This window comes from Yersinia aldovae ATCC 35236, assembly GCF_000173735.1.
Taxonomy (GTDB): domain Bacteria; phylum Pseudomonadota; class Gammaproteobacteria; order Enterobacterales; family Enterobacteriaceae; genus Yersinia; species Yersinia aldovae.
In genome coordinates this window covers 1-54,918 of record NZ_ACCB01000030.1, presented here as the reverse complement: position 1 = coordinate 54,918, position 54,918 = coordinate 1, and the positions used below count along the sequence as shown (strand labels likewise).

Below are 54,918 nucleotides of genomic sequence, written 5' to 3'. Positions count from 1 at the left end.
ATGCCAAAAGCGTGGGGTTTTTGCTGTGTGCGAAATATAAAAAACATTACAAGTGTTGGTTTTTGCTTATAGAATTATGTACTGAGAGATAAATTAAAGGTAACTCTTGGGGGCGGGTTTTATCGTTCTTGTTATTCCTTTCTATCCACTCAGTGAGGTTTAAATACGCTACTAACGATATGACGTCTTAGTTTGATTTAGTGCTGAAGTCACGTTAGTTAACTGCTTGGTAAAGGCTATAGCCAGTCACCGCACCTGCAACATCCCAGGCAAAATCTTTCCAACTCCAACCAGTACCACCTTGGCGGCTATCATATAGCTCCTTACCTGCGCCGATACCTATCGAAAATAGCAGACCGAAATTGCGGCTTCTTGCATCTGACCAATTCTGGTGTTCGCCATAGGCGGTGCCCGCAGCGGCAAAAGCTGCGGAGGCAAAGAAATGTTGGGCTTTATCTTTCCCCGTCCAACTGTCATTGGCCATATGGGTACATGCTGAACTGGTGAAAAGTAGCGGGGCAATAATTAAAAGGCGAAGATAAGGTGAGCACCACATGCAGCCTCTCCTTTGGCTTGATACAAAAACCCGCTCTATAGAGCGGGTTTTTATGTTTTAGATATTAAAGAATACGGCTAATAAGCCGATCGATACGAATTCTGCGCAAACGACGGATCAATTTGCGAACCTTGACTGGATATTGCTGAATATTTTCCAGCTCAAGGTAATGTGAAACAACTTTAGTATGAGTACGGATACACTCCAGCTCTTTAGCGCGCTGCTCATGCATCTCATGCTTAGGATCGTGGATCAAAATGGCATTTTCCAGATCTAAACGCCATGCTCGTGGGTTCAGGTTATTACCGGTAATCAATTGCCAATTGTTATCTACCCACATTCCTTTCAGATGGTAGGTATTATCACCATCTTTCCACAGACGCACCACTAATTGCCCGCTATCGACAAAACGCTGTAAGCGACTAAGGAAACGACGTAGATTGATTTCATAGAGGTAAGGCAGTGCGCCAATAATTTTAAACGGTTGATCTTCTGGAATATAAAAGTCGTTCGCAGTTTTGTCGCCGACAATAATCTCAACCTGTTTACCTTCGCGCAGCAGATAAATGATATTACGAACCAGCAGTGCTGGCAGGTTAAAATATGGCGTACAAATAATCAGCCGTTCATCCGCAGAGGCCATCAAGTGATGGATTGTTTTGTTCAACTGACTCTTTTTGCCTAAGCCGACCAATGGCGTCACCGTCAATTCATCGTTGCCAGCTTGCGCCGAAAATTGATAGCCAATATCACGCAGTGATGAGCGGAACTGCCGCGTCTCATTTTTGATCTCAGGATTGGTTGGTCGATCTACACGATCAAGGCGTTGAACCGCTCCAGCACTGAGTACTCGCTGTTTCACGTAATCGACCATAACGGCTGTCAGCGCAGGGTTGGTGATTAGCTGATAGCGATCATAACGATATTTATCATTTTGATAGAGATAGACGTCATTGATACTGGCTCCGCTATAAATCACGGTATCATCAATGATAAAACCTTTCAGATGCAAAACGCCAAGCGCTTCGCGGGTATTGACCGGAACGCCATAAATAGGGACGCAAACATTTGGATGTTTGGCCGCCATCTCGCAATACCAATCTGCATTGGTATTGACCGCCGCTGCGCCAATACGGCCACGTTGAGCGCGGTGCCAGTCTACCAACACGCAAATCTCTAGATCAGGGCGCAGGAGCTTGGCCTGATAGAGGGCGTTCATCACATCACGACCTGCATCATCCTGCTCAAGATAAAGCGCCACCAGATAAATACGTTGCGTTGCCAAACCGATTAAATCCAGCAGAGTAGAGCGGAAAACCTTAGGACAATAAAGTGTTTGGACATCTTCAACTGACTGGGGGAGTTTGGGCAGTTGGGCAAGGTGTTGTTGATGTTTACTACGTTTGAATTTTGACAACATCACAGTGCGCTTCTTCTCTTGTTATTTGATGGCAGAACCGCCATATCCTAAAAACACTAATCCATTGAGTCGGGCGATAATACCACTACTTTTCCGGATTGTGCGCAAGTTTTGCCTGGCTATAACCGAATCACTTCGCTACGTGGGCGATATCACGGTGATTCATGTAACGTAAATTACAGTGTTAGCTCCAGATTAACGATTCCATCCTCCATTTGTATATCAATACTAAAACCGAGTTTTCTCGCCAAACCAATCATGCCTTGGTTGTTTGGCATAGTGACCGCGGTTAGTCGGGCTAACCCGTGGCTGCGAGTGTATTGGATCATTTTCTCAAGTAATTCCCGCCCCAGGCCAAGTCCTTTTAGATCTGAACGCACCAACACAGCAAATTCAGCATCGATATTATCTGGATCAGAGAGTGCCCGTGTGACACCAATGATTTCCGGCCCTGCTGAAGTTTGGCGCACAGCAACGAAGGCCATCTCCCGATCATAGTCAATCTGCGTCATATTCGCCAAATCATCATGGCTGAATTCGCTGATTTCACTGAAATAGCGATAGTAGAGATCTTCTTTAGTGACTTGATCAATAAACAGTTTTAGTAGTGGTTCATCTTCCGGCAAGATGGGGCGGAATAAACAATGAGAGCCATCTTTAAGTACCACAGCCTGTTCCAGCTCATGCGGATAGGGGCGAATTGCCAGCCGTGCCTGCGGGTCGCCAATCACCGGGGCTAGCTGCATTGACACATCCAGTAGCGTGAACTCACTGCCAGACGCAAGCACTGGATGAATATCTAAACGGGTAATTTCAGGGCAATCAAGAATCAGGTTGGAAACTTGTACCAATAAGTGGCTAAGGCCTGGGATATCGAGAGGTTGCAGCGCCCCGCGACTGCGAATTTTACCACCTTTGACTGCTTGTAAGATCAGATAGCGGGCTAACGCCATGTTCAGCGGCGGTAGCGCGACCGCCGCTTGTGTCTCATGATGCCACTCGACGCCACCTTCACCCAGCATAATCAGTGGGCCGAAAATCGCATCTTGTTCTACTGCAATCCGCAGTTCCTGTGCTCCCGCCCGGTTGGCCATACTTTGCACCAGCAGCCCCTGAACTCGGGCTTGGGGGAAAGTACGTTTCACGCGGTCGAGAATGTCATCCGCTGCCCGTTGCACTTCCATTGCGGTACGCAGGTATAACATTACCCCCTGAACTTCTGATTTATGCACAATATCGGGTGAGCGCAGTTTGATTGCTACCGGGTAACCTAGCTGCTCGGCGATATGCACGGCTTCCGCGCTATCACTGGCAATCCAGGTTGGTAGCGTGCTGAGGCCATAAGCTTCGAGGATCGGTTGTACTTCATGGGTGTCGAGTTGAGTAATGCCTTCAGCCAGTGCCTGACGGATCAACTGATGTACATGGGCGGTATTCGCGGTAAGGCCCACAGGCAGCGATGGCGTTTCCTTCAACTGTTTTTGGTTGCGGCGGTATTCCACCATATGCATAAATGCAGTGATAGCCCCTTCCGGGGTGCGATAGGTTGGGATACCGGCCTCAGTGAACAAACGGCGGGCATCTTGTGATGAATATTCACCGCACCAGTTAGTGAGCAGGGTGATACGTTTGCCACGCGGATGCTGGCGAATAGCCGATATCAATAACTCAGCAGTTTTACTGCCTGGAGCTGCTGCACTGGGTGAATGTATTAGCAGCAAGGCATCATAGTCGGTACTGTCCAGTAGGGGTTTTAGCGCCGCCAGATAGCGCTCAGAGTTGGCATCATCCCGCAGGTCTATTGGGTTACGTAAGGAGACAAAAGACGGTAACGCTGCGCTCAGGGCGGATTGAGTGGTATCCGCGAGTATTGCCAGCTTACCGTTACGGCTAATCAGTTCATCGAGTGCCATCGCTGCGGGTGCCGCACCATTGCTGACAATCAATAACCGTTCTCCGCGCAATGGGTGCATATGGCTCAGTGTTTCGACCGCCGAAAAGAGTTCGTGAGTATCCTGCACCCGCAACAGGCCAGCTCGTTGAATTGCCGCATCATAGGCGGCATCCAGCCCTTGCTGTCCCCCCAGTAACTGCTGGGCGCGCTGGCTGCGGCCACTTTTAACAACTAAAACAGGTTTATTGCGCGAAGCACTGCGTGAAGCCGATAAGAAGCGACGCGCATCGCTAATATGCTCGATATACAACATGATAGCGCTGGTTTTACCGTCTCGGGCAAGGAAGTCGAGCAAGTCATCGACATCAATATCGAGGCTATCGCCCAGTGCAATAAAATATGAGAAACCCACCTCCCGCTGCTGTGCCCAATCGAGGACGGTGTTAGCTACAGCGGCGGATTGAGAGATAAACGCCAGACGCCCTTTCTTGATAGGTACTGGCGAGAAACTGGCATTTAGCCCTTGCCATGGAGCCAGCAAACCCAGGCTGTTTGGGCCAAGCAAACGCATGTGGTGGCGTTGCGCGCAGGCTTTTAGTTCCGGAAATTGCTCCGTTGCCGCAGACAGGATAATCACCGCCTTACAGCCACGGGTACCCAAATCTTCCAACAGTGATAGATTACGGCGGTCATGGGTGCACAAAATGGCTAAATCAGGCGTGATGGGCAGGCTGGCGATATTGGCGTAAGCCAGTACACCGCAAACTGCTTTATGAGAAGGGGTGACGGGGAGAATAGGGCCGTTAAAGCCACCATCCAGCAAATTGCGCATCATCAGGAAACCGGCGCGCTCAGGCTTTTCGGACGCGCCAATAACCGCAATAGACTTCGGGCGTAGTAGGGCTTCTAGTCCACGTTGACTCATAATTTATCCCCGTCATCTTTCAAATTGCAGGTGTGTTGGCTGCGTTCGGTTACTCGGCCCATCCATGAGCCTCGCCTCGTTGAGGCCGCAGCAAGCAGCGTTCAAATCTGCTCCCGACAGATTTGTTCCCAAATCACTGACTGATGCCAGCTCATGTCGCCTTTCTGTACCCGAAATCTATTGGGGAGAAGTCAACGGCTGCTTATCTGATTTTATGCGATTTCTTCGATACTTGCTGTGACTCGGCCCACTGGATGATGAGGTTTTCCGGCTAAATATTGCTGACGAAAATAATGAAAATGCGCAGTTAACCCATCGGCTGCCTGAATATCGCCAGCTTGTTGCAGCAGAGCGGCGGCAATCTCTACGGTGCAATGTTGTTCCGGCCGTGGTGCTTCGCGTAGCAGATAATCTGAAGTACCCGCCACATTGAGCGATAGCATCGGTAGACCGGCCAGATAGGGGCTTTTGCGGAACATTTTTTTAGCTTCGTTCCAGGTACCATCCAGTAGAATAAATAACGGAGGTTTATTGCTAATGGGTAATTGATTGAGTACTTGGCGTTCGGGTTCGGCGTATTTTTCCGGGAATACCACATAAGGCTGGCGAGAAGGATCGCGAATAGCGGTGAGTAGCGCAGGTTCAACTTCTGTGCGCGCCCAGAGAAAGGCTTGGGTATCCGGCAGAATATCAGCAATCAGGCGGCCAGTATTACTGGGTTTTAGAGGTTCGGTATCAAACATGATAAGGCAAAAGCGGCTGTTGGCTGGTTGTGGCTTAATGGTATCACACAGACAAAAACGCTCAGTCAGCAAGCAGCCTTGGCAGCGAATGGCGCGACAGCCACGGGCACGATAAGCGCGCGTGGATGCGGCTAAACGCTGTTGGCGTAAACGCAGTACGGCATTTTCCGTCGTTATGACCGTAGGCAAAACATGGTCGATATCAGATGATTCAGTCACGACGGACTCCTGAAGAAATAGCGCTATTCTAATTAACCCTTGTACTCAGTCATACCACAAAAGAAAAAACAACGCCCTAACAGAAAACTGTCAGGGCGTGGGCTTTATCGGGTACTTGAGCGCAGCTAAAACACATGCAACTTGAAGTATGGCGGGTATAAATGAGTTAAACTACCTTAGCGGGCAACCGGCTCTACTGATAATTGTTCATCTAACCAATGATCAAAAGGAGCTTTTGGCAATGCGCCGCTTAGCATATCGACCATTTTCCCGTTTCGGTACAGCATAATAGTCGGAATGCTGCGGATACGGAAGCGGGCGCTGAGCTCGGGTTCAGCCTCAGTATCTATCTTGACGAAGCGAACTTTTCCGGCGCGCTCTGTGGCTGCATCTTCAAAGATAGGCGCAAAGCTGCGGCAAGGGCCGCACCACGTTGCCCAGAAGTCGATGACCACCGGCAAGTCATCTTGCAGCAGTTTATCCAGTGTTTCGGCGGTGGCGTTAATCACTTCGCCATCAAATAAAGAGTGGCCACAGCGCCCACATTTAGCGCCGTCATCAATACGTTCTTCCGGTAGGCGGTTGGTCGCCATACAAGCTGTACATACCGTATTCATAAATTAGCCTTTATTTAGTATCTCAATAGATAGAAGAGAAACCAGACAGCCAAATATCACTGAATTGTTTCGTTGATGTTATCTATTATGGAGATAAACGAGATAAGTGCCAAAAAGGTTTATTCGATGAATACGATAGTTGTTAGCTTTTAGCGCTTGCTTATGGCTAACCGGGCGGACATCAGGTAATCTTCGCGCCCTGCGCGTTGGTGGAGAAGACAATGAACGATTCATTTAGTGGCAAAAACGGCAAAGTTAAAGTGATGTACGTCCGCAGTGACGAAAACAGCAGCGACGACCGTAACAGCAATAACCGGGTAAAAACCCGCGTCCGGCAGGCAAAGGTCGTCCGGGTGATAATGCGGGTCGGGGCAGTTCACCGCGTAATAATGACTCACGTCGTAACGATTCCGGCCGTAATGAACGCGTGAGTCCGAGTCGTCCGGCGCGTTCTGATAGCAGTGGCCCTTACGATTCACCGTGGAAAACCGTGTCTCGTGCGCCATCTGAAGAACCTGAGTTTGATCACGGCGGTATCAGCGGCAAAAGTCATGTGGATCCTGCGCAATTGCGTCGTCAACGGGCTGAAGAGACACGCGTTTATGGCGAAAATGCCTGTAAAGCGCTGTTTGAAAGCCGCCCTGATGCTATCGTGCGTGCCTGGTTTGTGCAGTCCGTGACGCCACGTTTTCGCGACGCGCTGAAATGGATGGCGGCTAACCGCAAGGCTTACCATGTGGTTGAAGAAGATGAACTGGCAAAAGCGTCTGGCACTGAACACCACGGTGGCGTGTGCTTCCTGATTAAAAAACGTCAGGGTTTGGATGCAGAAACTTATCTGCAACAGCAGACTCAGGCGAAAGATTGTGTACTGGCACTGGAAGACGTGGGTAACCCACATAATCTGGGTGGCATTATGCGTACTTGTGCGCACTTTGGTATTAACGGCGTGTTGCTGCAAGATCCGGCGATACTGGAATCCGGTGCGGCAGTTCGTACCGCAGAAGGCGGTGCGGAGCATATTAAAGCAATCAATGCTGATGATTTCCTCTCGGTGCTGGATACCTTCCGTAAAGCCGGTTACACCATCGTGACCACCTCAAGCCATAAAGGTGTCAGCCTGTCAAAAGCTGAACTGCCAGCCAAAATGGTGCTGGTTTTAGGGCAAGAGAGTGATGGCCTGACCGACAGCGCCTGGCAGCAGGGTGATGTGAGTGTGTCTATCGGTGGTACGGGCAAAGTCGAAAGTTTGAATGTGTCTGTCGCGACGGGGATTCTCCTGGCAGAGTGGTGGCGTCAAAATACCCTGCGTCCTTGAAGCCGCAGGGGTGTTAGCGGCGCTCACACACCCGAATCACTTACTTGAGTAAGCTCATCGGAATGTGTTTGCTGGCTGCCTACCTGCAACTCCAATGACTTTGGGTATATATAACTGAACCATAAAATAAAAAAGGGCGCTGATGATAAGTCAGCGCCCTTTTTGTTGCTCAGTGTTAGTCGCTAGTGCGCACCGCCGCCGCCTCCGCCGGAGGTAAATGGCGGTTTAGCAAACCACACCAGCGCAAGCAGTAGCAGGAATACCCCCGCTGAGAGCCAGAATATTTCATTGGCAGAGATAATCAGCCCCTGGTTGGTAATCTCCCGCGCCAAATAAGCCGACGCTTGCTGCTGGTTCATCCCAAGTTTCTCCAACTCATGATAAGTCTGCGTGGCATTTGGGTTGAACGGATTAACAAACTCCGTCAACTGCGCATGGTGCATCGACTCTCTTTGCGTCCACAAGGTGGTGGTGATTGAGGTACCAATCGACCCGGCCAGTGTTCGCAGGAAGTTAGACAAACTGGATGCTGCCGCCATTCGTTCCGGTGGCAAGCCAGATAATGTAATAGCGGTCAACGGCATAAAGAAGCAAGCTATCGCAAAACCTTGTACAAACTGCGGCCACGCCGAGGCCCCAAAATCCATTCCCGGTTCGAATGTGTAAGCCCGCCAGTAGAAACAAACCGCATACATAATGAAGCTGAATGTGACTAGTTGTCGCATATCAATTCGATGCGAGAAACGCCCAATGATGGGGGACAGCAACACCGGCAAGATCCCCACTGGTGCTGACGCCAGGCCGGCCCAGGTGGCGGTATAGCCATATACCTCCTGTAGTAACTGGGGCAGTAATACAATTGCGCCAAAGTACAACATATAGGCCAGGCTGATACATAAACAACCGATGGTAAAGTTTCTCGATTTGAATAATGACAAATCGATAACGGGGTGGTCGTCGGTCAGCTCCCACACGATCAGGAAGGTAATAGCAATCACGGCAATCACTGTCAGGACGATTATCTCGGTCGAGTTAAACCAATCCAGCTCCTTGCCTTGGTCGAGCATGATTTGCAACGCACCGATACCCACCACCAATAACACCAATCCCACGGTATCAATCGGTTTGATTTCGGTTTTAGTCTCTCGCCCTTTCAACGTACTGCCCGCCACTAAAATGACTAGCAGCCCGATTGGGATGTTGATAAAGAAGATCCAGCCCCAGTGATAGTTGTCACTGATATAACCGCCGAGGATCGGCCCAAAGATGGGGGCGACAACAATGGTCATCGACCACAATGCCAGGGCCATACTTCGCTTGGCGGGCGGGTAGTTATTCAGGAGCAAGCTTTGTGACAACGGGATCAATGGCCCGGCAACCAGCCCTTGAATGACGCGGAAGAAGATAAGCATCCCCAGACTGTTGGAAATACCACACAACCATGAGGCCAGGGCAAATAACCCGGTTGACCACAGGAACAATCTGACCTCACCGATGCGTTTTGCCAACCAACCGGTGATCGGGATGGAAATCGCATTTGCCACACCGAATGAGGTGATAACCCAGGTGCCTTGGGAGTTGGACGAGCCAAGATCTCCGGCAATCGTCGGAATAGCCACGTTAGCAATGGTGGAATCCAGCACCTGCATGAAGGTCGCTAATGATAGCGCAACCGTCATCCAGGCGAGTTGGGCACCTTCAAGCGGTTTTTGTGCCACACTGGCCTCCGGCGCGCTTAACTTGCATTTGCATCAGCATTAACCCGCATTCGCATGAACGATATCGCTAATTATTTGATTCACCGGCGCTAAATCCAGTGACAACGCATTAGTGACAAATGCCGGTTTTTTACGCACGTTTTGCGCTAACACTTGGCCATCTGTATTGGCGGTATCTACCCTCACCGTGGTAGAGAGGCCAATACGTAGCGGATGTTCAGCCAACTGTTTGGCGTCCAGTGCGATACGAACCGGCAAGCGCTGCACCACTTTGATCCAGTTACCGGTGGCATTCTGTGCCGGTAACAGCGAGAAGGCACTGCCCGTTCCCATATCCAGACCCACCACTTTCCCCTGATAAACCACATCATCACCATAGAAATCAGCGATAACGGTAGCGCTTTGACCGATACGCATATTGGCTAATTGTGTTTCTTTAAAGTTGGCGTCAACCCACATTTCGTTCGCCGGAATCACCGCCATCAATGGCGCACCATTGGCAATTTCAGCGCCCACTTGCACGCTGCGACGCGAAACAAAACCGGTGATCGGGCTGACAACTTTGGTACGTTGCAGGGCGAGCCAGGCATCACGCAGTTTGGCCGCAGCTTGTTCTACCGCCGGTTGTTTTTCCAGCGGTGTATTGAGAACCAGCGCCTGATTGGCGTTGTATTGTGCAATCGCCACATCCAATGAAGCTTGTGCTGCATCGACTGCATCACGAGCGTGTTGCAGTTCTTCACGACCAATTGCATCAACAGAACCCAGCACCACACGGCGTTTCAGGTCATTCTGTGCTTTGCTCAGCTCCGTTTTCTTCAGCGCGATATTGGCCTGGTATTGTTTGCTATTAATCATCAGCTGGTGGGTTTGGCGCACAGTGTTTGCCAATGCGGTTCTTGCCTGCTCATAGGCTTGTTCGGCATCCGTTGGATCAAGAGCTAACAGTACATCACCACTTTTAACCAGGTCAGTATTCTCGAAATTGACACTGACGACACTGCCAGGAACCTGCGACATGATCTGCACCTGATTGCCAGAAACATAAGCATTATCAGTCTCTTGGTGATGGCGCAGCACCAGGAACCAATAAATAAGGTAAGCCACCCCAATAATGATAAAAATAACCGTCAGTAGCAGCAGCACGCGTTTACGTTGCTTCTTTTTATTCTGCGGTTGTTGCGGGATTTGAGCTTCCGCGCTTGTACTCATGGTTTTCCCCACATTTATAGTGTTTTATTTTGTGAACTATCACTGACGGGGGCTTGATAGCCGCCACCCAATGAACGGATCAATCCAATCTTGGCCTGCAATAAATTGCTACTGGCGGTCAGTTCTGATTGCTGCTGCTGTAGATATTGTGATTCGCTTACCAACAGTTCATCGCGGCCAATAATCCCTGCTTTATAACGGGCGTCGGCGACGTTATAAACCTTCTGCATGGATTGCGACGCTGATGCCGCCTGCTGCAATTGAAGTTGGCTACTTTCCTGAATAGTGATGGCATCAGCCGTTTCTCGCACGGCATTGAGAATGGTCTGGTTGTAGGATTCAACCGCTTCATCATAGAGTGCGGATTCCTCGCCTAACTGACTGCGCAGCGCGCCTGCATGGAAAATAGGCAATGAAATAGCCGGAGCAAAGTTCCATGCCTGGCTGGCGGCTTCCAATAAATTAGGGTTGGTGCCCTGGAAGTTGGTGGTAGATAAACCGGCAAATCCGCTAATCGATAGGCTTGGGTAAAACTCTTTACGTGCCGCTTTCACTCGTTGATCATAAGATTCAACCAGTTGGCGCTGGGCGGTAATGTCCGGGCGCTTGCCGAGTAAGTCGGTAGTTAGCTCGCCTTTCGGGGCTAAACGGGTGATTTCAGGCAATGGTATTGGGCGCAGATTTTGCGTACCACTTGGGCCTTGGCCTGTCAGGGCTGCCAACTGATGTTTTAGTTGTTCACCTTGAGATTGCAGTTGAATAATTTGTTGTTTGGCCGTGTCAGCCTGAGCTTGCGTTTGCTGTGGAATTTCAATGCCATAGATACCGGCTTGATATTGCTTAGTGCGCAAATCAGCCAGCCGCTGGTTGTTATCCACTTCCTGTTGCAACACGTTTTGTAGTGCAAAGTTGCTCTGCAACTGGTAATAAACCGATGCCACTGAACTGGTAAGCGTCAGCGCGGCCTGTTGCTGTTCGGCACGAGCGGCATTCACTTGGGCATTAGCGGCATTGACCCGGTTGCGATATTTTCCCCACCAATCAAACTCATAACTGAGATTCAGGCCAAGCTGGTTGGAGGTTTCATACAACGGTTTATTAGGATAAGCCTGCAAAAACGGCTGCAAAGTATTTTGCGAGACTTTTTCCCGTGTGCTGCTGCCGTACAAATCCAGATTTGGGCCATTGGCCGCGTCAGCCTGGCCCATCACACTCTGCGCTTCCCGTACCCGTGCCGCCGCTTGTTTAAGCGAGGGTGAGGTTTGCAGGCTTTGTGTCATCAACGCATCGAGTTGGGCGTCTTCCAACACCCGCCACCACTGAGGACTTAATGCCAGCGAACTGACTTTGGGCTGTGCCAGTTGCAGTTGCTGGTTATCCAACATTTGAGACTGAGGAGCAATATTGTCGCTTGAGGCGCAACCTGCCAGTATTAGCACGGCGAATAGGGGCGCGAGTCTCCAGCTATGTGGGGATGACATAGTGATTTACCTGGATAAAGTTATGTATCTGGATAGAACCGATGGAATTACTGTTCCGGAACTTCCATTTGATCTAAGCGGACCAGTAACTTACGCGTGAGCGTTTCAAGCTGCTGCTGCTCGTCGGCATCGAGCGTAGACCAAAGAAAGTGCAGACATTTATGTTGTGGTGGAAGGAGTTGATTTAAAAACTCGACACCCGCCTCGGTTAAATGCAAATGCAAGCAACGGCGGTCATTGTGGCTTTCACGGCGTTCAATCCAACCTTTCTTTTCTAACTCGTCAGCAATGCGGGTGGCATTGGTGCGCGAAGAACCGAGTGCAGCACTCAATTCTGACGGTTGAATACTGTGGCTTTCCTGAGCATCCAGCGTAATTAATGCCATAAACAGGGTCTCGTTGATCCCTTGTGCTTTAAGCATTTTGTTACGGTTTTCGAGTAATTTACTGTGCATATGCATACACAAACGCGTCAACAGAATCTCTTGATAAGGGAAATCTTTCTGACGTTTTGCACGAAAATTAAGCATTTGTTCGATGGGCGTGAACGAACTTTCCATTATAAGGAGCCTCATTAGTTTCAAACGGTACAGTAACGATAGTTACTAATAATGTAAACGGTATAATACGATAAAAATTTAGCAATTCGTGTTATTCATTCGTGGTGTGTAAGCAATTAGTATTAATAAATGTAGGGATATTGTGTTTTTGCTCATAATTCGGTCAATTTATTAGCCAAGAATCATTAGTAACTTGAATGTCAGGCCATAACTGAGTGCGCCGAATAATGTGGCGAAAATGATACTGTTGGTTTTGTAAAAGTATCCGCAGATAACCAAAAAACCAATTAATGTGGGAAGTAATTTCTGCGGGTTATGCACGATTTCCGGTGCGCTGGAAACCACCAATAATGCGCAAATAGAGGCAATGCCAATGCTGTCCAGCAACAGCGAGATTTTCCCCCGTGGCAATCCGGCTTGCTTGCGCGCTGGCCCGAGTCGCAGCGGTAAATAGCGAAATAAGTAATTTACCGTTCCCACCACTAGGCCAATGATCAAAACCTCACTGTTCATGGCGTTGGCTCCTGTTCGTTATTCTCATGTTGTTCTGTTACTGCTTCAGGAGCGGATTGCAGCAGGGTGGCCAGGCAACCCCCCCCGATCCCGGCCAAAATAGCCACTGGAATAGAGAACAACAGTGCGCCCAACAAGGCTCCGGTCAGCGAGGCAATAACGGTTAGGCTGTATTGGCGCTTAAATGAGGCCAGCAGGAAGCTGAGAAATAACGCCGGTAGCATAAAGGAGAGGGAAGCTTCGATAGCCGGATAATTATCCAACGGCCCATTACCAAACATCGCACCAATAGCTGTGCCTGCTATCCAGGATAGCCACGAAGTGAACGCGATACCGAGCATCCAGTTCTCGCTCCAGCGTCTTTGGTCTTTCATTAGCTTGGTGGTTGCAGCGGCAAACACTTCATCGGTCAAGCCGAAAGCCCACAGGGCGGTTTTTTTGTCAGATAATTTTGCCAGAATGCGATGTTTAAGTGCCGGCCCGTACAAAATATGGCGAACATCCATCGCCATCACGGTCAAGGCGGAAACCCACAGTGACATTCCCGCGCTGAGCAGGGCGGTGATAACGAATTGGCTGGCTCCGGCATAAATAATGCAAGAAAAGAAAATGCTTTCCAGCGGCGTAAACCCCAGTTTTACTGAACTCAAACCAAAGGCGAAAGCCACAGGTAAGTAGCCGATAACAATGGGCAGGCTATCGGTAACGCCCTCGATAAAGGTGGCAGTCGACCGCGTCGCTGGCGGGGCGTTGGTGATTGGGTTTGGCATAAGATCTTTGGGTTACAGGGCGAAATAATACGTAAGGTAACATTACCAGAGTGGTTATTGTCTTAATACCCTATAACCCAAATTTATATCTATATTGATTATTAGTTAGGTAATTAATAATTATTCGACGGGCTGATCTGCCGCAGGATCAAAGCGTTTACCGGCCAGCCAAGTGATGATATTCAGTATGCACAGGACTAAACCTGCCAGCGCCACACCATACCAGCCTGCATGTTGATATGCGGCGGCTGAAATCATCGAACCTAATGCACCGCCGATAAAATACGTAGTCATATAACCGGCGGTTAACCGATTGCGGGCTTCCGGCATCATACGATATATCACGCTCTGATTGGTGACATGCACCCCCTGTACCGCCAGATCCAGCACCACAATCCCGATAATCAGCGCGATAACTGAGTGCTGACCAAGCGCTACCGGTATCCATGACAGTAGTAGTAAGCCCAAGCTAACGCTGGTGGTAATACGTGCTTTACCTTTATCGGCTAATTGACCGGCTTTCGTCGCCATTAACGCACCGGCGGCACCGACCAAACCAAATAGCCCGATGGTCGCTTCTGAGTAGCCGAATGGGGGAGAGGCCAGTAAGAAGGCCATTGAAGTCCACAACACACTAAAGTTGGCAAACGACAACGCACCGAGCAAGGCGCGGGTGCGCAATACTGGCGTGCGGATAAACAGTGAGAATATCGATCCCAGCAGTTGGCCGTAATTCAAACCGGTATGTTGTTTATAGCGTGGCAAGTAGCGCCATAGGACTAATGCCATCACGAACATCAATGCACTGGCAACCCAATAAATTGTGCGCCAGCCACCAATAGAAGCTAATGCGCCCGCCACTGTTCGCGCCAACAAAATCCCCAGTAGCAGGCCGCTCATGATAATCCCGACTACTTTGCCGCGTTTTTCTGGGCTAGCCAGTGTTGCCGCCAGTGGAACCAACAATTGAGCCACCACTGAGAACAAACCGGTGAGAGCGGTGCCGACAATCATCATGGTGAGGTTTTGCGACATGGCAGTAATCAACATGCCGCCTGCGGCCAGCAGAGTCATAGCGACAATCAACCCGCGCCGTTCAAACATATCACCCAGTGGCACCAGAAACATTAGCCCCACCGCATAACCTAACTGGGCGGCCGTGACGATAAAACCAGCCTGATTGACCGAGAGATTAAAGGCTTGCGCGATGGTTTCCAGTAATGGCTGGGCGTAATAGTTACTGGCAACCGCCAGCCCGGTAGCGACCGACATCAACACGATCAATGCCGGACTTAAACCGGCGTTTTCAGCTTTTTGCATCATGGGAGAGACTGTTCTTATTTGAGAAAAGCGACAGGCGATAGTATTAGATAATTAATAATGATAATCAAAGTTATTATTTTTAGTTGATGAATTTTAAATAAGCGGCTGGCGGTAGCCAATACGACCTGGCCCCTGAAGGGCAACGTGCCGTATCGGTTGGTTTTTACACCAATAAAAACTTGTCGCCATCCCGCCATGCGGGGAATGCTTTCCGATAACTCAGCAGTGCTTTCAATGATAATTCCGCATCCAGTCGTGCCGCTTGCCCCGGTTCTGTCTGGGCCAGAATTTCGCCCTGGGCATCCAAAATCACACTATCACCCTGATAGTAATGGCCATTATCATCATCACCAACCCGATTGCAGCCAGCGACATAAGCCTGATTTTCTATTGCTCGTGCTGCCAATAGCGTTTGCCAATGTTTAGCGCGGGCGGCAGGCCAGTTAGCGACATAAAGAGCTAAATCATAATCTTGCTGATTGCGCGACCACACCGGAAAGCGCAGGTCATAACAGACTTGCGGCAGAATTCGCCAGCCGCGCCACTCAACAACTTTACGCTCTTTACCCGCCAGGTAGTGATGGTGCTCACCCGCCATACGGAATAAGTGGCGTTTATCATAGTGATGGATTGTCCCATCTGGCTGCACCAACAGAAAACGGTTAACCGCGCCGTCAGGGGTATTCAGAGCTACGCTGCCGCCAATCAGGGCATCGGTGCGCGCCGACCAGTGGCGTAACCAATCAATGACCTCAGTTTCTGGCAATGCATTTTCAGCGGCATTCATGGCAAAACCGGTGGTAAACATTTCCGGCAACACAATCACATCACGCTGCTGTATGGATTCCAGCAGCATGGCAAAGTGACGCAGATTCGCCTGAGCATCCAGCCACACCAGCGGTTGTTGCAGCAGAGTCAGTTTTAAAGTTGACACAATCGCTCCGCAGCGGCATCCAGCGTGGCATCCTGTTTGGCGAAGCACAATCGGATCAATTTATGGGGGAACGGGCCTGCGCAGAATACTGATAACGGTATCGCAGCCACACCGACGTGTTCGGTGAGCCATTGGCAAAACTCAACATCGTCGAGATCAGAAATAGCGCTGTAGTCGGCCAACAAGAAGTAGGTTCCTTCACTGGGCAGAATGTTGAATCGGCTGGCTGACAGCGCATTGACGAATCGATCACGGCGCGCGCGGTAAAATTCCGGCAATTGTTGCCAATGTTCCGGTTCGCTATTAAGCATGTCAGCCAGTGCAAACTGGACTGGAGTGCACACCGAAAATGTCAAATATTGGTGAATTTTGCGCACTTCGGCACTGATCGCCGCGGGGGCGATGCAATAACCCGCTTTCCAGCCGGTCATATGAAAAGTTTTGCCGAAAGAGGAGACCGCAATAGCCCGCTGGCGCAATTGTGGATGGGCCAACACACTGGCATGGCCTGCCGCGCTGAAACAGATGTGTTCGTATACTTCATCACTGAGAACATAAATATTGCGCTCAGCAATCACTTGCCACAATTGTTCAAAATCTGCTGCGCGCCACACTGTTGCCGAGGGGTTATGTGGCGTATTCACAATCACCAATCGGGTGCGTTCAGATATCAAATCAGCAAACTCAGCCCAGTCGGTGTTGAATGCGGGAGGTTTAAGCGCAATGCGTTTGAGTATTCCGCCGGCCAATTTAACCACTGGGGCATAACTGTCATAGCTGGGATCAAAGCAAATCACTTCGTCGCCTGGGCGCACCAGCGCGGTAATGGCGGCAAATAGCGCTTCACTGGCACCGGTGGTCACCGTGACTTCGCTTTCAGCATCGGGCTGCCAGCCATAGATTTTAGCCGTTTTCTCAGCAATAGCATGGCGCAGCGGAGCCACACCAATCATCGGGGCATATTGGTTTGCGCCCTGGCTGACATGATAGGCCAATCGTTGTTTCAGGTAATCAGGGCCATCAAAATCAGGGAAGCCCTGCGACAGGTTAATTGCCTGATGTTTTTGCGCCAACGCACTCATTTGCGTAAAAATTGTGGTGCCCAGTGCGGGTAATTTACTGTCTGGAATAAAAGATAACGTGCTCATGGCAGATGAATACTCCCGACGCTGTTATGTTGCCGTTAATATAACACGATGTTAAGATTTGGCAATCGAGACGCTTAGATGGTTAAACGGCTAAACGACGAGGTTGACTAAGCATCAGTGAAAAATGTGCTTAGAATAATCGTCTGGCTGATTGCAGTAGCAAAATGCGCTGGCACATCAACACCACAACAGGGATATGCAATGACAGAAAATGTACAACTCGGCGCGCTGCTAGCCGCCTGCCACTGGATTGGCGAGAAGGGCTGGTGCCCGGCGACCGGCGGCAATATGTCCCTGCGACTGGATTCCGCTCAATGTCTGGTTACGGAGTCGGGCAAAGATAAAGGGAGTTTGACTGCGGATGATTTTTTGCTGGTGGAGACGGCCAATAGCCATGTTCCCAGCGGGCGCATCCCGTCAGCGGAAACGGGCCTGCATACCCTGCTTTATCGGCTATACCCTGAAATCAATGCGGTATTACATACTCACTCGGTGAATGCTACGGTGCTATCGCGCGTCGAGCGTAGCAATGAGTTGGTATTGCACGGCTACGAGATGCAGAAATCCCTCTCAGGGCAACGCAGTCATCTGGATAGCGTGGTGATCCCCATCTTCGATAATGATCAGGATATCCCGGCCTTAGCGCAGCGAGTTGCCGCGCTGGCTGATAATCATCCATTACGGTATGGCTTTTTGGTCCGTGGGCATGGTTTGTATTGTTGGGGAAATAGTGTGTCTGAAGCCCGCCGTCATTTGGAAGGGCTGGAATTCCTGTTCCAGTGTGAACTGCAACGCCGTCTGTTGGATGCCAATTTTAAACTGGGGGCAAAATGATTCAGGCAATAGTGACCGATATTGAAGGCACCACTACCGACATCCGCTTTGTTCACCAAGTGTTGTTTCCTTATGCTCGTGAGCGGCTGACGCCTTTTTTACGTCAACATCAGCAGGATGAAGAGGTTGCGAGCGCATTACTCAGCTTGCGGCGCGAGATTGAACAACCGGATGCAGATAGTGAAACGCTGATTGCCACATTGCACAGTTTTATGGATGAAGACCGCAAATCTACTGCACTAAAAGCCATTCAGGGAATTATTTGGCGCAGCGGTTATCTGCAAGGTGATTTTCGTGGCCATCTGTACCCCGATGTTGCGCCGCAACTGGCTGATTGGCAGCAGCAAGGGCTGAAGTTGTATGTCTATTCATCCGGTTCGGTTGATGCTCAGAAATTATTGTTTGGTTACAGTGATACAGGTGATTTACAGCCATTATTCAGTGGTTATTTTGATACCCATGTTGGGGCAAAGCGCGAAGTGGGCGCTTATCAGAATATTGCTCATCAGCTGGCTATTGCCCCGCAAGCATTGCTGTTTTTATCTGATATCCGCCAGGAATTGGATGCCGCACAGCTTGCCGGTTGGCAGACTTGTCAGTTGATTCGAGATCTTCCCGACAGCGAAAGCCGTCATCGCCAAGTCAGCCGTTTTGATGAAATAGACATAGAGGGTTTTACAGCATGAGCGGATTAACCATTTTTAGTGATGAGCAGCCAGAACAGCCGCTGTGGCAAAGCCGCGATGCTGAGGAAATTCAACAGCAATTGACCGCTATTGGCGTACGATTTGAGCGCTGGCAGGCGGATCGCGAACTGGGCGAGAACCCACAACCGGACGCGGTGATTGCAGCTTATCAGCATGAAATTAACCGGTTGGTAGCGGAAAAGGGCTACCAGAGCTGGGATGTGATCAGTATGCGTCCTGATAATGCGCAGCGTGAAGTCTTGCGCGAGAAATTCTTATCAGAACATACCCACGGTGAAGATGAAGTGCGTTTCTTTGTCGAAGGAACCGGGTTATTTTGCTTGCATCTCAATGATAAGATTTACCAAATTCTTTGTGAAAAGAATGATTTACTGTCAGTTCCAGCGGATACACCGCATTGGTTTGATATGGGGTCTAAACCGAATTTTACCGCTATTCGGGTATTTGATAATCCAGAGGGTTGGGTGGCGCGTTTTAGCGGCGATAAGATAGCTGATGCCTACCCGCGCCTGGACTAATCCCCTTCGTCCTTAAAGCCGCAGGGGTGTTAGCTGCGCTCACACACCCGAATCACTTACTGGTCTTGATCTTAAAATATAAGTAAGCTCATCGGGATTAATGAGCCTCATCCTTGAGGCTCGTCCTACGGGCTAGCATAAATGCTGTTCAAATCGGTTCCCGCCCGATTTGTCATACGCTTGCTGCCTACCTGCGACTCCAATGACTTTGGGGATAAAATTTCAAATACGGCTTAATTCTTCGGCTGGAAGAATCCTGCGGAGACTTGTTCTGGCGTGATAACACCACTATCTAACACCCAACCACTGATTAATGCGGCTGGGGTAACATCAAACGCCGGGTTATACACCGGCGCATTCGCAGGTGCCCATTGGCAATGGCCGAAACCGCCGGATACCCCTTTGATTTCGCTGGCATCCCGTTGCTCTATGGGGATGGCCGCGCCATTCGGGCAGTCAGGATCATGGGTGGTATGCGGGGCCGCTACGTAGAATGGAATGCGGTGATAATGCGCCAATACGGCCAAACTGTAGGTACCAATTTTATTCGCTACATCGCCATTCGCCGCAATGCGATCAGCGCCCACCCAGACAGCATCGACTCTGCCCTGAGCCATCAGGCTGGCAGCCATCGAATCACAAATTAATTGATAGGGAATCCCTAATTCGCCGAGTTCCCAAGCGGTTAAGCGACCACCTTGCAGCAATGGGCGGGTTTCATCTACCCACACCTGCTTGATCTTACCTTGCTGATGCGCTTTCAGTAGCACGCCGATAGCCGTACCAATGCCCGCAGTGGCGAGCCCGCCGGTGTTGCAGTGGGTAAGTAAGTTACTGTCAGGCTTAACCAATTGCACCCCATGCCGGGCAATGCGCTCACATAACTCGCGGTCTTCCTCTACCAGACGCAATGCTTCGTGAGTCATGGCTGCGACCCAATTAGCTTGCAATAATGCCTGCTGCATCCGCGCCAGATTATTCATTAAATTCACGGCGGTTGGGCGTGATTCCCGCAGCGCAATCAGCGCTTGTTCAAGCTGGGCTTGCGGCAAACCGCGCTCTGCCAACAAAGCCAACAACAGGCTGGCTGATAAACCAATCAATGGTGCACCGCGTACGCGCAATGCTTGAATATGCTCAATCAGCAATTCCACCGTATCGGCGGATAGCCATTCCTGGCGTTGTGGCAAGGTTTGTTGGTCAAGTATCCACAGCTTCCCATCAACAATCTTTAAGCTGGTCGTTTGTAAATCAAGCGTGTTAAGCGTCTGCATTGTCAGTTAAATCCATGTTGCGTTATTGCATCTGGTTTCTTATTCTGCCAACATAACTTACGGATGTATGGACGTCTACATGGTTTTACGCCTAAATGCGTTTTTTGCTCGAACAGGGAATGATTTCACGGCTAAGCAAATGACTGGCGGTGAGTGAATCTGAATCAGATAAAGAATAATGAGGTTAAAGATGTCGCGCTACCATACATTTACTGCTGCGGATGCCGTTGAATATGCTCGCCAATTTGGTCAGGTAGCTGACCCGCAATCTTTAGTCACTGCCGATGAGATTGGCGATGGCAATCTCAACCTGGTGTTTAAAATCCGTGATGCTACCGGGATTAGCCGGGTGATTGTTAAACAAGCACTGCCTTATGTGCGTTGTGTGGGCGAGTCTTGGCCGCTGACCCTGGATCGCGCCAGAATTGAAGCAGAAACTCTGTTAACCCACCGCCAATTTTGCCCACAACATACGGTTAATATTCTGCATCATGATGCCGAGCTGGCGGTGATGGTTCAGGAGGACTTATCTGATCACGAAATCTGGCGCAGTGAATTGATTCAGGGTAAATATTATCCTCAGGCCGCAGCACAACTGGCTGAATATTTAGCGCAAACCTTATTCCATACATCCGATTTTTATCAGTCGGCCCAAGCTAAAAAGGCGGCAGTCAGCCGCTATACCAACCCGGAATTGTGCCAAATTACTGAAGATTTGTTCTTTACTGATCCCTACATTGATCATGATCGTAATAATTTCGATCCGGCGTTATTACCCGAAGTACTGGCATTGCGTCAGGATGATGCGCTCAAATTGGCGGTCGCTTCGCTAAAACACCGTTTTTTGAGCAAAGCCGAAGCATTGCTGCACGGTGATATTCACAGTGGTTCCATTTTTGTTGCCGAGGGGCGTTTGAAAGCCATCGATGCTGAGTTTGGTTTCTATGGCCCGATAGGTTTTGATGTGGGCACCGCACTGGGTAATTTACTGCTCAACTACTGTGGTTTGCCGGGGTTAGCTGGCCCAAGGGATGCAGCGGCGGGTCGTGAACAGCGGTTGAAAGATATTCATATTTTGTGGGAAACCTTCGCCCACCGTTTTCTGGCCTTAAGCGAGGAAAAAACACAAGATTCAGCGCTGGCAACGGCGGGTTACGCCCAGCTATTTCTACAGCAGGTTTGGCAAGATGCAGTGGGATATTGTGGCAGTGAATTGATTCGACGCACCATTGGGTTAGCCCATGTGGCTGATCTGGATAGTATTGCTGATGATGAGATGCGCAGGACATGCCAGCGCCACGCACTAAGTTTGGGGCGAACCTTGATATTAGCCGCATTACACATTGATGGTGTTGATGATTTAATTGCTCGCATTCGACAGAATGGATGATAAATTTATTAATGTAATAGCATGATTAATAATATTAAAGAGAATATAAGAACCCCGTTCAGTCATGCGGGTTTTTTTATTATTATTATTTGTCTGCTGCATGGTGCTTTTTATAACGTCTTGTTTGGCTTTTTGGTAGGTTCTCGCGTGACCACAGAGTTGGCTTATCTGTTAATTTTTTATATTTCACTAACTTATGTTATGGCGTTTGCATTTCTGTAGCATATGGCTATTTGAATAATTATTTTATATTTAAAGTAATTATTCTTTCATGTCGATAATACTATATCAACCATAAATAACTATTTGTGACAAATAAGCTGTGGCTACTAGGCTGAAGCAGCAAAGAACGACTGTTTTGATGTTTATTTCTATCTCTCGATCTTATTGGGGTTTATTTTAATGTGCTTTCATAAAAGCATTTACTTGCTAATTAAAAATAACTAACTATGCGGGCCAGTATTAAACAACAAGGGTTTATATTGTTTTAGCTGGCGTTTTAATCATGTTAAGCAGGCATATTTTATGCGATATCTTTATTATCCAGCAGTGCTACGGTGCCAGTTCCAATTGAAATTCTGTGTAATATTGTTTGTTCTTTTTTTTTGCTCACAGTTAATTGCTGCCCCTCGGGTAATACGTGTGCCAAATGCTGGTACGATTAGTAATGAAATACGGCAAACAACAATAGAACCATTACGTGCACCAGAGGAGGCGGAAATTAATCTCCCACCTTTGGCTTCTTCTGTGTTATCAGACCGCTCTAATACGTCTGGCACCATCATTTTACGTGAGGTCAAGTTTGAGGGGGATATCCAGTTATTGCACTCGGGTAACGTAAATAATAAAGCCTTACCAGGCGTGATTAAGCCTTGGATCGGCCAGCGATTAACCTTTAATGATTTACAGGCTATGACGTTGGCTGTAACTCGTTTTTACCGACAGCAAGGCTGGGTTGCTGCTCAGGCTATATTACCGCCGCAGGCGGTTCATGGGGGCATTGTTGTCGTACGTATTATTGCTGGCAGATTAGATAAACCAGAAGTAAATAATCAGAGCCGGTTGAACACCCGATTTGCTACTGCTGTGATTGAAAGTAATAGTTGCAGCAAAGAAGCCGGTTTTTTAGGTGGGAAAGATTGCACGGCTTCTCTGGCTGAATTATCCCGCCTGGAACGTACCGCCCTCATACTTAATGAAATACCCGGAGTTGATGCTTCTTTAGCATTAAAGCCGGGGACTCAATCAGGAATGACTCGAGTGTATGCTGATATTATCCCCGGTCAAACTGCGATGGGTTATCTCGGTGTAGATAATCAGGGAAATGATTACTCTGGTCACAATCGCTTATTAGCAGGTGGTACGCTAAATAATATGACTGGTTGGGGTGACCAATTACGGGCCGATTTTATTTTATCCAGTTCGGCGGATGTTTTTAGCGGTTTGCTGGATTACAATTTTCCTATTAATAGTTACGGTACGCGTGCAGCACTTAATTATAGTCATCTGAATTATACCCTAACAGGGCCGTTTGACCCATTGGATGCTCATGGTTATTTCGATAGCTGGGGGATTAATTTACGTCATCCGTGGATACGTAATTCGTCGGTGAGAATTGATGTGAGTGCTGGTTATTATCAGTCGAGAATGCGTGACTCACTCATTCTGTTGCCAGAACAAAAGCGCAATCTGAATGCCGGTGAGTTTGGTATTTATGGCACTTTTGCTGCGGTATCCCGTGGGCTTAGCAATTTCAATTTGCTGGGAACGGCGGGTCACTTGACGCTGGATGACGAATTCAGTCAAAGCATGAACTCCTTGACGGGCATTGACGGTGCTTTTAGCCGCTTTAATTATCGTGTTGGTCATGATCAGGGCTTTGGTTCTGACTTATCTTTCTTCAATCAATTCACTGGCCAGATGGCTAGCAAAAACCTCGATAGCTCGCAAAAACTGTTGCTGGGTGGGCCTCTTGCCGTTCGGGCCTATGGCATCGGCGAGGGTGCGGTGGATAAAGGCACATTTTTCACCACTGAATTACGTACCCGCTGGTTGCCTCCATTGCCACTCTGGGCTGGGGCCGCAAATCAAGTCACGTTTGCCGCATTCTTTGACCAAGGGTGGGGGAGTTATTATCGCCAGCCTATCCAGGGCCTGGCAGGAAATAATATCAACCTGTCTGGTTTTGGTGCCTATATCACTCTCTCTCGTTCGGCAGATTATTCCCTGAATCTGACCTGGGCACATCGAACCGGCCAGGCCGCAACTCCTCAACCGGATAACGATCAATTATGGCTTAGCGCTTACAAGATGTTCTAGCGCTGATCGGCATATTTGTCAGATTGAATGGATACGAATAATGAACAGTACATTATACAAACTTATTTTCTGCCGCCGGTTGGGATGCTTGATTGCTGTTGGAGAATTTACCCGATCTTATGGCCGCTCATTTTCGCCTGTCGGTGGGAAACGAGTGAATGATTATAAAACAAAAGCAAGAGTATTTAGCCGTCTGGTCATGCTGATGGGAATAGTGCCAGGTACATTGTCCCCGTTGGTATTCGCCCATCCTCCACTACCAGCTAACGGCAATATTGTGGTCGGCCAAGGTGTGCTGGATGCTAATAACACGACCCTTACCGTAATGCAGCAAAGCGATAAGCTGGCAATCAACTGGGGGAGTTTTGATATCGCCCAGGGCAACAGCGTTATTTATAACCAGCCAGGGACGCAGAGCATTGCGCTAAATAGGGTGCTAGGCCGTGATGCATCACAGATATATGGCAACTTAAAAGCAAATGGGCAGGTCTTTTTGCTTAATCCGAATGGCATTCTATTTGGTAAAGGTGCGCAAGTTGATGTGGGGGGGTTAGTTGCCAGTACTAAGTCTATGTCTAATCATGATTTTATTAACGGATCCTATACGCTGACCAGCCTAAAAAGTGAAGGCCAAGTGATTAATCAGGCCCATCTGAGAACCACTGCGGGCGGTTATATCGCGCTGATTGGCCAGCAGGTTGATAATCAGGCATCGGGTGTTATCAACGCGCCGCAAGGGAAAGTGGTATTAGTGAGCGCGAGCCGTGTCACGCTTAATTTGGACCACGGTAGCTTGCTGGGTGTGCAAGTTCAGGGCGAACAAGTTAGCGCTTTGCTAAAAAACGGTGGGCTGATTCAGGCTAATGAAGGGGTTATCCAACTAACAGCTCGCGGCAAAGAGATGTTAATGAATACCGTGATTGATAATACCGGTATTTTGCGGGCTCAGGGTTTGTCTGAAAAGAATGGGGTTATTTTTCTTGATGGCGGCAGTGAGGGGGGGGGTTGGTGCGCCAGCAGGGGCTGATGGATGTCAGTAGCTCGCAGGGCTATGGCGGGTACGTTATCCTGCAAGGTGAAAATATACATTTGGTTGCCGGCAGCAAAATAGATGCACAGGGGAGCATTGGCGGTGGCAATGTATTGGTCGGAGGAGGTTGGCAGGGCAAAAATAGTCGCATAAGAAACTCTCGCTCAGTTGTCATGGATAAAAGTGCGAATATTGATGTTTCTTCATCAAACAAAGGCGCGGGGGGGACTGCGGTGTTATGGTCTGAATATTACACCGGTTTTTATGGTGATATTCATGCCCGTGGTGGGTCGCAGTCGGGTGATGGTGGGCAGGTTGAAACATCCAGTCGGCGTAATTTACAGGCTTTTGGTCATGTTGATACTGCGACTATTCATGGTCGTAGGGGCCGCTGGCTGCTCGATCCGGCAGAGGTAAACATTGTTAGCAGCGGTACTGAGACTGGGGCATTAGTTCAGATAGGCAATATTCCTGCCGGATATGCCACCAACACACAGATTTTCACGCCAACCGCCAATATTGCCCAAATATTAAATAGCAGTATCAATGCTCAGCTTAATAATGGCACCGACGTGACAATTACCACCAGTAATAGCAGTCTATTGAGTTGTCGCTGGTGCAATATTACACTGCAAGCCGATATTAATAAAACGGCAGGGGGTAATGCGACGCTGACGTTGCACGCTGATGGCAATATTGTGAGTGATAGTAATATCACTTCTACTGCGGGGCGACTGAATCTGAACTTATTGGCGGGTAATACTACGGTAGATTCGGTTATTACATTAAATAACAGTTATATCTTATTAAATGGCGGTGACCTACTCGCAAAACATGCTAACGAAAATAATACCGCACGTATAGAGTTAATTGGAGGTCGGTATGATGTCGGCAACCTCACTCTTAATGGAAATACAGGGGCAGCATCTCAGGTTGGGGTGAACATTAGTCACGCGGCTAATATTACTGCGGTAGGGGAGGTACATATATCCGGTGAAAGCAGTAATGCTAATGAGCAAGGGTGGCGTGGTGTTGATATATCCGATGGTTCATCCATAGTCAGCGCTGGTGATATGATCTTCGAAATAAACTCTAACTCTAAAATAGCATGGATGGGGGCGTTCAATAATGTAAGTATTGTTAGCGGAAAAGACCTTGCATTCAAGGCTAATGGTAATGCATGGGGTGGGATAGTCTTCAAGAATAGTAAGATAACCGCTAATTCTGGTGATCTTTCCTTTAGTGTTAATGGCGATATTATCAGTGGGGCTAATAAAGGTATTTACTTAAATGCGTCACATGCTAGCGGGGAAAATATTAATATTAAAAGCCATGTCACTGGCGCTGACGCATTTTTATTATTCGATGGGAGTATGACGGCAACCTCTGGTAATATTAATGCGAATGTCACTACAACGCATAAAGGGATCTGGATCTCAGGCAATAGCAGTGTAAATGCTCATAAAGATATCAATATGAAAGGTATCACAACGGGAATGCAAGCAGATGCTGATGGTATAAATATCAGTGGCAATACCAGTAACTATGTGAATATTAAGGCTGGCGCTAATATAGCGATGGTGGGGAGTCATTCCGGTCAGGGGGCTGGAGCCAGTATTGTTGTCGATTATGCCAATATCGAAACGGGTAATGGTAATTTTACCGCCAATGCTCATGGTGTAAAGAGCATGTTATTTAGCAACGCTAATGTAACCGCCAATGGTATTGAAGTAAATTCTGATGCTACTGGCGCTGATGGGATTGTATTAGAGGGGGGCAATTTCACCTCGACAGCTGGTAGCATTAATTTTAATGCTACTGCGATGAATAATGGTGTTTTTATTAAACCAAACTCATCATTGAATGCACAGAAAAATATTACGTTAATTGGTGTTGGGGAGGCGAATGGCGTTATTATTCAAGGTGATTCGGTGGGCGCGCGTAATAATATTACGGCGCAAGGAGATGTTGCCATATTAGGTAAGAATAGCACCGGCAGTCACTCATCAATTAATTTATCAAACCTGAGTTTGATATCTGAGAGTAAGAATATTGACATCAATGGCTCATCGGTTGGCATGGGAAGTATTTACATAAATAATATTGATTTTAACGCCTCGCTAGGTAATGTTTCCATTTATGCGGAGACTAATTCGCCATTAGCCTCTTCGCAAAGTGCAGCATTAATTCTAGAGGGAAATAACACGTTGGTTGCTAAAAATGGTTCGTTTACCGGTAATGCACTTAATATAACCCAGGGAGTAGGTATTGGTTTTAGATCAGGCAATACATTTTCAGTCGACGGGAATGTCGCTTTTCACGGTGTGACAGACGGTGTGGATACAGCAAGCCGAGGGATTGATTTTCATGGTAGTAATACATTCAATATTGCTAAAGGCAGTCAATTAGCTTTCCTTGGTGAAAATAAAGGCGCATCAGATACTACTGGAGGAGATGGCATAACCCATTCAGGTGCGACGATGTTAACCATAAATAATAATGGTTCTTTAACCATGGAGGGCCGCTCCAGCAGCGGTACGGGAATTAATTTCCCTACCAGTAATAATACGGTGATATTACATGGCGAGGGTGACACGTTAATTAAAGGCAGTAGCATTGCGGGAACGGGTGTTTCTCTTTCTGGCATTGTTAATAACAGTAGCGGCCCCGTGACGCTTGTCGGAGCCAGTACCAACGGCACCGGTGTTCATCTTTTCAGTGCAGAACATCAAATTAATCGCATTAATGTCACAGGGCATTCGGCTCATGCCGAAGGGCTGAGAATGAGCGGTAATACCACAATTACCGATACTACTCTGACCGGTAAGTCAATTAATGGCAGCGGTGTGACGGTGGATTCATTACCGGGTTCCAGTGGGGTTGCTAACACGATTTTGGATAATATAACGCTCAATGGCCGCAGTAATAACGGCATCGGAATGGAAATAACCCGTGATATCAATGGCATTAATCAAAGCACCATTAATGGCATCACTGATGGAATAGGTTATGGCATTAATATTAAAGAAAATATAAATGTCACGGGTACCAGTCAGGCTGATTTGCTTACCATAAACGGCATTGCAATAACTGGCTCTGGTGATGGTATAAAACTAAACGGAAATAATGACTTAAGCAACACTAGCTTATATGGCTCTGCTGTGGACGGCATTGGGTTAGATATCAGTGGTTCGCTAACCGACGGTATCAATACGGGATTAACCGGTACGGCTTCCGGTGCAGGTATTGGTGTGCAGGTTAATGGCTCGCTTAGCGAAAGTGTGGTGAATGGTACCTCAGCCAGCGGCATTGGCGTGCAAGTTAAAGGCACTCTTGACGATAGTCGTATCAACGGTGTCTCTGCCAGTGGCAGTGGGGTGAAAGTCGATGGCGAAACGGTTCTTAACAATACCGTGCTGATGGGGAATAGTGCGGAGGGTAAGGGCGTGGAGATTTCAGGCGATCTCATTGGTGACTTTGGTAGTACGGTGCATGGCGATACTGTAAACGGTACGGGTGTGTATGTAAGCCACGATCTCAATCTCACTAGTGATGGAACAGGGGGGCTGCTGATTATCAGCAGTAATGCGACCGGTGAGCAAGGTAGCGGCGTCATGCTGATGGGCAATAATACCCTTGATAATATCAAGCTGAGTGGTAATGCCACCGCTGGCATTGGTATCAATATCAATGGCCCGTTTACTCACAGCGGCAATACTACTGTCGACGGTAAAGCCACTGATGGCGATGGTATTCAACTAAACGGGGCTGTCGCAGGCGGTAGAATTGAGGGCGGGTCGACCAATGGCCGTGGTATTAACGTGAGCGGTGACTCCAGCCTGAATAACGCCATCTTGAACGGTAACAGCATCAATGGCAAAGGTGTGGAAATCGCCGGTAACCTTGCGAGTAGCAATGGGAGTGCGGTGTATGGTGATACTGTCAATGGCACCGGAGTAGAGGTTGATATCAGTACCCACCTTAACGGTGGCGATGGTGTTGATTTATTGGTCATCAGCGGTAACGCCCACGGTGAGAAAGGCACTGGCGTTACATTGGATGGTTTCAATATCCTCGATAATACCTCGCTGGCAGGCAATGCCACTAACGGGACGGGGATTGATATTAGTGGCTTGCAGCAAAATGAAGGTAATACCACGATTGTCGGTAAGGCGGTTGGTGGTAACGGTGTACAACTTGCCGGTGCTGTCAGTGGCGCAATGGTCAGCGGTATATCAGATATGGGCAGCGGCATCAAAGTTGACGGTAACACTCAACTGCATAACGCCACCTTGAATGGCAGCAGCACGGATGGCAGGGGGATGGAAATTGTTGGTAATTTGTCTGGCGCTCACGGCAGTGTGGTGCAGGGGAATACCACCAACGGCATAGGTGTTTATGTGGGTAAAGATGCCACACTGAGCGGTGGCGGCGAGGATGACTCGCTACAGGTGAGCGGCAATGCCCACGGTGAGCAAGGTATCGGCGTTACATTGGGCGGTTTCAATATCCTCGATAACACCTCGTTAAATGGTAACGCCACCGATGGTCATGGTGTGGAACTGTCCGGGCCGGTGACTAATAGCGGTAACACTACGGTCAATGGCATAGCCTCTAACAGCGGTCATGGGGTACACGTCAATGGTACCGTCAGCGGTGGCGCGATAAGCGGTAATTCTGGCAATAACCACGGCGTCCTCCTCAATGATGCGGCTATTGTTAGTGACATTATGATTGGTGGCAGCAGCACCATGACCCGCAAGCTTTCTGTCTTGATAACCTTGCCGGAAAGCGTCGGTGAGAATGTCACTATTAACGGTCAGGCGGTTGATAAAAATAACCTGGATGATTACACCGTGGCTGATAGCATTGTCACCACCAATACTTCGGTCAATACCACTGTCAATACCACTGTCAATACTAATACGGCTGCCAATACCCAAGCTGCTCTTATCTCACCTGAGCGAACAACAACAGTGGCCGGCGCTACAGTAATGCCGCTTCAGGAGGGGAGTCAGCCGGATTTGTTATTGATAAAACGAAACCAGATCCTCAGTTCTCTTGAAGGGCATACCTCACCCGCGCCTATCGTGATCGAGTCTGAACATGATATCTCAGCCAATATCAGTGTCGACGTTTGTCTCCCTGAAGGTGTTAACACGCCACCGCAACCTTGTGATACGCATGTTCTCGGCCGCTGGAAGCCTCTACCTGCTATCTCAGACCTGAAGTGACAAATTCTTAACCAACTCAATTTGCTAGAGAAGTCGGAATGTCGACGTGACAAAGAGGACGGGCAATGGTGGACAAAACGGTTGAATTAACACCCGCAGTAGAGACGCCGGTAGACTTTTCATTACCTTATTTCGAGTTTCTCGTCTGTGTGCGGCGCTATGAGGAGGCCGGGCGATTATTACTCTTGGTATTGGAGCAACTGGACACCCAATATGGCCGCTGGGATGTTTTTTCGCTTAATCAACAATCGGTACAGCAGCAGGAGCGTTTCTGTAATCGTTTAGCTGCGGCCATTAGCAACCTGTTTTCTGATCCTGGTTTTGTGATTTCAGATAAAGGCTTTTTACAACTGATCAATTTCCACCGCTGGATTGCGTTGATATTTGCTGCATCACCTTTTGTTCATGCGGATCATGTTATTACCAATCTTAACCAGGCGGGGGAGGGGTGCGCTCACCCTTTACGGTTTGAGCACAATAATTTCCTGAAGTTTTGTCTGATGTATTTACCCGAATCGGGTATTCCGCTTCAGCCGGATTTATTGTGGCAATTTAATCCTCATGCGGCGGCGGCACTTTTTTTGGCATTATTGTCACCGCGCATTTTACCCCGTGCGGCGGGCCATGCGAAACGTGAGCTGTTATTAGCGTGGTTGCCTGAAAAACTGTTAACCCTAGAGAGCCTTGAACACTTACCCGAGCGCATCCTCCACGATGTGTACATGCATTGCAGTTACGCTGATATAGCGAAAAAACATGCCATAAAGCGCAGCATTAATTTTCATCTGCGTAATGCGCTGCTACACAATGGGTTATCTGATAATGACTCTCGCCCCCCACCACGCAGCAAACCCTTGATGCTGGTTATTTTAGAATGGTTTAACAGCGGGCATTCTATTTATCGCACTCACTCCAGCACTCTGCGGGCCGCTCGCCAGCAGTTTTCTACTCATGGTGTTACGATAATGGAGGCAACCGATGCCACAACTCGCGAGGTTTTTGATGACTTCACCGAGGTGCTGCGGGCGGGGGCGGTTGAAGCGATAGCCGCTCTGGCACAGCAACTGCGCCCGGATGTTATCTATTTCCCCAGTGTCGGGATGTTTCCACTTACCATTGCTTTGAGTAACTTGCGCCTGGCACCTTTGCAGGTGATGGCATTGGGGCATCCAGCAACGACCCATTCCGATTACATCGACGCGGTATTAGTGGAAGAGGATTATCTGGGCGATAGTGGCTGCTTCTCTGAAAAAGTCGTTTCATTACCTAAGGATTGTTTGCCATATGTGCCGCCGATAAATATCAGCCAACCGGAACCTATACATCAATTTGATGAGCGGTCTGTTGTCCATATTGCTGTTTGTGCATCGGCGATGAAAATTAACCCCCGTTTTCTCGCGACCTGTGCCGAAATAGCTGATCAAGCGGCGACTCCGGTGGTATTTCATTTTTTTAGTCGGTTTTTTGCTGGGGGATTACCCATCGGGTGATGGAAAAAGCGGTCATTGATATGGTTACCGAAGCCAGAGTTTACGAGCATTTGAGTTATCCCGCTTATTTACAGGTGATTAACCAGTGTGATCTGTTTATTAATCCGTTTCCCTTTGGCAATACCAATGGCATCGTCGATACCGTGCGTCAGGGGCTACCGGGTGTTTGCCTCAGTGGATCGGAAGTTCATGAGCATATTGATGAAGGGCTATTTCGTCGTTTGGGGCTGGCTGAGGAGCTGATCACGCATAATATAGCAGAGTACATCGCAGTCACGGTACGTCTGATTAATGACACCGATTGGCGCAATAGTTTACGGCAGCAGTTATTAGCGATTCAACCTGACAGCGTGCTATTTACCGGTAAACCGGAGCAATTCGGACTGATTGTCCGTGGCCTGCTTGATGAGCGCCAGAGCGAGTAATCAGGTTAATATATCGAAATGACCGCTAACTAGATGAATAATAAGAAAAGCCTCCTTAAGTGAACGGAGGCTTGAATAGACACAAACATCAATGAGACTAATTTATTATGCAGCTTCAATTTGCCGTGGTTTAGCCGGCTGCTTTACGGCGGGTTTCGCTGCCAAGGCATCTGCTTCAAATTCATCGACATTAATTGAACGCAAACGGCTATGTTCTGCTTTGGTCAGAATGGCCGCTTCTTCGGCATTGATTTTACCTTCAGCTAATGCCTTTTGCGCCAGTATATCCAGGCGGGTGAATGGCAAACCTCTACCCGCTTCTTTGCTCAAACGCTTGTGGATAGGCTCCGCCGCAATCACATCTTGCAATGCTTCTTCCAGCAAACCAACTGGGTTAAATTCACTCGGTGTCAGGTACTGACCACGACCAATACGGCTACGAGTGGCAGATGGAACTTGTAATAGTTGTGCTAACTGATGGTCCAGACGGTCTGACGGCGCTTGATGTACGCGACCAAATGGGAACACCACGAACCGCATCAACCCGGCGATAAGGCCATTGGGGAAGTTACGCAGCAAATCATCCAGCGCTTGTTCCGCCTGATTCAGCGCATCCTGCACCCCCCAATGCACCAGTGGTAAGTCCTCTTTCTGACGGCCTTCATCTTCATAGCGTTTCAACGTGGCTGAGGCCAGATACATTTGGCTAAGAATATCCCCCAAACGGGCAGAGATACGCTCACGGCGTTTCAGGCTGCCACCCAGCACGCCCATTGAGACATCTGACAGCAATGCCAGATTAGCGCTCAGGCGGTTCAACTGCTGGTAATAACGGCGGGTACTGTCTTTAGTTGGTGTGGCACTGGTGCGGCCATTGGTCAGGCCCAACCATAAGCTACGTACCTTGCAGCTACCGACATGGCCCAGATGGCCAAACAGCGCTTTATCAAAGGCAGAGACATCATTAGATTGCGCCGCCGCCATTTCATCCAGTACAAACGGATGGCAGCGGATAGCGCCCTGGCCGAAGATGATCATGCTGCGGGTTAGGATATTCGCGCCTTCCACCGTGATACCGATTGGTGCACCTTGGTAACCACGCGCCACAAAGTTTGCCGGGCCAAGGCAGATGCCTTTACCACCGGCGATATCCATCGCATCCATCACCGCACGTTGACCACGGTGGGTACAGTGATATTTGACGATAGCAGAGAGCACTGCCGGTTTTTCACCCAACATAATACCGCTGGTAATTAAGGTGGCAGCGGCATCCATCACATAAGCATTACCGGCAATACGTGCCAGCGGCTCTTCAATCCCTTCCATTTTACCGATTGAGATTTTGAATTGACGGCGAATATAGGCATAAGCGCCAATACCCATTGCCACACTTTTCAAGCTGCCTGTGGCGTTGGACGGCAAGGTAATGCCACGACCAACCGACAGACATTCCACCAGCATCCGCCAGCCCTGACCGGCCATTTTTGGCCCACCGATAATGTAATCAATGGGGACAAAGATATCGTTACCACGCGTTGGGCCATTCTGGAACGGCACGTTTAGCGGGAAGTGGCGGCGGCCAATTTCTACCCCTGGAGTGTTGGTTGGGATCAGCGCACAGGTAATGCCCAAATCAACGGTGTCACCGATCAGATGGTCAGGGTCAGACAGTTTGAATGCCAGCCCTAGCACCGTGGCGATGGGCGCGAGAGTGATATAGCGTTTGTTCCAGGTCAGCCGCATCCCGAGAACCTGTTTACCTTGCCATTCACCCATGCAAACTGTACCGGTATCCGGAATCGCACCGGCATCTGAACCCGCTTCGGGACTGGTTAGGGCGAAACAAGGGATTTCATCGCCACGGGCCAAACCCGGCAGGTAATGATTTTTTTGCTCTTCAGTACCGTAATGTTGCAGTAATTCGCCGGGGCCAAGAGAGTTAGGTACGCCGACGGTGATGGCCAATATGCCAGACACGCCAGACAGTTTTTGTAGCACTCGTGCCTGAGCATAGGCTGAGAACTCAAGGCCGCCGTACTCTTTCTTAATGATCATCGCGAAGAAGCGATTTTCTTTCAGATAGGCCCACAGCTCTGGCGGCAGATCAGCCAACTCATGGGTAATCTGGAAATCATTGGCCATACGACAGGCTTCTTCGACCGGCCCATCAATAAAGGCTTGCTCTTCTGCGGTTAATTGCGGTTTTGGATAGTTATGCAGTTTTTTCCAGTCTGGTTGGCCCTGGAACAAATCGCCTTCCCACCAGGTGGTGCCCGCATCAATCGCTTCTTTTTCGGTGCGAGACATGGCGGGCATGACTTTACGGAAAATGCGTAACGCTGGGGCTGAGAACAGAGACTGGCGCAGTGGAGTCAGGGTCAGTGGCAGCAAAACAATCACCAGCGGCAATAATGCCCAGTATGACCATAACTGCGCCGCACCCATTGCTGCGGTATAAACCACAAGAATCAAACTACTGAGGTAAAGGTTCACCCGGTGATAGAACAACACACTAATAAGAACCAGCAAGGCAACAATGCTTAGAATCATCATAATGAAGCTCCTGAGATGTAGGAGGTCTGACCTGTTGAGTGATACATTTGTTGTAGTTCATTCCATTATTTTTATCAATACCATTACATGTTATTTACAACTAATCTCACAAACTGACCGCATTAAAGGTTAAAAGCCTGCGGTCAAATTCATCACAGCGCTTCTCGCTGTTTATGCGATCCGGTACACTGGCGACGGACAAATATTGATGGCATAGAACGATAAAGAGGCTCCCATGTACCATGATTTAATCCGCAGTGAACTGAACGAAGCCGCAGATACATTGGCAAACTTTCTAAAAGATGATGCCAATATTGATGCCATTGAGCGCGCAGCCGTGTTGCTGGCTGATTCTTTTAAAGCTGGTGGTAAAGTATTGTCATGCGGTAATGGCGGTTCCCATTGTGATGCTATGCATTTTGCCGAAGAGTTGACTGGCCGCTATCGTGAAAATCGCCCAGGTTATCCTGCGATTGCGATTTCCGATGTCAGCCATCTCTCTTGTGTCAGTAATGATTTTGGTTATGACTACGTTTTCTCACGTTATGTCGAAGCGGTAGGTCGCGAAGGTGATGTATTACTGGGCATTTCCACCTCAGGGAATTCTGGTAATATCATCAAAGCGATTGATGCTGCTCGCGCTAAAGGCATGAAAGTCATCACGCTGACCGGCAAAGATGGTGGCAAAATGGCAGGTTCTGCTGATATTGAAATCCGAGTTCCTCATTTCGGTTATGCCGATCGTATCCAGGAAATTCACATCAAAGCAATTCACATCTTGATTCAATTAATCGAAAAAGAGATGGTAAAAGCCTGATGTACTGGGGTGATCAACGAGTGTTGATCACCTTGAATGTGGGTGATCGGTATGGCGATTGGCCGGTATCAATCGTAGCTTAAAGGTTTATACCCAAACTCATCGGTGTTGCTGGTGGGCAGCAAAAAAGCAAAGCCCGTAGAGCGGATTTAAGTCAGTGATTCGGATGACGGCCACCGGTGCAACGTCAACAACAAAGGGTATATGCGCGGAGGACTATATGTGCGAACTGCTCGGGATGAGCGCGAATGTGCCAACAGACATTTGCTTTAGCTTTACCGGCCTGGTGCAACGTGGTGGGGGAACTGGCCCACATAAAGATGGCTGGGGAATTACTTTCTATGAAGGTAATGGTTGTCGCACGTTTAAAGATCCGCAACCGAGTTTTAATTCACCCATTGCCCGTCTGGTGCAGGATTACCCGATAAAATCCTGTGCGGTGGTTTCCCATATCCGTCAGGCTAATCGCGGTGAGGTGGCGTTGGAAAATACCCATCCGTTTACCCGCGAAATGTGGGGGCGCAACTGGACTTATGCCCATAACGGCCAGCTCAAAGGTTATCGCCAATTGGATACCGGGACTTTCCGGCCGATAGGTCAAACAGACAGCGAATATGCATTCTGCTGGTTACTTAATCAACTGGCAAAACGCTACCCTCGCACCCCAAGTAACTGGCCGGCAGTATTCCGTTATATCGGCACCTTATGCGAACAGTTACGGGCAAAAGGGGTATTTAATATGTTACTGTCGGATGGCCGTTTTGTGATGGCATTTTGCTCGACCAATCTCTATTGGATTACTCGCCGTGCGCCTTTCGGCAAAGCAACATTGCTAGATAGGGATGTAGAAATTGATTTCCAGCGCCAGACCACACCCAATGATGTGGTTACGGTGATTGCCACAGCGCCACTGACCGCAAATGAAACCTGGCACAAAATTGCACCAGGTGAGTTCGCATTATTCTGTTTTGGTGAGCGAATTTGATTGGGTCAGTACATATTGTGTTGCTGGCTCACTGGAGACCGGAGGGCGGCTCAACACATACTGCCCATTGATCACCGCAACTGACGGTGGCATCCGGTTCTTGGCAAAATAAGCATATCCCGGCTGCAACTGACGCCAAAAGTTGTAATCAGATGAGTTACGGTGGCGCTGCATGTTCTGTTCTGTCATGCGGAAAGGATAAATACTGATATCCACCTTTTCCTGACCGAAGATAAATGCCGTCTGTACGTAGTTAAATATCTCGTCCATATAGGCATCAGTCATGGCATAACAGCCGATTGATTTACATGCGCCGTGGATCATCAGATATTTCCCTGAATAGCCCTGCGATTTATCATATTCATTTGGGAAGCCAATATTGATTGCCCGATAAAACTTACTATCGGGTTTCAAATGGCGCATATTTACAGTGTAAAAACCTTCCGGACTCTTAAAATCCCCTTCACGGCGTTTCGGCCCAAGGCCACCGGAGAATTCACAGATACGATAGCTTTGTACCAAACGATATTCGCCCTGTAATCTGGCATATAATTCCAGAGTACGTTCTTCTTTGAAGATCTGAATATAGACTGATGAACCGAGTAATTGCTGTTTTAGCTCTTTGGATACCGCCACAGGCTCACTGGCTGAGCTAATGAACGAAACCGCAGGCAAACAAATTATCGCTGCAAACATTATCGTTGCAAACATTCTCGCCGCAAACGACGGCGCAATTTTGCCCATTTATTATTCCTACTTATATTATGTAAATTCTGCCACTGCATCTTTTGATTTATAGGCGCAGATTATCAGTCAGAAAATTTTTAGCAATATATGTTTGTATAAAATAAACACAAAGTCGGTAAAGGTGAATTAGCAATACGGTTTTACCGAGTATATACACAAATTAACCGTAATTTATTTGTGTTTGCTTGACCTGGGTCACTGCATTTGTCAGACACTGCGAGATGGAAATGCTAAAATCATGCGCTTCTGGTCACCCACATCTGTCATGCTATTTCAGTCTATTTTATCTTCAGGCATTCAATTCGGGTATCAGTATTAATTTCCGAGATTCTTTCAGCTAAAACCACGATGATAGGATGGTTTTGTAGTAAAGCGCCGTTTAACTGTACTGTGAATGGATCTCATTTTTACGCCGCTGTACGCTGTTGGCTTATGTGCAGCATCTGATATAACTAATGAAGTCGTTTAAACCTATGATTAAAATAAAGAAAGGGCTAGACCTTCCCATCGCTGGAGCACCTGTTCAGGTAATAGAGGAGGGGCCTGCTATTCATCATGTAGCGCTACTCGGTGAAGAGTATGTCGGTATGCGGCCTTCAATGCTGGTGCAAGAAGGTGATTGGGTTAAGAAAGGCCAGCCGCTATTTGAAGATAAAAAAAATCCCGGAGTGCTGTTTACCGCACCTGCCAGTGGCAAAGTAAGTGCCATCAATCGTGGCGAGCGCCGGGTATTGCAATCCGTTGTGATTGATATTGACGGTGATGAGCAGGTTCCTTTTGAGCATTTTGATGAAGCCACCCTCAATCAACTGAGCCGCGAACAGGTACAACGCCAATTGCTGGCTTCTGGCTTATGGACTGCACTACGAACCCGTCCTTTCAGCAAAACACCGGTACCTGGCAGTAGCCCGCGGGCTATTTTTGTCAGCGCAATGGATACCCAGCCACTGGCGGCCAACCCGCAGGTGATTATTGCCACTGAGTTGGCGGCTTTTAACCACGGTTTAACCGTTCTTACCCGGCTGACTGAAGGTAAAGTGCATGTTTGCCATGCGCCGGGGCAGGCTACTGTTGGGCATACCAGCGCTCAGGTGACGTACAATGAGTTTTCTGGCCCACATCCCGCGGGGTTGGTTGGTACTCACATTCATTTCCTCGAACCGGTCAGCCTGCGCAAAATGGTTTGGCATGTAGGCTATCAGGACGTTATTGCCATCGGTAAACTGTTTACCCGTGGCGAGCTTTGTACCGACCGTATCGTCGCTCTGGCAGGCCCGCAGGTAAATCAACCGGTGTTACTGCGCACCCGCTTAGGTGCCAGTTTATCTGAACTGACCGCCGGTAAGCTAAAAGAGGATGATAACCGCATCATTTCAGGTTCGGTGCTCAGTGGCACTGCCTCTTCAGCTACTCATGGCTATCTTGGGCGTTTTCATCAGCAAGTGTCGGTTATCCGCGAAGGGCGAGAAAAAGAGCTATTCGGCTGGGTGATGCCGGGCCGTGATAAATACTCAATCACCCGCACCACGCTAGGCCATTTCTTCAAACATAAGCTGTTTGCATTCTCTACCGATATGCATGGCGGTGAGCGCTCGATGGTGCCAATTGGTAACTATGAGCGAGTGATGCCACTGGATATTCTGGCCACCCATCTACTGCGTGACCTGCTATCTGGCGATACTGACAGTGCGCAAGCGCTGGGATGCTTAGAGTTGGACGAAGAAGACTTGGCTTTATGTACATTTGTTTGCCCCGGCAAGTACGAATACGGCCCGGTACTGCGCGACATACTGACCAAGATTGAGCAGGAAGGATAACTGATGGGCTTGAAAAATTTTCTTGAGAAAATCGAACACCACTTTGAAGCGGGTGGCAAATTAGAAAAGTACTATCCGCTCTATGAAGCGGCTGCCACTATTTTCTACACACAGGGTAAAGTCACCCCCGGCGCTTCTCACGTTCGCGATGCTATCGATTTAAAGCGGATGATGATTCTGGTGTGGCTGGCGGTATTCCCCGCCATGTTCTGGGGTATGTATAACGTAGGGTTACAGGCTATTCCGGCCTTAAATCAGCTCTACAGTGGCGCAGAGTTGCAACAGGTTATTGCTGGTGATTGGCATTATCGCCTGGCGCAAATGTTAGGTGCATCACTGACGCCAGATGCTGGCTGGATAAGTAAAATGGTGCTGGGGGCCGCCTATTTCCTGCCGATTTATGCGGTGGTGTTCTTGGTGGGGGGCTTCTGGGAAGTGGTCTTTTCCATTGTCCGTAAGCATGAAATCAACGAAGGCTTCTTTGTTACCTCAATCCTGTTCTCTCTGATTGTGCCACCGACATTGCCATTATGGCAGGCGGCGTTGGGGATCTCTTTCGGTGTGGTTATCGGTAAAGAGATCTTCGGGGGGACCGGGCGTAATTTTCTGAACCCGGCACTGGCGGGGCGTGCTTTCCTGTTCTTTGCTTATCCGGCTCAGATATCAGGTGATTTGGTTTGGACTGCGGCGGATGGTTTTTCCGGTGCGACCCCATTGTCGCAATGGAGTGTCAACGGTAGCCACAGTTTAATTAACAGCATCACTCATCAACCTATTACGTGGATGGATGCTTTCCTCGGAAATATTCCCGGTTCTATTGGTGAAGTTTCCACGCTGATGATCCTGATTGGCGGTGCCATTATTCTGTTTGGTCGTGTGGCATCCTGGCGGATTGTGGCCGGTGTGATGATCGGGATGATCGCAACTGCTTGTCTGTTTAACTGGATAGGTTCTGCCACCAATCCGTTATTTGCTATGCCGTGGTATTGGCATCTGGTTCTGGGCGGTTTCGCTTTCGGCATGATCTTTATGGCCACCGATCCGGTATCCGCTTCCTTTACCAATAAAGGTAAGTGGTGGTATGGCGGTCTGATTGGTGCAATGTGTGTGTTAATCCGCGTTGCGAATCCGGCTTATCCGGAGGGAATGATGCTGGCGATTCTGTTCGCCAACCTGTTTGCGCCACTGTTCGATTATGTGGTTGTTCAGGCCAACATCAAGCGGAGGAAAGCCCGTGGCGAGTAATAAACCAAGAAATAATGACAGCATCGGCAAAACGTTGCTGGTGGTGATTGTGCTGTGTCTGGTGTGCTCAGTCGTCGTGGCTGGCGCTGCGGTTGGCTTGAAAGCCCGGCAACAAGAACAGCGGCTGCTGGATAAGCAGCGTAATATTCTGGCAGTAGCCGGTTTGCTGCAACCAAGAATGCCGGCAGAAGACGTGCAGCGAGAGTTTGCAACACGAATTGAACCTCGGTTGCTTGATTTGCAAAGTGGTGAGTTTATTCAACAAGACCCTGCAACATTTGACCGTACTCAAGCATTGCGCGATAACCAAATGAGTATCGCACTGACCCCCGCGCAAGATATCGCCGGTATTCGCCGTCGCGCTAACGTGGTTGAAATCTATCTGGTGCGTAGTGAAAGTGGGCAAGTTAACAAGATAGTTCTTCCTATCTATGGCTCAGGTTTGTGGTCGATGATGTATGCCTTTGTCGCGATTGACACTGATGGCAAAACAGTACGCGGCATCACCTATTATGATCAAGGTGAAACGCCAGGGCTGGGTGGCGAAATTCAGAACCCAATCTGGCGTAACCAATGGATTGGTAAGCGGCTATTTGACGATCAAGGGCAACCGGCTATTCGTATTGTTAAAGGGCGTGCACCTGAGGGTGATCCTCATGCAATAGATGGTTTGTCAGGAGCGACGCTGACCTCCAACGGAGTGCAAAACAGCTTCGATTTCTGGCTCGGTGAAAACGGCTTTGGCCCGTTCCTGAAAAAAGTACGCGAAGGAGCGTTAAAAAATGGCTGATACCAAAGAGATTAAGCGGGTTTTATTCGGGCCGTTATTTGATAACAACCCGATCGCATTACAGATTCTAGGCGTGTGCTCAGCGCTGGCAGTGACCACCAAATTGGAAACAGCCTTAGTGATGACACTGGCTGTTACCTTGGTGACCGCGTTTTCCAGTTTCTTTATCTCATTGATTCGAAATCATATTCCAAACAGTGTGCGGATTATCGTTCAGATGGTGATTATTGCCTCATTAGTCATTGTGGTCGATCAGATCCTGCGCGCTTATGCCTATGAGATATCCAAGCAGCTATCCGTATTTGTTGGCCTGATTATCACCAACTGCATTGTGATGGGGCGTGCTGAAGCTTATGCGATGAAATCCCCACCCATAGAAAGCTTTATGGATGGCATCGGCAATGGCTTGGGCTATGGCGTGGTGCTAGTACTGGTCGGTTTTGTCCGCGAACTGATTGGCTCCGGTAAGTTGTTTGGTGTGCCGGTATTGGAGACAGTGCAGAACGGTGGCTGGTATCAGCCGAACGGATTGTTCCTGCTGGCACCTAGTGCATTCTTTATCATTGGTTTGCTGATTTGGGGTCTGCGCACCCTGAAACCTGCGCAGATTGAGAAGGAGTAATTGACGATGGAACATTACATCAGTCTATTTGTCCGCGCAGTGTTTGTGGAAAATATGGCATTAGCGTTCTTTTTGGGCATGTGTACTTTCCTGGCGGTTTCAAAGAAAGTATCAACCGCTTTTGGTCTGGGGATTGCGGTAACCGTGGTCTTGGGCATCGCAGTGCCGGCTAACAATTTGGTTTATAACCTGGTGTTGCGTGATGGTGCGCTCGTTGAGGGCGTTGACCTCAGCTTCCTGAATTTCATCACTTTTATCGGCGTTATTGCCGCTATCGTACAAGTGCTGGAGATGATCCTCGATCGCTACTTCCCTGCACTGTACAACGCGCTGGGAATTTTCCTGCCACTGATCACCGTGAACTGCGCCATTTTTGGCGGGGTATCATTCATGGCACAACGTGATTACAACTTCCCTGAGTCAATTGTCTATGGTTTTGGCTCCGGTATTGGTTGGATGCTAGCCATCGTCGCGTTAGCGGGTATTCGCGAAAAAATGAAATATGCCAATGTGCCTGCGGGCTTACAGGGGTTAGGGATCACCTTTATCACCACCGGATTGATGGCATTAGGTTTTATGTCTTTCTCCGGCGTGAACCTATAAAGGCAGGAATAATTGATGGAAATAATTCTGGGTGTAGTGATGTTCACCCTCATCGTGCTGGCATTGACGGTGATGATTTTATTCGCCAAATCAAAATTGGTGAATACTGGTGAGATTACCGTTGATGTTAATGACGATGCGGATAAAAGTTTTACCGCGCCAGCAGGCGATAAACTGCTGAATATGCTTTCCAGCCAGGGCATCTTTGTGTCTTCAGCCTGTGGCGGTGGTGGCTCTTGTGGGCAGTGCCGTGTGACAATAAAAGAAGGTGGCGGTGATATTCTGCCAACCGAACTTTCTCATATTTCCAAGCGTGAAGCGAAAGAGGGTTGTCGATTGGCTTGTCAGGTTAACGTGAAGCAGAACCTGAAAATTGAGTTGCCGGAAGAGATTTTCGGTGTGAAGAAATGGACTTGCGAAGTTATCTCTAATGATAATAAAGCCACATTTATCAAGGAATTGAAGCTGAAAATTCCTTATGGTGATGTTGTTCCTTTCCGTGCCGGTGGATTTATTCAGATTGAAGCTGAACCGCATACGGTCAAGTACGCAGATTTTGATGTGCCGGCGGAATATCGTGGTGACTGGGATAAATTTAATTTGTTCCGTTTCGAGTCGGCGGTTAGTGAGCCAACCGTGCGTGCTTATTCTATGGCAAACTATCCCGAAGAGCGTGGCATTATTATGCTTAACGTGCGTATTGCCACACCACCACCGTCATTACCCGATGCGCCTCCGGGGATAATGTCCTCGTATATCTGGTCATTAAAACCGGGTGATAAAGTGGTTATATCGGGGCCATTTGGTGAGTTCTTTGCCAAAGATACTGATGCGGAAATGGTCTTTATCGGTGGGGGCGCGGGGATGGCACCGATGCGTTCACATATTTTTGATCAGCTCAAGCGGCTACATTCGAAACGTAAAATCAGCTTCTGGTATGGTGCACGTTCGCGCCGCGAAATGTTCTATGAAGAAGATTTTGATCAGCTACAGGCTGAGAATGAGAATTTCCGTTGGCATGTTGCGTTGTCTGATCCACAACCCGAAGACAACTGGACGGGTTATACCGGTTTTATTCATAACGTGTTGTTAGAGAATTACCTCAAGAATCACCCCGCGCCGGAAGATTGTGAATTCTATATGTGTGGCCCGCCGATGATGAATGCGGCCGTTATCAAAATGCTGAAAGATCTTGGTGTGGAAGACGACAATATTATGCTGGATGATTTTGGTGGTTGATTTGCCACCACTCGGCTTTTTACAGTAATTGGGGATATTGTGCAGAAATATATAACGCATTGGCTAATGGCGGTGGTCGGGGTTTTACTGCTCTCAGGGTGTGGTCCTGAGCAAATCAATCTCGAAGGTAAAACGATGGGAACCTCATATTCAATTAAATATGTTAGTGACTCATCCACCCCCGGCGCAGAGCAATTACAGCAGGAAATCGACCTGGAATTGGAACGGGTTAATGATCAGATGTCGACTTATCGGCCTGACTCGGAACTGAGTCGTTTCAATAAAAGTCGCGAATTGAACACACCGTTCCCGGTTTCAGCTGTGACCGCTAAAGTGGTGCGTGAGGCTATTCGTATAAACCGTCTGACTGATGGTGCACTGGATGTCACCGTTGGGCCGTTAGTCAACTTATGGGGTTTTGGCCCTGAAGGGCGGCCAGATGTTGTTCCAACTGATGCGGAAATAACCACTCGTCGGGCATGGGTTGGTATTGATAAGCTGGCCGTGGAGCAGGGGGCTTTAGTCAAACGGCTCCCTGAGTTGTATGTCGATCTCTCATCAATTGCGAAAGGATATGGGGTTGATGTGGTTGCCGAATATTTGGAAGCACAGAATATCACCAACTATATGGTTGATATCGGCGGTGAGGTGCGGACTCGCGGTAATAATGGGGAAAATAAACCCTGGCGCATCGCCATTGAGAAACCAGTTGCTGGCTCAGCACAAAATGCTCAAGAGATTATCGAACCGGGGCGAATGGCAATTGCAACCTCAGGGGATTATCGTAATTACTTCGAGCAGAATGGTGTGCGTTACTCACACACGATTGATCCAGAGACAGGGCGGCCAATTAATCATCGGCTGGTATCAATAACTGTGTTAGATCCAAGCTGTATGACAGCAGACGGTCTTTCTACCGGTCTGGATGTCCTTGGGCCTGAACGCGGGATGGCCTTGGCCAACTTGCTGGGGATTCCGGTATTTATGATAGTCAAAACAGACGAGGGATTTGAGGAGCGTTATTCTGATGCATTCAAACCCTATCTGCAAAAAAGGCCATAGCAGGAGGGGATATGTTGACAACTTTTATCGCATCTTTTGTCTTTTTTCTCTTGGTCATCGGCGGGATGTCGTTAGGTTATATCGTAAAACGTAAAACCTTGCAGGGCAGTTGCGGCGGAATTGGAGCTTTAGGGATGGAAAAGGCATGTGATTGCCCAGAGCCTTGTGATTCTCGCAAGAAACGGTTGGCTAAAGAGGCTGCTCGTCAGAAGAAGCTAGAGCAATATCGTATCTTATAAAAGATATTATAGATCACGATATGGTCAATACAGTGGTGGTTGTGTATAAAAATTAGTTATATACGACTGGATCATATACAGAAGAAAAACCCCAAGGGCCTGTACCGGATTTTGTGTAAATGCCTTTTTATAAATACTCAGTCAACCTCTCTGGGTATTTAATCATAAAGTGGTTTAACGCCTGACGCCAGTTATGGATCGGCAGATCCATTTCGCTGAGGCTGACTCGATGGCCAGATAAATGACCTTCAGGGCTGACTGATCGTGTGAAAATATTTTACGCTTCTTGATGGCTTTACGGATCATGCTGTTCAGTGATTCAATCCCATTGGTTGTATAAATAACCTTCCTGATTTCATCAGGACAGGAGAAAAATGTTGATAAGTCAGCCCAGTTTCTGCGCCATATTTGTGACACTGTCGGATATTTATCATCCCAACGTAACTCGAACGCTTCCAGCTCCTGCAAAGCAGCCTCTTCCGTCGCCGACCGGTAAATAAGTTTAAGGTCTGCACATAAGGCTTTTTGGTCTTTCCAACTGACATATTTTACCGAGTTACGCACCCTATGGACGATGCACAACTGGACCGATGTCTGAGGGTAAACGGTATTTACCGCCTCTGGGAAGCCCTTCAGGCCATCGACGCAGGCAATGAGGATGTCGTTTAGGCCACGATTTTTAAGCTCAGTCAGTATCGATAACCACGTCCCCGCCCCTTCGGTATCGGCGATCCACAGGCCCAGACATTCCTTCTGGCCCGCCAGATTAACACCTAACGCAATATAGACAGATTTGTTGATAACCCGTTTATCCTGATGCACTTTAATGACAATACAATCCCTATAAACAATAGGATACAGACTATCCAGTGGGCGATTACGCCAGGTTGTGACTTGCTCTATTACCGCGTCTGTCACTTTGGATATCAGTGTTGGGGACACATCTGCATCGTAAAGTTTTTTAAACATGTTGGTAATCTCTCGGGTGGTCATCCCTTGAGCATAAAAGGCTAAAATTTGCTCATCAAACCCAGTCAGTCGGGTTTGCCCTTTTTGAACAATAATGGGGTCAAATTCACTGTTGCGATCACGGGGCGTCTCGATGGCCAGCTCGCCGTACTGTGAAGTGAGCATTTTGGGTGAGAAGCCGTTGCGACTCTTACCACTTCCTCGGCCTTCAGTGGTACTTTAGCATAGCCGAGGTGGTGTTCCATCTCAGCGTCCAACGCGGCTTCTACCGTCATTTTGACGAACTGGTTGAGGATCTTATTGAGGTCAGCTTCAGTTTTGATATCTTTTGCCAGTTCACCCGTAATCTGACGCAACATTGCGAGCTGGGGAGTATCCGGTGTTCGAGGTTTTTTCGCCATGACTCATATCCTTTTTGACTTAACACGCTATAGGAATATAAGCATTTACACAATTTTCAGGACAGGCTCGAAAAACCCCCAGCCAAATAATAATTAACTGGGGGTTTTGTATTTACTTAGTGAAGAGTTTATTACTTATCTGGTTTTTCTGGTCTGCTTTCTTGGCTTACGGCGTTAAAGCTATTATTCATCATGTTCTGATTTGTCGCTATACCCGTCGTGTTACTTTTTGCTTATACATTCTTATTTGTTAGCTATATCTTTAAAAAGTGCAGGGGAATCAACCATGACACCATTTACCTGTAGTTCTTTTGCTTTCTTATAGTCTTCAGCGGTATTTATCCCGAAGAAAATGATATGTGCATTACTGTTTCTTCTAAAGCAGTCCATCGCTTCTTTGTCCCAGCTTAACACTGCGTCAGAACTTGCTGTACCCAAGGTATATTCTTCCACAACTTTTACTTTGCGATGCAGCTCTAAACCATACCAACGCTCTTTATCATCTGCCGGTAATTCACACTTGTGATCCATCGTGATATTCGCTAATTGAGTACGAGTATAGTTACGGCTTTCGAAAAGTTTGACTTTATGTGAAGCATCGCTCTCTTTATTAACCTCATTCAACGCGTTTAGATAGTTATCATCCGTAGAGTAAACTCGGGTACGCGCAAAGCGGTTTTTCTCACCTTTAGAGGGAGTTGAAAGCGTTTTTTGCAAGGCTTTGGCGAATGTTTCAGGATTGGCATCAGGTGATTTAATATCCAGATAAAATGTGGTGTCAGGATATTTCTTTAGCACTTCATCAAGAGTAGGAATGCCAATATGTGAATCAGGTTTGCCCTGAATATTATGTTTCTTATTAAAGGCAACGCTGGCATCCACTTTAGCGAGTTGTTGGGCGGTATAACTGGAAATCGCTCCTGACTTATCCGTCAATTCTTTAAGATCCGAAGGGCGATAGAGGACAGGAATAATATCTTTAGATAACTGTAATGTGATCCATATAGCATTCGCACCATTAGACAACGCCTTATCGATTGCCGGTAAGGTATTTTCAGGAGCATCGGCGGTCCCTGCACGGTGTGCAATAATTTGTGGTGCAGGGAGTGTGACTGATTGAGCGTTAACGATAAAAGTAGCTGTGAGCAGTAAGGTAGCCATTATATAATTTCGCATGATATATAGTTTCCATTCATTATTTTATAATGAATTTGTGAGATGAAGGGTAATCATATAACTAACTTTTTTCGACACTGTCGAATTTAATCATTTTTTATTAAAAATAAATAACAAAATGCTAAATTAAGCCAATAACAGAATTGAATTCTGTTATTGGCTTAATTTGTTGTCATTTTGATTAGGAAAATCACTAAATGTATCTTACTTCACTTTCGCGGTTCTGCCACTTGATATCGCTAATCATTGGGGAATTGCGTCTAAATTGATATTCTTACTCAGATTAATCTCCCTTGTGTGATGAGAGATTTCTGCTTAAATCTTAAAAACCATTAGTTAAGCATGATGTCATTGGTTTAGTGTTATATCGGATTCTATCCGGTTATGCACCTCTATGTGCCAGATTTTAAGAAGGAATGTTGCGTGTCGAAATTGCGGGTTGGTGTGATCTTTGGTGGTAAGTCGGCTGAACATGAAGTGTCATTGCAGTCGGCCAAAAACATCGTTGAGGCGATTGATAAAGAAAAGTTCGATGTCACGCTATTGGGGATTGATAAGCAGGGTCAATGGCATGTTAACGATGTATCCAACTACTTGTTAAATGAAGAAAATCCGGCGCTGATCTCGCTAAATCACTCAAACAAAAATGTCGCATTGATTCCAGGCCAACAACGTCAGCAACTTATCGCTGCGGATAATGGCAGCGCACTGGCTCAACTGGATGTTATCTTCCCGATTGTGCATGGCACGTTGGGCGAGGATGGGTCATTGCAGGGCCTGCTGAGAATGGTAAATATTCCGTTTGTCGGTGCTGGTGTTGTGGGGTCTGCGGTTAGCATGGACAAAGACATGACCAAACGCCTGCTACGTGATGCTGGGCTGAACGTTGCGCCATTTATCACGCTGACTCGCACCAATAAAAACAAATACCGCTTCGAAGCGATAACCGCAAAACTGGGTTTACCCCTATTTATCAAACCGGCAAATCAAGGCTCGTCAGTTGGCGTGAGTAAAGTACGCAATGAGGACGAATATCATCAAGCCATTGCGTTAGCGTTTGATTTTGACCATAAAGTGCTGGTGGAGTCTGCCATCGTTGGGCGAGAGCTTGAATGCGCAGTTTTGGGTAATGATGATCCACAAGCCAGTGTCTGCGGTGAGGTAGTGATCAGTGATGAGTTTTACTCTTACGAGACCAAATACATCAATGAAACCGGTGCGCAGGTGGTGATTCCTGCGGTGATAGACAATGCAGCCAGCCTGAGAATTCGCACTGTGGCGCTAGAGGCCTTTCGTGCGCTGGAATGCCTTGGTATGGCGCGAGTTGATGTCTTTTTAACACCGGATAATGAGGTTATTGTTAATGAGGTCAATACGTTACCAGGTTTTACCAATATCAGTATGTATCCCAAGTTATGGCGTGCCACGGGCGTGAGTTATACGCAACTGATCACCACACTGATTGAGTTGGCCTTGGCGCGTCATCAGCAAGATAAGTCACTGAAAAATTGTATTTTTAACCACTGTTGAGTGTTGTGATCTCCGCCATGTTGAGGTTGCCTGTTCCGCCGTCTTACCCCTGAATTTCAAGTTGTAAGACGGCGGGGGGCGCTGAAGATGGCCCCATTAGCAATCTGTTACGACGATATTACTCAGGCTCACCAGTGCCTTATCGAAGGGCCGTTTTGGTCTGGCTGCAAATTAGGATAATCTTGAATTCTCCCTGCGAATAACTGTATACTTGTACAGTTGTTTGGGCGGGGGGGAAAGATAACATGCGGAAGATTATTCATGTCGATATGGATTGCTTCTTCGCGGCGGTTGAAATGCGTGACGACCCCAGCCTGCGTGATATCCCCATTGCGATTGGTGGTAGCCGAGATCGGAGAGGCGTTATCAGCACGGCTAATTATCCGGCCAGACGATTTGGTGTGCGCAGCGCGATGCCAACGGCAATGGCGCTCAAGTTATGCCCACAACTCAAAGTGATCCCCGGCAGAATGGCGGCTTATAAAGAAGCCTCACTGCATATCCGTGAAATTTTCGCCCGCTACACCCCACTGATTGAGCCGCTGTCGCTGGATGAAGCCTATCTGGATGTCTCTGATTGCACCTTGTGTAGTGGTTCCGCTACCTTGATCGCACGAGAGATCCGTCAGACCATTTATGATGAACTGAATCTTACGGCTTCTGCCGGTATCGCCCCGATAAAGTTTTTGGCCAAAATCGCTTCAGATTTGAATAAGCCGAATGGTCAGTATGTGATTACGCCTGACCAGATCTTACCTTTCTTATATGAACTGCCGCTGAGTAAAATTCCCGGCGTCGGGAAAGTGACCGCTAAACGCTTACAAGAATTGGGGCTGGCAACTTGCGGTGATGTACAAAACTATTCACAGGCTGAATTACTAAAGCGGTTTGGCAAATTTGGTCGCGTGCTGTGGGAGCGCAGCCACGGCATTGATGAGCGCGGAATATCGCCAGACCGGTTACGTAAATCGGTCGGCGTTGAGCAGACGCTAGCCGAGGATATTCACGATTGGGAAAGCTGTGAATCATTGATTGAGCAGCTTTATGTTGAATTGGAAACCCGCTTACGCAAGGTCAGGCCAGACCTGCATATTGCACGTGAGGGCATTAAATTGAAATTTCATGATTTTCAACAAACTACGCAGGAACATGTCTGGCCCGAGCTGAATAAAGCAGATTTACTGCAAGTGGCACGCATGGCCTGGGATGAACGACGCGCCGAGCGCGGTGTGCGGCTGGTGGGGCTGCATGTCACGTTGCTCGACCCACAACTTGAACGGCAATTGCTGTTAGATTGGGAATAGTGCTGCCAATAAAAACGGCGGGCCTGAGCGCCGCCGTTATAACATAAAAAACAATCAGGTTGGCTTATGCACGCTCTGGAATGGCCTTCAGCAGTGCGGTCAGTAACTGCCAATATTGACCCACACTTTCGATATGAACCTGTTCATCCGGTGAATGCGGGCCGGTCATGGTTGGCCCAATGGAAACCATATCCATATCTGGGTAAGGTTTTTTGAACAAGCCACACTCCAGACCGGCATGGATAACCATGATATTGGGTGTTTTATTAAACAGCTTCTGGTAGGTTTCGCGCACCAGCGCCATCACCGGCGATGTTGGATCAGGCTGCCAACCAGGGTAGCCCCTTTCGGTGCCGTTTGCGCGCCCGCTAACTGACCAATGGCAGTTAACATGCTCACCACATAATCTTTGCCGCTGTCGATCAGTGAACGAATCAGGCAGACAATCTCTGCTTCGTTCTCATTCATGGTCACCACACCGACGTTCAGTGAGGTTTCTACCACGCCCTTAACGGCATCACTCATGCGAATGACACCGTTTGGTGTGGCGTTCAATAGTGCTACCAGACGCTGTTGCGTCTCTTTGGTCAGCGCTTTTGCCTCGCTAGAAACTGGCTCAAGCACAATGGTCAGATTTTTTTCAACCGCAGCCAGTTCGTTTTTCAACGTTGCCAGGTACTCTTGGCTCAGGCTTTTCAACTGATCCACTTTGTTTGCGGCAATCGCCAGGGTGACAGAACCTTCTCGTGGAATAGCGTTACGCAGCGTGCCGCCATTCAAATCCAATACCCGCAGGTCCAGATCTGTTGCGTGTTCAAACAAGAAGCGCGCCAGCAGTTTGTTCGCATTGCCCAAACCTATATGGATATCGGCACCAGAATGGCCGCCTTTCAAACCCTTAATCGTCAGTTTCAGCGTCTGATAACCGACGGGGATTGCTTCGCGCTTTAGGGCTAAGGTGGTAATAAAATCAATACCACCTGCACAACCCATATAGATCTCACCTTCCTGTTCGGAATCGGTGTTGATCAGAATATCGGCGTTCAGCCAGTTGGGTTGCAGGCCGAACGCACCGTCCATGCCGGCTTCTTCGGTCATGGTCAACAGCACTTCCAGCGGGCCATGTTCAACGCGTTCATCTGACAGCACTGCCAGCGCAGAGGCCATTCCAATGCCATTATCCGCCCCTAATGTGGTGCCACGGGCTTTAACCCATTCACCGTCGATATAAGGCTGGATGGGATCTTTGGTAAAGTCATGTACCGTATCATTATTTTTCTGCGGCACCATATCCAGATGCGCTTGCAGCGCCACAGGCTTGCGGTTCTCCATCCCTTTGGTGGCGGCCTTACGCAGCAGGATATTACCGACCTTGTCGCGTTCGGCGTACAGCCCTTTTTCCTTGGCCCAGGTCATAATATGTTGTGCCAGCGCTTCTTCATGGTAAGACGGATGGGGGATAGAGCAGATTTTTGCGAAAATATCCCACAACGGCTGAGGCGAAAGTTGAGACAGTTCAGACACTGTAAGTCTCCTGTAACAGCATACTCATATCGGCAGCCTCGCAAGGGAGGTGTCAGAGGTGCTATTGGGTTGATGACTAAAGATTTTAAGGGTGATGACAAACCGCCATCGGGATGGCGAGATAGTTTGAGAATATCACTTTCATTGGCATCGTGCGCGTGCCGCCGCACGATTACCGCATTCGTTTCGATTAATTAGCCCGATAATTGCTGGTTTTTATCCGCCTGCCTCACTATAATCTCGCGCAACCTTTTTTCCCCTTTTGATTCATGGCAAGCCACTTCTTAATACTGGCTGGGATTACACTTTATGAGCGAAAAATACGTCGTTACCTGGGATATGTTGCAAATTCACGCCCGTAAATTGGCGCAGCGTTTACTGCCTGCGGATCAATGGAAAGGCATCATCGCGGTTAGCCGTGGTGGCTTAGTACCGGCGGGTATTTTGGCGCGTGAGCTGGGTATTCGTTATGTTGACACCGTTTGCATCGCCAGCTATAACCATGATAACCAAGGCGAACTTAAAGTTCTGAAACGTGCTGAAGGTGATGGTGAAGGCTTTATCGTGATTGATGACTTAGTTGATACTGGCGGCACGGCGAGAGCTATTCGCGAAATGTATCCTAAAGCACATTTTGTCACCATTTTTGCCAAACCCGCAGGTAGTCCATTAGTTGATGACTATGTAATTGATATCCCTCAGGATACCTGGATAGAACAACCGTGGGATATGGCGGTAACCTTTGTTGCCCCACTCAGCGGTAAGTAATTTAGTTCGCTTTCAATGCCCGGTGCTTACCGGGCGTTTCATTTTCCCCGCAGTATGAGTACACTTGACCCCATCTGACCAGCCCTTAACGGGCCTGAATCACGGCTTATGGAGGCTATTGTTATCATGGCACAAGCCAACCTTTCTGAAATTCTGTTCAAACCAAAATTTAAACATCCTGAAACCTCAACGTTGGTGCGGCACGCGCATTGCAACAATGCAATGAATGTTCATTCGGCACTGGATGGTGATACTACCAGCCATTGGTACCGCATGATCAACCGCCTAATCTGGACCTGGCGTGGTGTTGATCCCCTTGAAATTGAAGAGGTTTTATCGCGCATTGCCTGCTCGAAAGCAGAGCACAGTGATAACGAATTGCTCGATACCGTGGTGGGTTACCGTAACGGTAACTGGATCTACGAGTGGGCGCATCAGGGAATGTTGTGGCAGCAAAAAGCCATGGAAGAGGCTGAGCCGATAAACGCGGGCCAATATTGGCTGAATGCGGCTAACTTATACAGTATTGCTGGCTACCCACATCTGAAAGGGGATGAGTTGGCTGAGCAGGTCGAGGTGATGTCTAACCGCGCGTATGAAGAAGCGGCTAAACATCTGCCTTACACCTTGAAAGAACTCAGTTTTGATATCTCAGATGGCGGTACGCTTACCGGGTTCTTGCATATGCCGACGGTCGGCAGCGCCCCCTTCCCGACAGTATTGATGTGCGGCGGGTTGGATACCTTGCAAAGTGACTATCATCGCCTGTTTCGCGACTATCTGGCCCCCAAAGGGATCGCGATGTTGACCATCGATATGCCATCGGTCGGGGCTTCATCACGCTGGAAACTCACTCAGGATACCAGTTTCCTGCATCAGCAAGTATTGCAGGCATTGCCGAATATTGCGTGGGTTGACCATCAGCGCGTCGGTGTATTTGGTTTCCGCTTTGGTGCCAATGTGGCGGTGCGTTTGGGGTATTTGGAGCCGCAACGTGTGCGCGCTGTGGCGTGCCTGGGGCCGATCGTTCACCACCTTTTATGCAACGCAGATAGTCAGCGCAAGGTTCCCGACATGTATATGGATGTGATGGCCAGTCGCTTAGGTATGGCGGATGCTGCGGATGAAATACTTAGAGCAGAAATGAACCGCTATTCTTTAAAAACTCAAGGATTATTAGGGCGACGCTGCCAAACGCCAATGTTGGCGGGTTTTTGGGAGAATGATCCGTTTAGCCCGAAAGAAGAAGCTAAACTTATTTGTTCTTCCTCTGCCGACGGTAAACTGCTGCCTATACCATCAACGCCGCTGTATGACAATTTCCACCGTGCATTACTGCAAACCAGTCAGTGGTTAGAAGATAAAATGCGTTAATGAGTTGCTAATTTTTAGCAGTTTGCTACAAAGGATCTTCTACATAAGGAGATTTAAGAATGACGTCAACCAGTGCTCATCCTAAAAGTAAGCTTATGAAACGATTTGCAGCTTTAGGGCCATATCTACGTGAAGGGCAGTGTCAGAACGACCATTTTTTCTTTGACTGTTTGGCGGTGTGCGTCAATGTGAAACTTGCTCCAGAGAAGCGTGAGTTCTGGGGATGGTGGTTAGAGCTGGAACCGGCGGCTGACCATTTTACCTATGTTTACCAGTTTGGCCTGTTTAATAAAGACGGTAACTGGAAAGTAGAAAAGATTAAAGATTCTGAAGTACAAGAGAAACTGGAAACTACATTGCGCGGTTTCCATCAACGTCTTAAAGAGATGCTTACCTCGATTGAAATGAGACTGGAGCCAGCACAAGATTTTAGCGAGCAACCCGTGAAGTTGTCGGCATAAGAATAGGCCTGTTTAACTGGCATTGCAGGCTTGTACCCTAAATAATTCGAGTTGCGGGAAGGCGGCAACGGAGAGACAAATCGGCCGGAACCGATTTGAACAGCATTTATGCTAGTCCGC

At 48.3% G+C, this 54,918-nt stretch carries 40 protein-coding genes and 4 pseudogenes; 24 read left to right on the top strand and 20 right to left on the bottom strand.

Going from position 1 to position 54,918, the window contains the following annotated elements:
- Nucleotides 1–214: 214 nt before the first annotated feature.
- The 5 genes from YALDO0001_RS14050 to trxC form a co-directional block, all read right to left on the bottom strand.
- A complete protein-coding gene (locus tag YALDO0001_RS14050; RefSeq protein ID WP_042840103.1) occupies nt 215–556 on the bottom strand; it encodes a YfiM family lipoprotein in 342 nt (113 codons plus the stop codon).
- Between the two features lie 64 nt (nt 557–620).
- A complete protein-coding gene (gene pssA / locus YALDO0001_RS14045) occupies nt 621–1,973 on the bottom strand; it encodes a CDP-diacylglycerol--serine O-phosphatidyltransferase (protein ID WP_390169637.1) in 1,353 nt (450 codons plus the stop codon).
- A gap of 179 nt (nt 1,974–2,152) precedes the next feature.
- On the bottom strand, nt 2,153–4,795 hold the full coding sequence (locus tag YALDO0001_RS14040; RefSeq protein WP_004704063.1) for a bifunctional acetate--CoA ligase family protein/GNAT family N-acetyltransferase: 2,643 nt from the start codon (nt 4,793–4,795) through the stop codon (nt 2,153–2,155).
- A 212-nt stretch (nt 4,796–5,007) separates the two neighbouring features.
- Nucleotides 5,008–5,757, bottom strand: a complete 750-nt coding sequence (locus YALDO0001_RS14035) for a tRNA-uridine aminocarboxypropyltransferase (RefSeq protein WP_004704062.1) — start codon at nt 5,755–5,757, stop codon at nt 5,008–5,010.
- 176 nt (nt 5,758–5,933) lie between these two features.
- Nucleotides 5,934–6,374: a thioredoxin TrxC gene (gene trxC / locus YALDO0001_RS14030; protein ID WP_042546705.1), complete on the bottom strand. Its 441-nt coding sequence runs from the start codon at nt 6,372–6,374 to the stop codon at nt 5,934–5,936.
- Nucleotides 6,375–6,595: 221 nt separating this feature from the next.
- On the opposite strand from trxC, the pseudogene YALDO0001_RS14025 reads away from it, so the two are divergent.
- Nucleotides 6,596–7,692: pseudogene (locus YALDO0001_RS14025) on the top strand (tRNA/rRNA methyltransferase).
- 182 nt (nt 7,693–7,874) lie between these two features.
- Here YALDO0001_RS14025 and emrB read toward each other — a convergent pair.
- The 9 genes from emrB to YALDO0001_RS13980 all read right to left on the bottom strand — a co-directional run bounded on the left by emrB (nt 7,875) and on the right by YALDO0001_RS13980 (nt 17,351).
- On the bottom strand, nt 7,875–9,410 hold the full coding sequence (gene emrB, locus YALDO0001_RS14020; RefSeq protein ID WP_004704058.1) for a multidrug efflux MFS transporter permease subunit EmrB: 1,536 nt from the start codon (nt 9,408–9,410) through the stop codon (nt 7,875–7,877).
- A 39-nt stretch (nt 9,411–9,449) separates the two neighbouring features.
- Nucleotides 9,450–10,622, bottom strand: a complete 1,173-nt coding sequence (gene emrA / locus YALDO0001_RS14015; RefSeq protein ID WP_042840102.1) for a multidrug efflux MFS transporter periplasmic adaptor subunit EmrA — start codon at nt 10,620–10,622, stop codon at nt 9,450–9,452.
- A gap of 14 nt (nt 10,623–10,636) precedes the next feature.
- Nucleotides 10,637–12,103, bottom strand: coding sequence for an efflux transporter outer membrane subunit (locus tag YALDO0001_RS14010; protein ID WP_042840101.1), 1,467 nt, complete (start codon nt 12,101–12,103; stop codon nt 10,637–10,639).
- A gap of 47 nt (nt 12,104–12,150) precedes the next feature.
- A complete protein-coding gene (gene mprA, locus YALDO0001_RS14005) occupies nt 12,151–12,663 on the bottom strand; it encodes a transcriptional repressor MprA (protein WP_004704055.1) in 513 nt (170 codons plus the stop codon).
- A gap of 171 nt (nt 12,664–12,834) precedes the next feature.
- On the bottom strand, nt 12,835–13,176 hold the full coding sequence (gene ygaH / locus YALDO0001_RS14000) for an L-valine transporter subunit YgaH (protein WP_042546701.1): 342 nt from the start codon (nt 13,174–13,176) through the stop codon (nt 12,835–12,837).
- Complete coding sequence (locus YALDO0001_RS13995; protein ID WP_004704053.1) at nt 13,173–13,946, bottom strand: AzlC family ABC transporter permease; 774 nt, start codon at nt 13,944–13,946, stop codon at nt 13,173–13,175. Before YALDO0001_RS13995 ends, ygaH begins: the two co-directional genes overlap by 4 nt.
- 120 nt (nt 13,947–14,066) lie before the next feature.
- Complete coding sequence (locus YALDO0001_RS13990) at nt 14,067–15,266, bottom strand: MFS transporter (protein ID WP_086016816.1); 1,200 nt, start codon at nt 15,264–15,266, stop codon at nt 14,067–14,069.
- 166 nt (nt 15,267–15,432) lie between these two features.
- Nucleotides 15,433–16,203, bottom strand: coding sequence for an amidohydrolase (locus YALDO0001_RS13985; RefSeq protein ID WP_042840099.1), 771 nt, complete (start codon nt 16,201–16,203; stop codon nt 15,433–15,435).
- Nucleotides 16,191–17,351, bottom strand: coding sequence for a pyridoxal phosphate-dependent aminotransferase (locus YALDO0001_RS13980; protein ID WP_004704050.1), 1,161 nt, complete (start codon nt 17,349–17,351; stop codon nt 16,191–16,193). The genes YALDO0001_RS13985 and YALDO0001_RS13980 overlap by 13 nt, the downstream gene beginning before the upstream one ends.
- A gap of 201 nt (nt 17,352–17,552) precedes the next feature.
- Here YALDO0001_RS13980 and YALDO0001_RS13975 point away from each other — a divergent pair, with 201 nt between their 5' ends.
- The 3 genes from YALDO0001_RS13975 to YALDO0001_RS13965 are packed head-to-tail and all read left to right on the top strand — an operon-like array spanning nt 17,553 to nt 19,410.
- Nucleotides 17,553–18,185 (top strand): methylthioribulose 1-phosphate dehydratase, encoded by a 633-nt coding sequence (locus tag YALDO0001_RS13975; RefSeq protein WP_042840098.1) that lies wholly within the window; start codon nt 17,553–17,555, stop codon nt 18,183–18,185.
- The gene (gene mtnC, locus YALDO0001_RS13970; protein WP_042840097.1) at nt 18,182–18,871 is read left to right on the top strand and encodes an acireductone synthase; all 690 of its coding nucleotides are present in this window, start codon (nt 18,182–18,184) and stop codon (nt 18,869–18,871) included. Before YALDO0001_RS13975 ends, mtnC begins: the two co-directional genes overlap by 4 nt.
- A complete protein-coding gene (locus YALDO0001_RS13965) occupies nt 18,868–19,410 on the top strand; it encodes a 1,2-dihydroxy-3-keto-5-methylthiopentene dioxygenase (protein WP_042840096.1) in 543 nt (180 codons plus the stop codon). The genes mtnC and YALDO0001_RS13965 overlap by 4 nt, the downstream gene beginning before the upstream one ends.
- 233 nt (nt 19,411–19,643) lie before the next feature.
- On the opposite strand, the gene mtnA is transcribed toward YALDO0001_RS13965, so the two are convergent.
- Nucleotides 19,644–20,684 carry an S-methyl-5-thioribose-1-phosphate isomerase gene (gene mtnA, locus YALDO0001_RS13960; protein WP_004704046.1) on the bottom strand — a complete coding sequence of 347 codons (1,041 nt, stop codon included), beginning with the start codon at nt 20,682–20,684 and terminating at the stop codon, nt 19,644–19,646.
- 190 nt (nt 20,685–20,874) lie between these two features.
- On the opposite strand from mtnA, the gene mtnK reads away from it, so the two are divergent.
- From mtnK to YALDO0001_RS13930, 5 genes and pseudogenes are all read left to right on the top strand, one after another.
- On the top strand, nt 20,875–22,074 hold the full coding sequence (gene mtnK, locus YALDO0001_RS13955) for an S-methyl-5-thioribose kinase (protein WP_004704045.1): 1,200 nt from the start codon (nt 20,875–20,877) through the stop codon (nt 22,072–22,074).
- 525 nt (nt 22,075–22,599) lie between these two features.
- The gene (locus YALDO0001_RS13945; protein ID WP_042840095.1) at nt 22,600–24,393 is read left to right on the top strand and encodes a ShlB/FhaC/HecB family hemolysin secretion/activation protein; all 1,794 of its coding nucleotides are present in this window, start codon (nt 22,600–22,602) and stop codon (nt 24,391–24,393) included.
- 40 nt (nt 24,394–24,433) lie between these two features.
- Nucleotides 24,434–25,420, top strand: coding sequence for a two-partner secretion domain-containing protein (locus YALDO0001_RS22550; protein WP_435372773.1), 987 nt, complete (start codon nt 24,434–24,436; stop codon nt 25,418–25,420).
- Nucleotides 25,402–30,657, top strand: a complete 5,256-nt coding sequence (locus tag YALDO0001_RS13935; protein ID WP_435372772.1) for a beta strand repeat-containing protein — start codon at nt 25,402–25,404, stop codon at nt 30,655–30,657. Before YALDO0001_RS22550 ends, YALDO0001_RS13935 begins: the two co-directional genes overlap by 19 nt.
- A gap of 65 nt (nt 30,658–30,722) precedes the next feature.
- Nucleotides 30,723–32,572: pseudogene (locus tag YALDO0001_RS13930) on the top strand (glycosyltransferase).
- A gap of 105 nt (nt 32,573–32,677) precedes the next feature.
- Here YALDO0001_RS13930 and fadE read toward each other — a convergent pair.
- Complete coding sequence (fadE, locus tag YALDO0001_RS13925) at nt 32,678–35,125, bottom strand: acyl-CoA dehydrogenase FadE (protein WP_004704039.1); 2,448 nt, start codon at nt 35,123–35,125, stop codon at nt 32,678–32,680.
- Nucleotides 35,126–35,360: 235 nt separating this feature from the next.
- Between fadE and lpcA the strand changes: the two genes are divergently transcribed.
- Complete coding sequence (gene lpcA / locus YALDO0001_RS13920; RefSeq protein WP_004704038.1) at nt 35,361–35,942, top strand: D-sedoheptulose 7-phosphate isomerase; 582 nt, start codon at nt 35,361–35,363, stop codon at nt 35,940–35,942.
- 220 nt (nt 35,943–36,162) lie between these two features.
- A complete protein-coding gene (locus YALDO0001_RS13915; protein WP_004704037.1) occupies nt 36,163–36,927 on the top strand; it encodes a class II glutamine amidotransferase in 765 nt (254 codons plus the stop codon).
- On the opposite strand, the gene dpaA is transcribed toward YALDO0001_RS13915, so the two are convergent.
- A complete protein-coding gene (gene dpaA / locus YALDO0001_RS13910) occupies nt 36,901–37,671 on the bottom strand; it encodes a peptidoglycan meso-diaminopimelic acid protein amidase (protein WP_042840094.1) in 771 nt (256 codons plus the stop codon). The genes YALDO0001_RS13915 and dpaA overlap by 27 nt on opposite strands.
- A 476-nt stretch (nt 37,672–38,147) precedes the next feature.
- Between dpaA and YALDO0001_RS13905 the strand changes: the two genes are divergently transcribed.
- The 8 genes from YALDO0001_RS13905 to nqrM are packed head-to-tail and all read left to right on the top strand — an operon-like array spanning nt 38,148 to nt 45,291.
- Nucleotides 38,148–39,491, top strand: a complete 1,344-nt coding sequence (locus YALDO0001_RS13905; protein ID WP_004704035.1) for a Na(+)-translocating NADH-quinone reductase subunit A — start codon at nt 38,148–38,150, stop codon at nt 39,489–39,491.
- Nucleotides 39,492–39,494: 3 nt separating this feature from the next.
- Nucleotides 39,495–40,736, top strand: a complete 1,242-nt coding sequence (locus tag YALDO0001_RS13900; RefSeq protein ID WP_004704034.1) for an NADH:ubiquinone reductase (Na(+)-transporting) subunit B — start codon at nt 39,495–39,497, stop codon at nt 40,734–40,736.
- Nucleotides 40,726–41,526: a Na(+)-translocating NADH-quinone reductase subunit C gene (locus YALDO0001_RS13895; protein ID WP_042840093.1), complete on the top strand. Its 801-nt coding sequence runs from the start codon at nt 40,726–40,728 to the stop codon at nt 41,524–41,526. Before YALDO0001_RS13900 ends, YALDO0001_RS13895 begins: the two co-directional genes overlap by 11 nt.
- On the top strand, nt 41,519–42,148 hold the full coding sequence (locus YALDO0001_RS13890; protein ID WP_042840092.1) for an NADH:ubiquinone reductase (Na(+)-transporting) subunit D: 630 nt from the start codon (nt 41,519–41,521) through the stop codon (nt 42,146–42,148). Before YALDO0001_RS13895 ends, YALDO0001_RS13890 begins: the two co-directional genes overlap by 8 nt.
- Nucleotides 42,149–42,154: 6 nt before the next feature.
- A complete protein-coding gene (nqrE, locus tag YALDO0001_RS13885) occupies nt 42,155–42,751 on the top strand; it encodes an NADH:ubiquinone reductase (Na(+)-transporting) subunit E (protein ID WP_004704031.1) in 597 nt (198 codons plus the stop codon).
- 15 nt (nt 42,752–42,766) lie between these two features.
- Nucleotides 42,767–43,990 carry an NADH:ubiquinone reductase (Na(+)-transporting) subunit F gene (gene nqrF / locus YALDO0001_RS13880; protein WP_004704030.1) on the top strand — a complete coding sequence of 408 codons (1,224 nt, stop codon included), beginning with the start codon at nt 42,767–42,769 and terminating at the stop codon, nt 43,988–43,990.
- A gap of 39 nt (nt 43,991–44,029) precedes the next feature.
- Nucleotides 44,030–45,052 (top strand): FAD:protein FMN transferase, encoded by a 1,023-nt coding sequence (locus YALDO0001_RS13875; RefSeq protein WP_004704029.1) that lies wholly within the window; start codon nt 44,030–44,032, stop codon nt 45,050–45,052.
- Between the two features lie 11 nt (nt 45,053–45,063).
- Nucleotides 45,064–45,291 carry a (Na+)-NQR maturation NqrM gene (gene nqrM, locus YALDO0001_RS13870; RefSeq protein ID WP_042840090.1) on the top strand — a complete coding sequence of 76 codons (228 nt, stop codon included), beginning with the start codon at nt 45,064–45,066 and terminating at the stop codon, nt 45,289–45,291.
- A 127-nt stretch (nt 45,292–45,418) separates the two neighbouring features.
- Here the strand turns inward: nqrM and YALDO0001_RS13865 are convergent.
- Both YALDO0001_RS13865 and YALDO0001_RS13855 read right to left on the bottom strand, forming a co-directional pair.
- A pseudogene (locus YALDO0001_RS13865) lies at nt 45,419–46,619 on the bottom strand (IS256 family transposase).
- 285 nt (nt 46,620–46,904) lie between these two features.
- Nucleotides 46,905–47,822, bottom strand: coding sequence for a glycerophosphodiester phosphodiesterase family protein (locus YALDO0001_RS13855; RefSeq protein ID WP_004704026.1), 918 nt, complete (start codon nt 47,820–47,822; stop codon nt 46,905–46,907).
- A 438-nt stretch (nt 47,823–48,260) separates the two neighbouring features.
- On the opposite strand from YALDO0001_RS13855, the gene ddlA reads away from it, so the two are divergent.
- A complete protein-coding gene (gene ddlA, locus YALDO0001_RS13850) occupies nt 48,261–49,367 on the top strand; it encodes a D-alanine--D-alanine ligase (protein WP_042840087.1) in 1,107 nt (368 codons plus the stop codon).
- A 245-nt stretch (nt 49,368–49,612) separates the two neighbouring features.
- Nucleotides 49,613–50,671 carry a DNA polymerase IV gene (gene dinB, locus YALDO0001_RS13845; protein WP_004704024.1) on the top strand — a complete coding sequence of 353 codons (1,059 nt, stop codon included), beginning with the start codon at nt 49,613–49,615 and terminating at the stop codon, nt 50,669–50,671.
- A 64-nt stretch (nt 50,672–50,735) separates the two neighbouring features.
- Here the strand turns inward: dinB and pepD are convergent.
- Nucleotides 50,736–52,195, bottom strand: a pseudogene (gene pepD / locus YALDO0001_RS13840) (beta-Ala-His dipeptidase).
- Between the two features lie 309 nt (nt 52,196–52,504).
- On the opposite strand from pepD, the gene gpt reads away from it, so the two are divergent.
- From gpt to crl, 3 genes are all read left to right on the top strand, one after another.
- Nucleotides 52,505–52,963: a xanthine phosphoribosyltransferase gene (gene gpt / locus YALDO0001_RS13835; RefSeq protein ID WP_004704022.1), complete on the top strand. Its 459-nt coding sequence runs from the start codon at nt 52,505–52,507 to the stop codon at nt 52,961–52,963.
- A 126-nt stretch (nt 52,964–53,089) separates the two neighbouring features.
- Nucleotides 53,090–54,337 (top strand): esterase FrsA, encoded by a 1,248-nt coding sequence (frsA, locus tag YALDO0001_RS13830; RefSeq protein ID WP_042840105.1) that lies wholly within the window; start codon nt 53,090–53,092, stop codon nt 54,335–54,337.
- 59 nt (nt 54,338–54,396) lie between these two features.
- Nucleotides 54,397–54,798 carry a sigma factor-binding protein Crl gene (gene crl / locus YALDO0001_RS13825; RefSeq protein WP_042546673.1) on the top strand — a complete coding sequence of 134 codons (402 nt, stop codon included), beginning with the start codon at nt 54,397–54,399 and terminating at the stop codon, nt 54,796–54,798.
- The last annotated feature ends 120 nt before the right edge of the window (nt 54,799–54,918 follow it).

Bases quoted from the DNA above. Each gene is read 5' to 3' on its own strand.
- nqrM (WP_042840090.1), top strand. From the start codon at position 45,064: ATGTTGACAACTTTTATCGCATCTTTTGTCTTTTTTCTCTTGGTCATC.
- YALDO0001_RS13945 (WP_042840095.1), top strand. From the start codon at position 22,600: ATGCGATATCTTTATTATCCAGCAGTGCTACGGTGCCAGTTCCAATTG.
- mtnC (WP_042840097.1), top strand. From the start codon at position 18,182: ATGATTCAGGCAATAGTGACCGATATTGAAGGCACCACTACCGACATC.
- crl (WP_042546673.1), top strand. From the start codon at position 54,397: ATGACGTCAACCAGTGCTCATCCTAAAAGTAAGCTTATGAAACGATTT.
- YALDO0001_RS13975 (WP_042840098.1), top strand. From the start codon at position 17,553: ATGACAGAAAATGTACAACTCGGCGCGCTGCTAGCCGCCTGCCACTGG.
- YALDO0001_RS14040 (WP_004704063.1), bottom strand. From the start codon at position 4,795: ATGAGTCAACGTGGACTAGAAGCCCTACTACGCCCGAAGTCTATTGCG.
- nqrF (WP_004704030.1), top strand. From the start codon at position 42,767: ATGGAAATAATTCTGGGTGTAGTGATGTTCACCCTCATCGTGCTGGCA.
- mtnK (WP_004704045.1), top strand. From the start codon at position 20,875: ATGTCGCGCTACCATACATTTACTGCTGCGGATGCCGTTGAATATGCT.
- dpaA (WP_042840094.1), bottom strand. From the start codon at position 37,671: ATGGGCAAAATTGCGCCGTCGTTTGCGGCGAGAATGTTTGCAACGATA.
- emrA (WP_042840102.1), bottom strand. From the start codon at position 10,622: ATGAGTACAAGCGCGGAAGCTCAAATCCCGCAACAACCGCAGAATAAA.
- fadE (WP_004704039.1), bottom strand. From the start codon at position 35,125: ATGATGATTCTAAGCATTGTTGCCTTGCTGGTTCTTATTAGTGTGTTG.
- YALDO0001_RS22550 (WP_435372773.1), top strand. From the start codon at position 24,434: ATGAACAGTACATTATACAAACTTATTTTCTGCCGCCGGTTGGGATGC.
- YALDO0001_RS13995 (WP_004704053.1), bottom strand. From the start codon at position 13,946: ATGCCAAACCCAATCACCAACGCCCCGCCAGCGACGCGGTCGACTGCC.
- dinB (WP_004704024.1), top strand. From the start codon at position 49,613: ATGCGGAAGATTATTCATGTCGATATGGATTGCTTCTTCGCGGCGGTT.
- YALDO0001_RS13855 (WP_004704026.1), bottom strand. From the start codon at position 47,822: ATGGCTACCTTACTGCTCACAGCTACTTTTATCGTTAACGCTCAATCA.
- YALDO0001_RS13890 (WP_042840092.1), top strand. From the start codon at position 41,519: ATGGCTGATACCAAAGAGATTAAGCGGGTTTTATTCGGGCCGTTATTT.
- YALDO0001_RS13990 (WP_086016816.1), bottom strand. From the start codon at position 15,266: ATGCAAAAAGCTGAAAACGCCGGTTTAAGTCCGGCATTGATCGTGTTG.
- trxC (WP_042546705.1), bottom strand. From the start codon at position 6,374: ATGAATACGGTATGTACAGCTTGTATGGCGACCAACCGCCTACCGGAA.
- mtnA (WP_004704046.1), bottom strand. From the start codon at position 20,684: ATGCAGACGCTTAACACGCTTGATTTACAAACGACCAGCTTAAAGATT.
- gpt (WP_004704022.1), top strand. From the start codon at position 52,505: ATGAGCGAAAAATACGTCGTTACCTGGGATATGTTGCAAATTCACGCC.
- YALDO0001_RS14050 (WP_042840103.1), bottom strand. From the start codon at position 556: ATGTGGTGCTCACCTTATCTTCGCCTTTTAATTATTGCCCCGCTACTT.
- mprA (WP_004704055.1), bottom strand. From the start codon at position 12,663: ATGGAAAGTTCGTTCACGCCCATCGAACAAATGCTTAATTTTCGTGCA.
- lpcA (WP_004704038.1), top strand. From the start codon at position 35,361: ATGTACCATGATTTAATCCGCAGTGAACTGAACGAAGCCGCAGATACA.
- frsA (WP_042840105.1), top strand. From the start codon at position 53,090: ATGGCACAAGCCAACCTTTCTGAAATTCTGTTCAAACCAAAATTTAAA.
- YALDO0001_RS13900 (WP_004704034.1), top strand. From the start codon at position 39,495: ATGGGCTTGAAAAATTTTCTTGAGAAAATCGAACACCACTTTGAAGCG.
- nqrE (WP_004704031.1), top strand. From the start codon at position 42,155: ATGGAACATTACATCAGTCTATTTGTCCGCGCAGTGTTTGTGGAAAAT.
- YALDO0001_RS14010 (WP_042840101.1), bottom strand. From the start codon at position 12,103: ATGTCATCCCCACATAGCTGGAGACTCGCGCCCCTATTCGCCGTGCTA.
- YALDO0001_RS13915 (WP_004704037.1), top strand. From the start codon at position 36,163: ATGTGCGAACTGCTCGGGATGAGCGCGAATGTGCCAACAGACATTTGC.
- YALDO0001_RS13980 (WP_004704050.1), bottom strand. From the start codon at position 17,351: ATGAGCACGTTATCTTTTATTCCAGACAGTAAATTACCCGCACTGGGC.
- YALDO0001_RS13905 (WP_004704035.1), top strand. From the start codon at position 38,148: ATGATTAAAATAAAGAAAGGGCTAGACCTTCCCATCGCTGGAGCACCT.
- YALDO0001_RS13965 (WP_042840096.1), top strand. From the start codon at position 18,868: ATGAGCGGATTAACCATTTTTAGTGATGAGCAGCCAGAACAGCCGCTG.
- ygaH (WP_042546701.1), bottom strand. From the start codon at position 13,176: ATGAACAGTGAGGTTTTGATCATTGGCCTAGTGGTGGGAACGGTAAAT.